This is a genomic window from Klebsiella sp. (assembly GCF_027492335.1).
Lineage (GTDB): Bacteria > Pseudomonadota > Gammaproteobacteria > Enterobacterales > Enterobacteriaceae > Klebsiella > Klebsiella huaxiensis.
Genome location: NZ_JAPUEW010000066.1, coordinates 111708 through 169378, shown reverse-complemented (window position 1 = coordinate 169378; position 57671 = coordinate 111708). Strand labels below are relative to the sequence as shown.

45 protein-coding genes (2 of these 45 cut by a window edge) are annotated in these 57671 nt (G+C 53.1%); 11 read left to right on the top strand and 34 right to left on the bottom strand.

Translation table 11 applies throughout. From position 1 onward, the window contains the following. The 3 genes in view from pqiA to rlmKL are tightly spaced (at most 14 nt apart) and all read right to left on the bottom strand, a layout consistent with a single transcriptional unit that may run on beyond the window. Positions 1 to 798, bottom strand: the 5' portion of a protein-coding gene (gene pqiA / locus QVF11_RS20035) for a membrane integrity-associated transporter subunit PqiA (RefSeq protein ID WP_112214605.1). 471 nt of this gene lie to the left of the window's left edge; only the first 798 of its 1269 coding nucleotides appear in the window; its start codon is at positions 796 to 798; its stop codon lies off the left edge, out of view. A 14-nt stretch (positions 799 to 812) separates the two neighbouring features. Further along, positions 813 to 2720 carry an ABC transporter ATP-binding protein gene (locus QVF11_RS20030; RefSeq protein ID WP_112214606.1) on the bottom strand — a complete coding sequence of 636 codons (1908 nt, stop codon included), beginning with the start codon at positions 2718 to 2720 and terminating at the stop codon, positions 813 to 815. Between the two features lie 12 nt (positions 2721 to 2732). Then, positions 2733 to 4838 carry a bifunctional 23S rRNA (guanine(2069)-N(7))-methyltransferase RlmK/23S rRNA (guanine(2445)-N(2))-methyltransferase RlmL gene (rlmKL, locus tag QVF11_RS20025; protein WP_287858854.1) on the bottom strand — a complete coding sequence of 702 codons (2106 nt, stop codon included), beginning with the start codon at positions 4836 to 4838 and terminating at the stop codon, positions 2733 to 2735. A gap of 98 nt (positions 4839 to 4936) precedes the next feature. Here rlmKL and QVF11_RS20020 point away from each other — a divergent pair, with 98 nt between their 5' ends. After that, on the top strand, positions 4937 to 6046 hold the full coding sequence (locus QVF11_RS20020; RefSeq protein ID WP_287858852.1) for a YcbX family protein: 1110 nt from the start codon (positions 4937 to 4939) through the stop codon (positions 6044 to 6046). Here QVF11_RS20020 and zapC read toward each other — a convergent pair. Together zapC and pyrD are read right to left on the bottom strand one after the other, a co-directional pair. Further along, the gene (gene zapC / locus QVF11_RS20015; protein WP_112214609.1) at positions 6043 to 6585 is read right to left on the bottom strand and encodes a cell division protein ZapC; all 543 of its coding nucleotides are present in this window, start codon (positions 6583 to 6585) and stop codon (positions 6043 to 6045) included. The two genes, QVF11_RS20020 and zapC, sit on opposite strands and share 4 nt — an antisense overlap. 167 nt (positions 6586 to 6752) lie before the next feature. Continuing rightward, complete coding sequence (gene pyrD, locus QVF11_RS20010; protein WP_112214610.1) at positions 6753 to 7763, bottom strand: quinone-dependent dihydroorotate dehydrogenase; 1011 nt, start codon at positions 7761 to 7763, stop codon at positions 6753 to 6755. A gap of 248 nt (positions 7764 to 8011) precedes the next feature. Between pyrD and ssuE the strand changes: the two genes are divergently transcribed. Genes ssuE through ssuB form a run of 3 tightly spaced genes read left to right on the top strand, consistent with a single transcriptional unit; the run spans position 8012 to position 10190 of the window. After that, complete coding sequence (gene ssuE, locus QVF11_RS20005) at positions 8012 to 8587, top strand: NADPH-dependent FMN reductase (RefSeq protein WP_181482807.1); 576 nt, start codon at positions 8012 to 8014, stop codon at positions 8585 to 8587. Positions 8588 to 8628: 41 nt separating this feature from the next. Beyond that, entirely contained in the window at positions 8629 to 9420 is a 792-nt protein-coding gene (gene ssuC, locus QVF11_RS20000; protein ID WP_112214612.1) for an aliphatic sulfonate ABC transporter permease SsuC, read from the top strand. Then, positions 9417 to 10190 (top strand): aliphatic sulfonates ABC transporter ATP-binding protein, encoded by a 774-nt coding sequence (ssuB, locus tag QVF11_RS19995; RefSeq protein WP_112214613.1) that lies wholly within the window; start codon positions 9417 to 9419, stop codon positions 10188 to 10190. Before ssuC ends, ssuB begins: the two co-directional genes overlap by 4 nt. Positions 10191 to 10255: 65 nt before the next feature. On the opposite strand, the gene pepN is transcribed toward ssuB, so the two are convergent. Further along, a complete protein-coding gene (gene pepN / locus QVF11_RS19990; protein ID WP_287858848.1) occupies positions 10256 to 12871 on the bottom strand; it encodes an aminopeptidase N in 2616 nt (871 codons plus the stop codon). Positions 12872 to 13199: 328 nt separating this feature from the next. On the opposite strand from pepN, the gene pncB reads away from it, so the two are divergent. Beyond that, entirely contained in the window at positions 13200 to 14402 is a 1203-nt protein-coding gene (gene pncB / locus QVF11_RS19985; RefSeq protein WP_112214728.1) for a nicotinate phosphoribosyltransferase, read from the top strand. Positions 14403 to 14457: 55 nt separating this feature from the next. On the opposite strand, the gene QVF11_RS19980 is transcribed toward pncB, so the two are convergent. The 4 genes from QVF11_RS19980 to dpaL form a co-directional block, all read right to left on the bottom strand. Beyond that, positions 14458 to 15621: a M20 aminoacylase family protein gene (locus tag QVF11_RS19980; RefSeq protein WP_142512464.1), complete on the bottom strand. Its 1164-nt coding sequence runs from the start codon at positions 15619 to 15621 to the stop codon at positions 14458 to 14460. 12 nt (positions 15622 to 15633) lie between these two features. Next, positions 15634 to 16872, bottom strand: coding sequence for a Zn-dependent hydrolase (locus tag QVF11_RS19975; protein WP_287858847.1), 1239 nt, complete (start codon positions 16870 to 16872; stop codon positions 15634 to 15636). 26 nt (positions 16873 to 16898) lie between these two features. After that, a complete protein-coding gene (locus QVF11_RS19970; protein WP_287858845.1) occupies positions 16899 to 18188 on the bottom strand; it encodes an aromatic amino acid transport family protein in 1290 nt (429 codons plus the stop codon). 114 nt (positions 18189 to 18302) lie between these two features. Continuing rightward, positions 18303 to 19514: a diaminopropionate ammonia-lyase gene (dpaL, locus tag QVF11_RS19965; protein WP_287858868.1), complete on the bottom strand. Its 1212-nt coding sequence runs from the start codon at positions 19512 to 19514 to the stop codon at positions 18303 to 18305. 339 nt (positions 19515 to 19853) lie between these two features. Between dpaL and QVF11_RS19960 the strand changes: the two genes are divergently transcribed. The 3 genes from QVF11_RS19960 (at position 19854) to QVF11_RS19950 (ending at position 22905) form a co-directional block, all read left to right on the top strand. Then, a complete protein-coding gene (locus QVF11_RS19960) occupies positions 19854 to 20315 on the top strand; it encodes an Lrp/AsnC family transcriptional regulator (RefSeq protein ID WP_112214730.1) in 462 nt (153 codons plus the stop codon). A gap of 176 nt (positions 20316 to 20491) precedes the next feature. After that, complete coding sequence (gene asnS, locus QVF11_RS19955) at positions 20492 to 21892, top strand: asparagine--tRNA ligase (RefSeq protein ID WP_110275116.1); 1401 nt, start codon at positions 20492 to 20494, stop codon at positions 21890 to 21892. A 158-nt stretch (positions 21893 to 22050) separates the two neighbouring features. After that, entirely contained in the window at positions 22051 to 22905 is an 855-nt protein-coding gene (locus QVF11_RS19950) for an AraC family transcriptional regulator (RefSeq protein WP_287858843.1), read from the top strand. A gap of 16 nt (positions 22906 to 22921) precedes the next feature. On the opposite strand, the gene ptsP is transcribed toward QVF11_RS19950, so the two are convergent. The 5 genes from ptsP to QVF11_RS19925 are packed head-to-tail and all read right to left on the bottom strand — an operon-like array spanning position 22922 to position 29176. Further along, complete coding sequence (gene ptsP / locus QVF11_RS19945) at positions 22922 to 25417, bottom strand: phosphoenolpyruvate--protein phosphotransferase (RefSeq protein ID WP_287858841.1); 2496 nt, start codon at positions 25415 to 25417, stop codon at positions 22922 to 22924. Between the two features lie 26 nt (positions 25418 to 25443). Next, positions 25444 to 26481 (bottom strand): aminopeptidase, encoded by a 1038-nt coding sequence (ypdE, locus tag QVF11_RS19940; protein ID WP_287858840.1) that lies wholly within the window; start codon positions 26479 to 26481, stop codon positions 25444 to 25446. Next, positions 26481 to 27563: an aminopeptidase gene (gene ypdF, locus QVF11_RS19935; protein WP_287858839.1), complete on the bottom strand. Its 1083-nt coding sequence runs from the start codon at positions 27561 to 27563 to the stop codon at positions 26481 to 26483. Before ypdF ends, ypdE begins: the two co-directional genes overlap by 1 nt. A gap of 18 nt (positions 27564 to 27581) precedes the next feature. Further along, positions 27582 to 28829: a PTS fructose transporter subunit IIC gene (locus QVF11_RS19930; protein WP_142512459.1), complete on the bottom strand. Its 1248-nt coding sequence runs from the start codon at positions 28827 to 28829 to the stop codon at positions 27582 to 27584. 20 nt (positions 28830 to 28849) lie between these two features. Then, positions 28850 to 29176: a PTS fructose transporter subunit IIB gene (locus QVF11_RS19925; RefSeq protein WP_112214623.1), complete on the bottom strand. Its 327-nt coding sequence runs from the start codon at positions 29174 to 29176 to the stop codon at positions 28850 to 28852. 756 nt (positions 29177 to 29932) lie between these two features. Here QVF11_RS19925 and QVF11_RS19920 point away from each other — a divergent pair. After that, on the top strand, positions 29933 to 31018 hold the full coding sequence (locus QVF11_RS19920) for a porin (RefSeq protein ID WP_112214624.1): 1086 nt from the start codon (positions 29933 to 29935) through the stop codon (positions 31016 to 31018). A 187-nt stretch (positions 31019 to 31205) separates the two neighbouring features. Continuing rightward, the gene (locus QVF11_RS19915; RefSeq protein WP_112214625.1) at positions 31206 to 32396 is read left to right on the top strand and encodes an amino acid aminotransferase; all 1191 of its coding nucleotides are present in this window, start codon (positions 31206 to 31208) and stop codon (positions 32394 to 32396) included. Positions 32397 to 32460: 64 nt separating this feature from the next. On the opposite strand, the gene QVF11_RS19910 is transcribed toward QVF11_RS19915, so the two are convergent. From QVF11_RS19910 to cmoM, 7 genes are all read right to left on the bottom strand, one after another. Beyond that, the gene (locus QVF11_RS19910) at positions 32461 to 33108 is read right to left on the bottom strand and encodes an MBL fold metallo-hydrolase (RefSeq protein WP_112214626.1); all 648 of its coding nucleotides are present in this window, start codon (positions 33106 to 33108) and stop codon (positions 32461 to 32463) included. Positions 33109 to 33121: 13 nt separating this feature from the next. Further along, on the bottom strand, positions 33122 to 33673 hold the full coding sequence (locus tag QVF11_RS19905; RefSeq protein ID WP_110275398.1) for a YcbK family protein: 552 nt from the start codon (positions 33671 to 33673) through the stop codon (positions 33122 to 33124). A gap of 300 nt (positions 33674 to 33973) precedes the next feature. After that, positions 33974 to 35767: a L,D-transpeptidase gene (ldtD, locus tag QVF11_RS19900; protein WP_287858835.1), complete on the bottom strand. Its 1794-nt coding sequence runs from the start codon at positions 35765 to 35767 to the stop codon at positions 33974 to 33976. 183 nt (positions 35768 to 35950) lie between these two features. Further along, positions 35951 to 40399: a chromosome partition protein MukB gene (mukB, locus tag QVF11_RS19895; RefSeq protein WP_287858834.1), complete on the bottom strand. Its 4449-nt coding sequence runs from the start codon at positions 40397 to 40399 to the stop codon at positions 35951 to 35953. Then, on the bottom strand, positions 40399 to 41103 hold the full coding sequence (gene mukE, locus QVF11_RS19890) for a chromosome partition protein MukE (RefSeq protein WP_110275138.1): 705 nt from the start codon (positions 41101 to 41103) through the stop codon (positions 40399 to 40401). Before mukE ends, mukB begins: the two co-directional genes overlap by 1 nt. Further along, on the bottom strand, positions 41084 to 42406 hold the full coding sequence (gene mukF, locus QVF11_RS19885; protein WP_142512458.1) for a chromosome partition protein MukF: 1323 nt from the start codon (positions 42404 to 42406) through the stop codon (positions 41084 to 41086). Before mukF ends, mukE begins: the two co-directional genes overlap by 20 nt. Before the next feature lie 3 nt (positions 42407 to 42409). Then, complete coding sequence (cmoM, locus tag QVF11_RS19880; protein WP_112214629.1) at positions 42410 to 43189, bottom strand: tRNA uridine 5-oxyacetic acid(34) methyltransferase CmoM; 780 nt, start codon at positions 43187 to 43189, stop codon at positions 42410 to 42412. Positions 43190 to 43309: 120 nt separating this feature from the next. Here cmoM and elyC point away from each other — a divergent pair, with 120 nt between their 5' ends. Beyond that, positions 43310 to 44089 carry an envelope biogenesis factor ElyC gene (gene elyC, locus QVF11_RS19875; protein WP_287858832.1) on the top strand — a complete coding sequence of 260 codons (780 nt, stop codon included), beginning with the start codon at positions 43310 to 43312 and terminating at the stop codon, positions 44087 to 44089. Here the strand turns inward: elyC and QVF11_RS19870 are convergent. From QVF11_RS19870 to aroA, 12 genes are all read right to left on the bottom strand, one after another. Continuing rightward, a complete protein-coding gene (locus tag QVF11_RS19870; RefSeq protein ID WP_112214630.1) occupies positions 44066 to 44959 on the bottom strand; it encodes a YcbJ family phosphotransferase in 894 nt (297 codons plus the stop codon). The genes elyC and QVF11_RS19870 overlap by 24 nt on opposite strands. 141 nt (positions 44960 to 45100) lie before the next feature. Then, positions 45101 to 45847, bottom strand: a complete 747-nt coding sequence (gene kdsB, locus QVF11_RS19865) for a 3-deoxy-manno-octulosonate cytidylyltransferase (RefSeq protein WP_112214631.1) — start codon at positions 45845 to 45847, stop codon at positions 45101 to 45103. Beyond that, entirely contained in the window at positions 45844 to 46026 is a 183-nt protein-coding gene (gene ycaR / locus QVF11_RS19860) for a protein YcaR (protein ID WP_110275150.1), read from the bottom strand. The genes kdsB and ycaR overlap by 4 nt, the downstream gene beginning before the upstream one ends. Before the next feature lie 52 nt (positions 46027 to 46078). Beyond that, positions 46079 to 47308, bottom strand: a complete 1230-nt coding sequence (locus QVF11_RS19855; protein ID WP_287858831.1) for a winged helix-turn-helix domain-containing protein — start codon at positions 47306 to 47308, stop codon at positions 46079 to 46081. 43 nt (positions 47309 to 47351) lie between these two features. Then, a complete protein-coding gene (lpxK, locus tag QVF11_RS19850) occupies positions 47352 to 48332 on the bottom strand; it encodes a tetraacyldisaccharide 4'-kinase (RefSeq protein WP_112214633.1) in 981 nt (326 codons plus the stop codon). Next, on the bottom strand, positions 48329 to 50077 hold the full coding sequence (gene msbA / locus QVF11_RS19845; RefSeq protein ID WP_142512456.1) for a lipid A ABC transporter ATP-binding protein/permease MsbA: 1749 nt from the start codon (positions 50075 to 50077) through the stop codon (positions 48329 to 48331). The genes lpxK and msbA overlap by 4 nt, the downstream gene beginning before the upstream one ends. A gap of 45 nt (positions 50078 to 50122) precedes the next feature. Continuing rightward, the gene (locus QVF11_RS19840) at positions 50123 to 52378 is read right to left on the bottom strand and encodes a ComEC family protein (RefSeq protein ID WP_287858829.1); all 2256 of its coding nucleotides are present in this window, start codon (positions 52376 to 52378) and stop codon (positions 50123 to 50125) included. 205 nt (positions 52379 to 52583) lie between these two features. After that, positions 52584 to 52871 carry an integration host factor subunit beta gene (gene ihfB, locus QVF11_RS19835; protein WP_004100704.1) on the bottom strand — a complete coding sequence of 96 codons (288 nt, stop codon included), beginning with the start codon at positions 52869 to 52871 and terminating at the stop codon, positions 52584 to 52586. A gap of 150 nt (positions 52872 to 53021) precedes the next feature. Then, the gene (rpsA, locus tag QVF11_RS19830) at positions 53022 to 54695 is read right to left on the bottom strand and encodes a 30S ribosomal protein S1 (protein WP_110275160.1); all 1674 of its coding nucleotides are present in this window, start codon (positions 54693 to 54695) and stop codon (positions 53022 to 53024) included. A gap of 136 nt (positions 54696 to 54831) precedes the next feature. Beyond that, positions 54832 to 55515 carry a (d)CMP kinase gene (cmk, locus tag QVF11_RS19825; RefSeq protein WP_112214636.1) on the bottom strand — a complete coding sequence of 228 codons (684 nt, stop codon included), beginning with the start codon at positions 55513 to 55515 and terminating at the stop codon, positions 54832 to 54834. A gap of 171 nt (positions 55516 to 55686) precedes the next feature. Next, positions 55687 to 56454 (bottom strand): metalloprotease LoiP, encoded by a 768-nt coding sequence (gene loiP, locus QVF11_RS19820; protein ID WP_112214731.1) that lies wholly within the window; start codon positions 56452 to 56454, stop codon positions 55687 to 55689. A 144-nt stretch (positions 56455 to 56598) separates the two neighbouring features. Beyond that, positions 56599 to 57671, bottom strand: partial view of a 3-phosphoshikimate 1-carboxyvinyltransferase gene (gene aroA, locus QVF11_RS19815; RefSeq protein ID WP_287858827.1) — the 3' portion only. 211 nt of this gene lie beyond the right edge of the window; 1073 of the gene's 1284 nt are visible here — the last part of the coding sequence; its start codon lies off the right edge, out of view; its stop codon occupies positions 56599 to 56601.

Sequence of the window (57671 nt, the reverse complement as noted above, 5' to 3'; positions counted from 1 at the left end):
GAGGATTATCGACGTCATCAGCAGCGCCAGCGTCCATTGCAAACTGTTTTTACGCCGGGCAGTTCCTTTGGTATGGCAGCGCGGACAAACGGCTTCATCAACGGGTAAAACCGCCGTACAACATGAGCATGAACGCAGTCCCTGGCGAAGGCCGGAAACACCGACTTTCAATGGCTGTTTAATCAACGGCATTGGCGCAATGTCGTCCCACAGCCAACGGCGGTCCACGCACTGGAATGTGCGTAGCTGCAATACGCAAAACATACACCAGGGAATAAAGCTTAAACCGATGCCAATATCACCGTAGGCCATCAGCTTAACAAAGCTGACCAGAACTCCGGCGAGGAAGATTTCCGCCATTCCCCAGGTTTTGAGGTGAAACAGGATCCGCGCCAGAAATGCTTTTAGGCCGGAAGGCATGCGTACACGGTTTACCAGCAGCAGGATGGTGATAAGGCAGAAAGCCGGCACCAGCTGCACGAAGAGTAAAAAGAAGGTGCCAAGGCTGGCGTAATCCTCAGTAAAAAGGACATTAGGGATTTCCAGCAGCTCAATTTCGCTACTGATGCCACCAACTTTCATGTAGATGAAAGGAAACAGATTTGCCAGCAACAGCATAAACAATGCGACCAGCGCATAGGCAGTGGGACGCTGCCGAGGCGCGTCCCACGAGGTCGTCAATGTCGTTCCGCAGCGCGGACACGCAGCTTTCTGGCGATGCTCCAGCTGCGGCAAAGCCACCAGCAGATCACATTGTCGGCACAGAATATGCCGCGCAGCATGATGATGATCGCACATGAAAACTCCTCAGCTTATGCGCCGTTTTTTAATCCTTCAAGATATTCCCAGCGTTCAAAGGCGGTTTCCAGCGCCTGCTCCGCTTCGCTCATCTGCGCCAGCACCTGCTGCGTATGATCATGCGACTGACCAAAGAAAGAAGGATCGGCAACCTGCTCCTGCAGAGTCTGCAATTGGGCCTCAAGCTCTTCCAGTTTCTGCGGCAGTTGTTCCAGTTCGCGCTGCAGGTTATAGCTTAGTTTGCTGGCCGCGCGTTTGACACTTTCTGCTTTCGGTTGAGCAACTTCTACCGTTTTTTTGGCAACTGACTGCTTTTGTGCCAGATACTGAGATTGCTGACCTCGGGCATCGTGATAACCGCCAACATATTGGCCAATTCTCCCTTCCCCTTCAAAGATCCAGCACTCTGTTACGGTGTTATCAACAAACTGGCGGTCGTGGCTGACCAGCATCACGGTACCCTGATAGCCGTCGACTAGCTCTTCCAACAGTTCCAGGGTTTCGACATCCAGATCGTTTGTCGGTTCATCGAGGATCAGCAGGTTGCTGGGCTTGAGGAACAGGCGTGCCAGCAGCAGACGGTTACGCTCACCGCCGGACAGCGCGCGCACTGGCGTCATGGCGCGTTTCGGATGGAACATAAAGTCTTGCAGGTAGCCCAGAACATGGCGCGGCTTGCCGTTCACCATCACTTCCTGCTTACCTTCGGCAAGGTTGTCCATCACCGTTTTGTCCGGGTCAAGCTCAGCACGGTGCTGATCGAAGTAAGCAACCTCCAGCTTAGTACCCACGTGGATGCGTCCGCTATCGGCCTTCAGCTGTCCGAGCATCAGTTTCAACAGCGTGGTTTTACCACAGCCGTTCGGCCCAATCAGCGCAATCTTATCACCGCGCTGGATCTGGGCGGTAAAATCCTTCACCAGCACTTTGCCATCAACCTGGTAGTTAACGTTCTCCATTTCGAAGACAATTTTGCCCGAACGCGCGGCCTCTTCGACCTGCATCTTCGCACTACCCATAACTTCACGACGCTCACCGCGTTCGCGGCGCATCGCTTTCAATGCACGCACGCGCCCTTCGTTACGAGTACGACGCGCTTTAATCCCCTGACGGATCCAGACTTCTTCCTGCGCCAGCTTGCGGTCGAATTCGGCATTCTGTAGGTCTTCAACGCGCAGCGCTTCTTCTTTATCCAGCAGATACTGATCGTAATTGCCCGGATAGGTCACCAGTTTGCCGCGATCGAGATCGACAATCCGCGTCGCCATATTGCGAATAAAGGAACGGTCGTGCGAGATAAAAATAATGGTGCCTTTGAACATCTTCAGGAAACCTTCCAGCCAGTCGATCGTTTCAATATCGAGGTGGTTAGTCGGTTCATCCAGCAGCAGCACGCGCGGCCCGCTGACCAGCGCGCGCCCCAGGGCCGCCTTACGCAGCCAGCCACCGGAGAGCGAGGAGAGCTCGGCGTTAGGATCCAGATTGAGCTGCTCAAGCACTTCATTAATACGGCTATCCAACTGCCAGAGCCCTAAATTATCAAGCTGCTCCTGAAAGCGTGCCAGTTCGTTTAAGTTCTTGTCGCTCGGGTCGGTCATCACCAGTTGTGAAGCATCGTGATAGCCTTTGAGGTAGGCCGCCTGTTCGGCAATCCCTTCCGCAACGAAGTCGTAAACGGTTCCGGTAATGTTACGCGGCGGATCCTGCTGCAGACGCGCGACAACCAGATCCAGCTCATAAATAATGCGCCCATCATCAAGACCCTGTTCACGGTTGAGGATCTTCATCAGAGTCGATTTACCCGCACCGTTACGCCCTACCAGGCACACGCGTTCGTTATCTTCGATATGCAGTTCGGCATTATCCAGCAGCGGCGCATCGCTGAATGAAAGCCAGGCGCCGTGCATACTAATTAATGACATTCTTTATTCCTTTCAGGCTGAGGTGATCAGCCAGCAGTTGTGAATCTGACGGTTGCGGGCAAAATCTTGAGATTGCGTTTTTTGCGTGATCTCCTGCGCCTTCAGGCCCAGTTGCGCTAGCCCGTCATGATCCATACGGAAACCGCGTTTGTTGTTCGAGAACATAATCGTGCCGCCTTTACGCAGCAGACGTTTTAGATCGGTCATCAGACGCAGATGGTCGCGCTGTACGTCAAACGCGTCTTCCATGCGCTTGGAGTTAGAGAAGGTTGGCGGATCGATGAAGATCAGATCAAACTGTTCGGTGCTCTCACGTAGCCAGCCCAGCACATCGGCCTGCATCAAACGATGCGCGCGACCGGTTAAGCCGTTGAGGCGCAGGTTGCGCTCCGCCCATTCGAGATAAGTGCGCGACATATCGACCGTCGTGGTAGAGCGCGCGCCGCCAAGGCCTGCATGTACGCTCGCGCTGCCGGTATAGGCAAAAAGATTGAGGAAGTCTTTGCCTTTGCTCATCTCGCCAAGCATGCGACGGGCGATACGGTGATCAAGGAACAAGCCAGTATCCAGGTAGTCGGTCAGATTGACCCACAGACGTGCGTTATACTCCTGCACCTCAAGGAAATCACCCTTCTCAGCCATTTTCTGATACTGATTTTTCCCTTTCTGCCGTTCACGGGTTTTTAGCACCAGCTTATTCGGCGCAATCCCCAGCACGGCAATTGTGGCGGCGATAATATCAAACAGACGCTGACGAGCTTTGTGCGCATCCACGGTTTTCGGTGGAGCATACTCTTGCACCACCACCCACTCTCCGTAACGGTCAATGGCTACGTTATATTCCGGGAGGTCGGCATCATAAAGGCGATAGCACTCGATACCTTCCTGACGCGCCCACTTCTCATATTTTTTCAAGTTTTTACGTAGACGGTTGGCGAAATCTTCCGCCAGCGTCGCGGTTTTTCCGCCTTCGCTTTCGGCGAGGTGGTAGTTCTTCTGCACGCAGTCCAGCGGGCCGTTTTTAGCTTTGAACTGCTTATCAGCACGTAATTGCAAACAGCTGAGCAGATCCGGCGAGGCGCTGAACAAAGAGAGATTCCAACCGCCGAACTGATTTTTCATGATCCGGCCCAGCAGGCTATGCAGAGCAATCAGCGCCGGTTCGCTCTCCAGACGCTCGCCGTATGGCGGGTTACTAATAACCGTACCGTAAGGCCCTTTCGGCAGCGGATTGTCCAGTTTGGCAACATCTTTAACCTCAAACGTCACCAGTTCGCCAATGCCAGCACGACGGGCGTTGCTGCGCGCGCGTTCAATCACCCGCGCATCAATGTCGGAACCGTAGAAACGGGATTCATACGCCGCCAGCCCCTGACGGGCGCGGGTTTGTGCTTCGGCTTTCACCTCTTTCCAGATAACATCATCGTGCTGCGCCCAGCCGCCGAAACCCCAATGACCGCGGTGTAAACCCGGCGCACGATCGGTTGCCAGCATAGCGGCTTCAATCAGAAGCGTGCCGGAACCGCACATCGGATCAAGCAGCGGTGTCCCCGGAGCCCAGCCTGAACGCATCACGATAGCTGCCGCCAGGCTTTCTTTGATCGGCGCCATACCGGTGCCATCGCGGTAGCCGCGCAGATGCAAACCCTCACCGCTAAGATCTAAAGAAATATGTGCGGTTTCTTTATTCAGCCAGACGTTGATGCGCAGATCGGGGCTTTCACGATCGACATTAGGACGCGGCAGATTCTTACGCGTAAAGCTATCAACAATGGCATCTTTGACTTTCAATGCGCCGTACTGACTGTTACGAATCTCATCGTTAAGCCCGCTAAAGTGCACGGCGAAAGTGGCGTCTGGGGTGAAAATCTCCGTCCATGGAATGGCCTGTACGCCGAGGTAAAGGTCCAGGTCGCTATACACGCTGCACTGGCCCAGCGGCATCATGATCCGCGAAGCCAGCCGACTCCACATCAGGCTTTGATACAGCAGGCGCGTATCTCCCTGAAAATGGACCCCGCCCCGGACTACCTGGCAGTCCACCGCGCCAAGTCCTTCCAGTTCAGTTTTTAACAGCTCTTCAAGCCCACGAGCCGTACTGGCAAACAGAGAATTCATATCGTCACTTTTACTAAAAGAAAATTGGTGCGCATTATAGCCAATATGTGCCCTATGTCATAAAGTTAAAGGCTTATTTTTGAACCCAGGGGCAGCGTATGGTAACGCTTTCGCGACTTTTTATTCATCCCGTTAAATCGATGCGGGGAATTGGCCTGAGTCACGCCTACGCAGGCATCAGTGGTCTGGCCTTCGATCGCATATTTATGGTGACGGAAACCGATGGCACCTTCATTACCGCTCGTCAGTTCCCGCAAATGGTTAAGTTCACCCCCGCCCCGCTCCACGATGGCCTCCATCTGACGGCACCGGACGGCAGCAGCGCAATAGTTCGCTTCAGCGATTTCGCCCCGCAGCAGGAGCCGACCGAAGTCTGGGGTAACCATTTTACCGCCCTGATTGCCCCGACATCGGTTAACCAGTGGCTAAGCGGTTTCTTTAACCGCAGCGTCCAGCTCCGTTGGCTGGGGCCACAACTAAGCCGTCGGGTGAAACGTCATGATGCCGTTCCTCTCTCCTTCGCCGATGGCTTTCCCTACCTTTTAGCTAATGAAGCCTCCCTGCGCGACCTGCAAAATCGCTGTCCGGCCAGCGTAAGCATAGAACAATTTCGCCCGAACCTGGTGGTGACCGGGGCAGCGGCCTGGGAGGAAGATACGTGGAAAGTGGTACGTATCGGCGAGGTTGTTTTTGATGTGGCAAAACCGTGCAGCCGCTGCGTGTTTACGACCGTCAGCCCGGAACGCGGACAAAAGCACCCTTCTGGTGAACCCTTAACCACGCTGCAAGGTTTTCGCACTGCGCTGGATAACGGTGATGTCGATTTCGGTCAGAATCTAATCGCCCGTAATAGCGGCGTGATCCGCGTGGGTGATGAATTGGAAGTGTTGGCCCGGGGACCGGCAAAAGCCTACAGCGCAGGCGATAGCGACGATGCGCTGATGCCCGATGCTCAACAGGACGCAACGGTAGAGATTGAGTGGCAAGGGTTAAGCTTTACCGGCAACAATCAGCAAATTTTGCTGGAGCAGTTGGAGCAACAGGGGATCCGCGTTCCTTATTCCTGCCGGGCGGGCATTTGCGGCAGCTGCCGCATCCGGCTGGAAGAAGGAGAAGTTAGTGCGCTGAAGAAAAATGCGATTGGCACAGATGGCACTATTCTGTGCTGCAGCTGCGTGCCAAAAACCGCGCTACGGCTAGCGCCTTAAACTGCCTGGCCCAGGCTGTAGCTGGCTGCACCCGGCGCTGGCTGCAGCCGGTCGTTCATTATTTTAATCACGTCGCCAAGCTGCATAACCCGCCCGGCAAGCGTCAGGCCGGGCTGCGCTAACAGACATAATGCCGCGTTTTCACCAGCTTCAACCACCAACAGATTCACCTGCTGCCCGGTATCGCTAAGCCAGGCGCTGGCAGCATCGCCGCCGCCGGGTTGCCAGCACTCTTCATGGGTAGTGAAATGCCAGCTTTTCGGCATCTGCGGCTTGAGAAAGCGAATAGCGACCAGCGCATTCAATACTAATTCAGCGCGCTGCTCTTTTGATAATTCGAGGTCGCGGCATTTTTCTTCAAATGAAAAATAAAGCGCGGCATCATCGACGCAAAATCCGGACGGAGCAAAGGCGTCGGGGGTCAGCATTCGACGTGCGAAACGTGAACGAAATAACATGCCATTAGCCAAATCGAGCATCATACGATCGTGCTCTTCATCGTAATACCAACGCCAATTATCGTCAGGTTTAATCCGCATTTCTTCCCCCGTCCTCTATCACTTCCATCTGTAATTAACAGGTAAACTGCTACAGAATATTTCCAAAATTAAGAAAAGACTAAAATGTCTAAATAAGCAACAATGAAGGAATATAAAACAACCAGGGCTATAAATAAAGCCCTGGTAGGATATAAGAAGGGAAAAGATTAGATATGGGTAACAATTTCTTTAATCAGTGGCGGACCTTTAAAAATAAATCCGGAATAAATCTGCACCAATGTAGCGCCCGCAGCAATCTTCTCACGCGCTGCAATCACCGAGTCAATACCACCAACTCCGATAATGGGCAGACGCCCCTGTAATTCCGCTGACAGCATACGGATAATTTCTGTACTTTTCAGCTGTAAAGGACGACCGCTAAGCCCGCCAGTTTCGTCGCAATTTTTCATACCCTGAACCAGCGATCGATCCAACGTGGTATTGGTGGCAATCACCCCATCAATATTATGTCGAACCAGACTATCGGCAACCTGGATCAATTCCTCAACAGAAAGATCCGGCGCGATCTTCACCGCCACGGGGACATATTTCTGGTGCTTCTCTTGCAGTTCACGTTGCTTATTTTTAATACCAGAAAGTAAATCATCCAGCGCATCACCGTATTGCAAAGTACGCAGGCCTGGGGTATTAGGCGAGGAGATATTAATGGCGATATATCCGGCGTAGGCATAGATTTTATCCATACAAATCAGATAATCATCTTTGCCTTGTTCAACTGGGGTATCTTTATTTTTACCAATGTTAATCCCCAGGATCCCGTCAAAATGGGCCTTTTTCACGTTCTCAACCAGGTTATCAACGCCGTGGTTATTAAAGCCCATGCGGTTGATCAAACCTTCGGCATCGACCAGACGGAAGATCCTCGGCTTATCGTTACCCGGCTGCGGACGCGGCGTCACGGTACCAATTTCAATTGAACCAAAACCCATTGCTCCGAGCGCATCAATGCACTCGCCATTTTTATCCAGCCCGGCGGCCAGACCCAGCGGGTTCTTAAATGTGAGTCCCATGCAGGTTACCGGCTTTGTCGGCACCTTCTGGCGAACCAACATTTCCAGCGGGGTACCTGAAACAAGGCGTAATTGTTTAAAGGTTACTTCATGAGCGCGCTCAGGATCGAGCTGAAAAAGGGCTTTACGAACGAAGGGGTAGTACATGAACTCTCCTGGATTCCCGGTGTGCAAACCGGGGGCGTATTATGTGCGATCCACCCCGGAAAGGGAATTGACCTGCGACAAAAAATCGCATCTCAGACGCAAACGTTTACTTTTGTCTCCCTCTTTATGCACTTTCTGACAATTCAACGCTGGATAAATCATTTAGGGAAATAAAAGCGCTCTGTCACACTGCAGCTAAATGTTATCAATTATAGATAAATGAAAATATTTAGTTATAAGGAGAGAGTATGCGAGTCATAACACTTGCGGGTAGCCCGCGTTACCCTTCCCGCTCCAGCGCGCTTCTGGAATACGCCAGAGAGACACTCTCCGCTGCGGATATCGAAGTCTGCCACTGGCATCTGCAAAATTTTGCCCCGGAAGACCTGCTCTACGCACGCTTTGATAACCCCGCTCTGCATGCGCTGAATGAACAGCTTGCTGATGCTGATGGGCTGATTATCGCCACCCCGGTTTATAAGGCCTCTTTTTCCGGCGCGCTGAAGACCCTTCTGGACCTGCTGCCAGAGCGTGCGCTGGAAGGCAAAATCGTTCTGCCGCTGGCCACTGGCGGGACTATCGCGCATATGCTGGCGGTAGATTACGCTCTAAAACCAGTACTTAATGCTCTGAAAGCACAAGAAATCCTTCATGGCGTCTTTGCTGATGATAGTCAGGTGACAGATTATCAACATAAACCGCAATTTACCCCAAACCTGCAAGGTCGACTCGACCTGGCATTAGAAACTTTCTGGCAGGCACTTCATCGCCCCAGTAGCCGCGCTCCGGCGCTGAAAAGCTTGCAACGGGTAGAGCACGTTTAAAGGCTAACGTTGACGCTCACACGGAAATAAAGGAACACATCATGGCGACCCTTTCGCAAAAATTCCTGATACGCGTGGCACCCTGGCTTCTGCCGGTGGGCAGCGTGATTATCTGGCAATTCGCCTCTTCGATGGGCTGGCTATCCACCCGCATTTTGCCGTCGCCGGAAGGGGTACTGAAGGCTTTCTGGACGCTCTCTGCCAGCGGTGAACTTTGGCAACATCTGGCGATAAGCTCATGGCGAGCATTGATTGGTTTCAGCATCGGTGGATCCATTGGCCTGGTTCTGGGATTAATCAGCGGCCTGTCTCGCTGGGGTGAACGCCTGCTGGATACCTCCATTCAGATGCTGCGTAATGTGCCCCATCTTGCGCTGATACCGCTGGTTATCTTGTGGTTCGGTATCGATGAGAGCGCCAAAATCTTCCTCGTGGCGCTGGGGACGATGTTCCCGATTTACATCAATACCTGGCACGGGATCCGCAACATCGACAGAGGACTGGTCGAGATGGCCCGTAGCTACGGTTTATCCGGCTTTGCTCTGTTCCGTCATGTGATCCTCCCCGGCGCACTCCCCTCTATTATGGTCGGCATTCGCTTTGCGCTTGGCCTGATGTGGTTAACGCTGATTGTTGCCGAAACTATCTCTGCTAACGCCGGTATCGGCTACCTGGCGATGAACGCCCGCGAGTTTCTGCAAACCGATGTCGTGGTGGTTGCCATTATTCTTTATGCCATTCTCGGCAAACTGGCCGACTTCAGCGCCCAGCTTCTGGAACGCGTCTGGCTGCGCTGGAATCCGGCTTATCACCTTCAGGAGGCTAACGCATGACGACTGCGCGTCTTAATCCGGGGATCCCGCTGCTGCTTAACGGCGTGAGCAAGCGTTATGGCAGCAACACGATCCTGAATGAACTCGATCTTCATATTCCTACCGGGCAATTCGTTGCGGTAGTTGGGCGCAGTGGCGGTGGTAAGAGTACCCTGCTGCGGTTGCTGGCAGGGCTGGAAAAGCCCAATGGCGGTCAGTTGCTGGCAGGCTCAACGCCGCTGGCGCAGATTCAGGACGATACCCGGATGATGTTCCAGGATTCGCGCCTGCTGCCGTGGAAAACGGTTATCGACAATGTTGGCCTCGGGCTGAAAGGCCAGTGGCGTGAGGCTGCGCTTAAGGCGCTGGCGAGCGTCGGTCTCGAGGATCGCGCCAGTGAATGGCCTGCGGCGCTTTCCGGAGGGCAGAAACAGCGCGTGGCGCTGGCTCGCGCGTTAATTCATCGTCCCGGATTATTGCTGCTTGATGAACCGCTAGGCGCATTGGATGCCCTCACCCGCCTTGAGATGCAGGATCTGATCGTTTCGCTGTGGCAGGAGCATGGATTTACCGTCCTGTTGGTGACCCATGACGTCAGCGAGGCGGTGGCCATGGCCGATCGCGTTTTGCTAATTGAAGAAGGGAAAATCGGCCTGGATCTGCTGGTAGACATTCCACGCCCGCGGCGTACGGGATCGGCGAAGCTGGCCGAACTGGAAGCGGAAGTATTGAATCGGGTGATGCAGCGCGGCAAGAGTGAATCCTCGCCGCGCTTAGTGAGTCACGGTTAACGACTGCGACGTTTCCCCGCACGCGCTGTGCTTAGCGGGGCCACAGGTTTGGACTCGCGCTGGCGTTACGCCAGCGCTTTGCTGATTTTCTCGAACAGATCCCCGGAAAGATTCTCCAGACCTTTCAGTTGCTCCAGCGCCGCGCGCATCAGCGCCTGACGCTTCTCATCATAGCGTTTCAGGCGAATCAGCGGTTCAATCAGGCGCGAAGCGACCTGCGGGTTACGGCTGTTCAGTTCAGTCAGCATCTCAACCAGGAACTGATAACCGCTACCGTCTTCGGCATGGAATGCGGCTGGGTTGCTACCGGCAAAAGCGCCAATCAGCGAGCGGACGCGGTTCGGGTTACCCAGACTGAAGGAGCGATGGTTCAACAAGCTGCGAACCGTCTCCAGGGCATTATCCGCCGGGCTGGTGGACTGCAGGATAAACCATTTGTCCATCACCAGGCCGTCCTGGTGCCATTTGTCGTCATATTCCTGCATCAGGGCATCACGGCAAGGCAGCTGGGCTGCTACTGCCGCCGACAGCGCCGCCAGAGCATCGGTCATATTGTCAGCATGGTGATACTGCGCACTGACCAGTTTATCCGCCAGCTCCACATCGCCAAACGCCAGGTAGCGCAAGCAGGTGTTACGTAAAGAACGCTTGCCGATATCGGCATGTTCAACGCGATAGCTGTCGAGCTTGTTGGCGTTGTAAATCACCAGGAACTCGTCTGCCAGCTCTTTCGCCAGCGTACGAGTGAGCGCTTCACGCACTGCGGCGATCGCGATCGGATCGATAACCGCGAACAGTTCCGCAATTTCATTGGCCGAAGGCAGCGTCAGGATCTCCGCCGCCAACGCTGGATCGATCTTTTCATCCAGCAGAATCGCGCGGAACGCATCGGCAACGTGAACAGGCAGCGACAGCGGCTGCCCCTGCTGATGGCGATTGACGTTAAGCTTGATGTAAGTCGCCAGCAGGCTCTGCGCTGCATCCCAGCGGGAGAAATCATTGCGAGCGTGGCGCATCAGGAACGTCAGCTGCTGATCGCTCCATTTGTACTCCAGCTTCACTGGTGCGGAGAACTCGCAAAGCAGCGCCGGCACCGGCTGGAAGTAGACATTGTCAAAAACAAAAGTCTGCTCTGCCTGAGTGACGTTCAGCACGTGATGTACCGGGTGTCCACCCTTCTGCAGCGGGATCACTTTGCCTTCGTTGTCGTAAAGCTCAATATTGAACGGAATGTGCAACGGCAGCTTCTCTGCTTGTTCCGACGTTGGCGGCGTACGCTGGCTGATAGTCAGCGTGTACTGTTCCGTTTCCGGGTTGTAGTCGTCATGGACGGTAACAATCGGCGTCCCGGACTGGCTATACCAGCGGCGGAAGTGGGACAGGTCAACGTTAGAGGCGTCTTCCATCGCCTGGACAAAATCGTCGCAGGTGGCTGCACTGCCGTCGTGGCGTTCAAAGTACAGCTGCATCCCTTTCTGGAAATTTTCTTCACCCAGCAGAGTGTGCAGCATGCGGATAACCTCCGCGCCTTTTTCATACACCGTCAGGGTGTAGAAGTTGTTCATTTCGATAACCATATCCGGGCGGATCGGATGCGCCATCGGGCTGGCGTCTTCAGCGAACTGCATACCGCGCATGGTGCGCACGTTATTGATGCGGTTAACCGCTCGCGAGCCAAGGTCAGAGCTGAACTCCTGATCGCGGAAAACGGTCAGGCCTTCTTTCAGGCTGAGCTGGAACCAGTCGCGGCAGGTCACGCGGTTACCGGTCCAGTTATGGAAATATTCGTGACCAATCACGCGCTCGATATCCAGATAATCTTTATCGGTCGCGGTATCGGTACGCGCCAGCACGTACTTGGAGTTAAAGACGTTAAGCCCTTTATTCTCCATTGCCCCCATATTGAAGAAGTCAACGGCGACAATCATATAGATATCGAGGTCATATTCGAGACCAAAGCGCGTTTCATCCCACTTCATGGAGTTTTGCAGCGAGGTCATCGCCCATGGCGCCCGGTCAAGGTTGCCGCGGTCAACGTACAACTCTAGCGCCACTTCGCGCCCGGAGCGGGTTTTGAAGGTATCGCGCAGGACATCGAAATCACCAGCCACCAGCGCAAACAGGTAGCACGGTTTCGGGAACGGGTCCTGCCACTGGATCCAGTGACGGCCATTTTCCAGATCGCCCTGGGCCACGCGGTTGCCGTTGGAGAGCAGGAACGGATATTTTGCTTTATCAGCAATGATTTTGGTGGTGAAGCGCGCCAGAACGTCCGGGCGGTCCAGATACCAGGTTATATGGCGGAAGCCTTCCGCTTCGCACTGGGTACAAAGCGCTTCGCCTGACTGATACAGCCCTTCCAGCGCAGTATTAGCCTCCGGACTGATTTCGTTGACGATGGTCAGGGTGAAATGTTCCGGCAACCCGCTAATCACCAGTTGGTTATTTTCTTCCTTATAGTCGCTCCACGGTTGACCGTTAACCTGCAGAGAAACCAACGTCAGGTCTTCGCCATCCAGACGCAATGGCACATCAGACGTAGCCGCATGGCGGGAGACCTTGCTCTCAGCCGTCACAACGGTTTTCGCGGCGTCCAGGTCAAAGGTCAAATCGATATCGCTAATCAGATAATCCGGCGCACGATAGTCGTGGCGGTATTTGGCTTGGGGCTGTTGTGTCATAAAAAACCTTTAGCATGTCCTGTAAAGTGTCGACTCAGTCTATTCCTGTTGCGCAAATCTCGCTATGCAGAATCTTCATCTTTTCAATGCCAAACATGAAAATTGCTACATTTTGATAACATCAGAGGCACGAAATGCACTCGACCAGGCGCAAAGCTTGTGGTGTGATGCGTGTTCAATATATTAAACTAGGCCTCGCAAATGACCGTCAGCGTCGTCATCAGCCGTCGCCGCGGGACAGAGTCGGGTATTACAGGTATACTCCGGCTCCTTTTTACCGCTTTGGTTTTGATGGAAACGCTCCAGTGAGAGGATGCTACTGCGCACCATGACCCAATTCACTTCTCCTGTACTGCACTCGCTGCTTGATACGGATGCCTACAAGCTGCACATGCAGCAGGCTGTCTTTCACCGCTACAATGATGTACAGGTCGCGGCAGAGTTCCGCTGCCGTGGGGACGATTTGCTCGGCATCTATGCCGATGCGATTCGCGAACAGGTTGAGACGATGCGCGACCTGAAGCTACAGGACGATGAATATCACTGGTTGTCGAGCCTGCCATTCTTTTCGCAAGACTACCTCGACTGGCTGCGCAACTTCCGCTATGACCCGCGCCAGGTTTCCGTCACTAATGATAACGGTAAGCTCAATATTCGCCTCTCAGGCCCATGGCGTGAAGTTATCATGTGGGAAGTTCCGCTGCTGGCGGTGATAAGCGAGCTGGTCCATCGTTATCGTTCGCCTGAAATTAGCGTTGATTTAGCGCTGGAAACCCTCGAGCAAAAGCTTACCGATTTCAACCATTTCACCGCGGATATTGATATGTCCGGCTTCCGCCTGATGGATTTCGGTACCCGCCGCCGATTTTCGCGCGAAGTGCAGCAGGCCATTGTTAAGCGCTTGCAGCAGGAGACGTGGTTTGTCGGCACCAGCAACTACGATCTTGCGCGTCGTCTGGACCTTACGCCGATGGGAACCCAGGCGCATGAATGGTTCCAGGCGCATCAGCAAATCAGCCCAAATCTTGCCAGTAGCCAACGCGCCGCTCTCGCCGCCTGGCTGGAAGAGTATCCTGACCAGTTGGGTATCGCCTTGACCGACTGCATTACAATGGATGCTTTCCTGCGTGATTTCGGCCCGGAATTTGCGACCCGCTATCAGGGACTACGCCATGATTCCGGAGACCCGGTTGAATGGGGCGAGAAAGCAATTGCCCACTACCAAAAACTGGGCATTGATCCGCTAAGTAAAGTGTTGGTGTTTTCCGATAATCTCGACCTGACGAAAGCGGTCGACTTATATCGCCACTTCTCATCGCGGGTGAATCTGAGCTTTGGTATCGGTACCCGTCTGACCTGCGATATTCCGCAGGTTAAACCTCTGAATATCGTTATCAAGCTAGTGGAGTGCAACGGTAAGCCGGTGGCGAAACTTTCCGACAGCCCGGGGAAAACCATTTGCCACGATAAAGCCTTCGTACGCGCTCTACGCAAGGCCTTTGACCTGCCGCCAGTTAAAAAGGCCAGCTAAGTTTAAAAAGGAAATTACGTCCGCAACTGCGGACGTAATTTTTATTAATCGCGGTTTATTGCGGCAAACGGGTTCGGATAACTTCGGCAAAATATTCCGCACCGGTTAGTAAAATCTCATCATTAAAATCGTAACAGGCGTTATGCAACGGAATATTTCCTTTAGCATCTGACTCGTCGCCATTACCTAAAAAGACAAAGCACCCGGGTATCGCCTGCAAAAAAGCGCCAAAATCTTCAGAAATCATCATCTGCTGTACATTGCCATCGACATTTTTTTCCCCTACGACCCCTCTGGCTGCATTAACCGCCACGTCCACGCAGGACTGCCAGTTAACCGTCGGCGCAAATTCATGGGTATAAGAAAACTCACATTGCGCACCGTGCATAGCACAAATTGCCTCGCTAATAGTACGCATCCGCTCCTCCAGTAGTTTCTGCACCTGTGGAGAATAGCTACGAGTATCGCCTTTAATTTCAACATGAGTTGGAATTGCGTTACGAATGCCGTCGGTATGCAGTTCGGTACAAGAAACTACTGCCGGAACGTTGGGATCCATATTCCGGGAGACGATGGTTTGCAGCGCAAGAATAATTTCTGCAGCGATAACCAGCGGGTCTTTGCTCATATGCGGACGCGCGGCATGTGAACCCTGCCCTTTAATGCGAATAACAAAATTGTCTTCACTGGCCATAATCCCACCGACGCGTGTCGCAATGGTCCCGGCTTTCATCCCCGGCATATTGTGCAGACCGTAAATTTCCTGAATACCAAATTTTTCCAGAAGCCCATCATCTATCATCGCTCTGGCACCGTAGCCCGGTTCTTCCGCAGGCTGGAAGACAAAACACACTGTGCCGTTAAAGTTTTTCCGTTGTAGCAATAGTTGCGCCGCCCCCAGCGCGATACAGGTATGACCATCGTGACCGCAGCCATGCATTCTTTCAGATCTGAGTGAACGATAGGATACATCGCCCTGCTCGGTAAGCTGAATGGAATCAATATCGGCCCTGATAGCGATAACACCGTCGCCATCGCCGCATTTTAAAATGCCGACCAACCCGGTTTTACCGATATCTCTGTGTACTTCAATACCCATTTTTTCAAGCTTTTCAGCAATAAACGCCGACGTTTTGATCTCTTCAAAAGCGCTTTCCGGATGTGCATGCAAGTGATGACGCCATGCAATAAGCTGCTGTTTTAATTGTTCCTGATTCATTTTTAGCTCCTTTCAAAGGGATCTTTCGGCACGTTTGAGTACCACCTGTAACAGCACATTTGCCCCGGCGATAAGATCGTGAGATTCAGTATGTTCTTCAACGTTATGACTGATGCCGCCAACGCATGGCACAAAGATCATCCCAGCCGGGCAGACAGAAGCCATAAACTGCGCGTCGTGCCCTGCCCCGCTCGGCAATCGACGATGGCTTAATCCCTGTATCTGCGCCTCTTTTTCAACAGCAGCAACGATTTCATCAGCAAAAATGACCGGATTAAATCGCACCAAAGAGCGCGTGGTAATGCTTATGCCCTCTTCTTGCGCCGTTTTTTCAACAAAACTTAGCAGTTGTCTTTCCGCACGCTTTAATTCCTCATTATCGGTATTGCGTAAGTCCACTGACATCACCACGTGATTGGGGATAACATTGATAAGGTTGGGTTTGAAGGTCATATGCCCAACGGTAGACACCTGGTCCCCCGCAAACTTCTGTGCCAGTTCTCGGGCAAACACGGCAATCTTCGCAGCGGCAAAACCTGCGTCATGGCGCATTGCCATCGGCGTAGTTCCTGCATGGTTGGAAACGCCCGTCAGCGTAAATTCATGCCATGAAATTCCCTGAACGCCGGTGACGACGCCGATATTCGTTCCTTCTTTATCCAGAATCGGCCCTTGTTCAATATGCAGCTCAATATAGCTATCAACGACCATATCGCCCGGCACAAGGTCGCCTTTATAGCCTATCGCGCTCAGGGACTCATCAAGCGTAATACCGTCCAGGTCTTTCGCTGCTAAAGCAGTTTCCAGCGGATACTCGCCGGCGAAGACCACGCTTCCCATCATGTCCGGCTGAAAGCGAACCCCTTCTTCATTGGTAAAAAAAGTGACGGCAAGCGGACGCAGCGGGCGGATACCCGCCTCCTTCAGCGTCGCGATGACCTCAAGCCCGGCCATTACGCCATAATTGCCATCGTATAATCCTCCGGTTCCCACGGTGTCGATATGTGAGCCCATCATGACCATCGGCAACTCCTGCTGCCCGGCGTAAATACCGGTGACGTTACCAATTGCATCAATTTTCACGCTTAATCCAAGCGCCTGCATTTTATCGACAACAAAATCTCTTCCTGCTTTATCTTCCGGCGTCGCCGCCAGCCGGCATACGCCCCCACCTTCCAGCGCGCCATGCTGGCCCAACTCAAAGAGTGACTCGACAAACCGTTGGCCGTTTATTTCCAGATGCTGACTCATATAAATATCTCTCGGTTAACGTGTGGTTAGCGGGCCATTCCATAAAAAATGGCCGAGACGGTAATCAGGCCGATAACGGTGACAAAGACGTTGCTGATTTTGCCTCTGTAGGGAGCGAGTACCGGCAATTTGTGAATGGCGTACATCGGCAGCAGTAGCAGGATTGCTGCACCGGTGGGGCCGCTGATGCTCTCGATAATGCCAAGGATGCTGGGATTTTTATAAGCAGCAAACCAGCAGGTCAGAATCATGAAAACGAAGATTGCAGCATTGACCGTTTTGATTCCCGGCTTTTTATCTCTGCTTGCTGCGGCTTCGATAATCATGTCACGCAAGGATTCATAAGCACCGATATAGTGGCCTAAAAATGATTTGGTAATCGCGACGAAGGCGATTACCGGCGACAGCCAGGCAATAACCGGGGTATCAAAATGGTTGGCGAGATAAGAAAGAATCGACAGGTTTTGCGCTTTTGCTTCAGCCAGTTGCTGTGGCGACAGGCTTAAAACGCAGCTCAGAACAAAAAACAGTACCACACCAACCATCAGCAAAATCCCACGGCGCTGGATCTGCCCGCATTTAGCATCGGCGGCGGCGACACCATAAAGTTGTTTCTGGCGAACCACCATGGGTGAAATAATCGGATAGTGGTTAAACGACATGACCAGTACCGGGAAAGTCATCCATAACGTCAGTAGAACACCTTGCCCGGTGGTTGTGGAACTTAGGTCCACACTGTCAAGAATCGCGCCGTTCCAGTGCGGAATAAGAAAGAGCGCCATAAAAATCAGCGAAGCGATAAAGGGATATACCAGAGTACCCATCACTCGCATAATCAGCCGCTGTCCGAGGCGAACAATAAACATCAGCCCAAGTATCAACACCAGGGAGACCAGCGCTCGAGGCGGTTCCGACAGACCTAACTGATGGGTTATAAAACTCTGTGCAGTATTGGTTATCGCCACCGCATACATAATCAGAATGGTATAAATGGCGAAAAAATAGATAATGGTAAAAATCTTACCAGCCCGTAAGCCAAAATGCTCACCAATCACATCAGTTATAGTACTTTCGGGTGTATTGGATGAGTAAATAAAGCGAGCCAGTCCACGGTGTGCTAAATAGGTAATGGGAAAAGCTAGTGCAAATACAATAAGCAGTGGCCAAAAGCCGCCTATCCCAGCATTAATGGGTAAGAAAAGCACCCCGGCACCGATTGCTGTGCCAAATAACCCCAATACCCAAATGGTATCCTCACCATGCCATTTTTTCGGATCTATTAATTCATTACTTATCGGAGCCGTATTATTTTTCATCGATAGTGTTCTCTTATTTATTATGCCTTGTGGCATATTTTATTTATTACCAGAACGTTTTTATTAGGGCCTGTAGGGTAGGAAATGGCCCTTTTATCAACTACGGCTGCTGCTTCAACCGTTACGACCGAACCAGACAATATCCTCATAGATATCCGGAGAGGTATCACCTTCTGTACTAATTAACAAAACATGAGAGTCCGTATTAAGCTGCAAAGCTTCGATAATCCCCCTATAGTCTTCACGACTCATTAATTCATAGAGAAGTCCAGTACCAATAGCGCCCGACTCCCCTGATATAAAGGGAGCATCAGTTCCTGGTCGAGGAGAAGCCAGAATACGCATCCCGTTAGCCGCTAAGCTATCGTCAGCAGAGATAAAACAGGATGCGTAATCACGAATCATCGGCCAACTGGTAATATTGGGTTCGCCACAGGCTAGCCCCGCCATCAGCGTTGCCATATCGCCGCCCACGCTATGTGGTTGTCCATCATTAACGACGGAGGAACGGTAAAGACAGTTTGCTTTATGTGGTTCAACGATAATGATTTTGGGAGCTCGAGCTTTCATTTTCTCAAGGAAGTAGCCCATGATGCTGCCAGCAAAAGAACCGACCCCAGCCTGTAAAATAAGATGCGTTGGCAGCGGAGCTCCGCTTTTCGTGAGCTGCTCCCAGGCCTCAATAGCCAGTGTCATATAACCCTGCATTATCCAGGTAGGGATCTGTTCATATCCCTGCCAGGCGGTATCCTGCAACAATACCCAGCCTTTTTCTTGTGCCATTTTATTGGCCAGACGGACGGTATCGTCGTAGTTAAGATCGGTTATCGAACATTCGGCACCATGGTGGCGAATATTCTGTGCACGGATAAGCGATGAGCCTTTTGGCATATACACTACCGCCTGCAGTCCCAGCTGTTCTGCAGCCCATGCAACCCCACGGCCATGATTGCCATCGGTAGCCGTAACAAAAACGATATCTTTTATCCTTGCCTTAATTTCAGGAGAATTTAATGAAGAAAACGATAGTGTATTAATATTCTGACCTAATTTTTCTGCCAGATATTTCCCAACCGCATAAGAGCCACCCAAACCTTTAAATGCATTAAGACCAAAACGCTGAGATTCATCTTTCACATGAATTGAGCTAAGCCCTAAACGTTTACTAAGATGCGGTAAACTACGTAAAGGGGTGACACAATAGCCCGGAAATTTCTTATGAAACGCCAGAACCTCATGGCCAACAGATTCATTCAACAAGCTAAGGTCGACGCCCTCGCCATATATTTTTCTTCGTGGATTTAATTGGCACTTGATAACATCCATCATAAATATACCTTCATCTCCATGTTCATAAGCCGCTGGTAACATCTTTATAGCGCAACCCTGCTCTGAGAATAAAAAAGAAAAAGGTTCCGCATAATAAAAAAGACGTTCAGTTACAGACATTACAAAATAATCTGCAATGCAATGTGGATAATAAGAAGCAAAGATAAAATCATTCATTCACCTCTTTCCCTCACTCATCAAGATGGTACACTGCGCAGGGCAATTAAATGACGCAAAATTGCCTCTTAATACGCAATATTCACCCTTAATAAGGGTTGAGACGCAACAAAATTGCATGAGGTGATGTATCTCACAATAATTGAGGGTAACGCAGTTATGAAACTCGACGCCTGGGATAAAAAAATTCTGCAACATTTGCAGCATAGCAATCGGCTCTCACAGCGAGAAATTGCTGATCTCGTCAGCCTTTCTCCTTCAGCGGTCAATCGACGTATTGCTGCACTGGAAGAAGCGGGTGTGGTTAAAACTAACGTCAGCATAGTGGATGCCAGCAAAGTGGGTCGCCCTATCACCATCATGGTGCAGGTGACCATTGAAAATGAACGGCTCGACTTATTAGAAGAGGACAAACAAAGGTTTGTTAACTGCCCACAGGTTCAGCAGGTTTACTATGTCACGGGAGATTTTGATTTTCTGCTGGTAGTTAACGTCCGCGACATGGCGGAATATGAGGTTCTGACTCGTGATCTTTTTTTCGCCTCGGGAAATATTAAGTCGTTCAGAACCATTGTTTCGATGCAAAACGCCAAGCAAGAGATGACGGTGATGATTGAATGACTTCCTCGCCATTCGTATAAGAGTGAGAAATTAAAGCGCTCTCGCCATTTATTTACTAAAACTCCCCCTCCTCGTGCGAAATCTACTTGTCTGATGGAAGATGACAGGTAACATAGATATCCCCCCCACTGAAGGGGGATACAGATTTTTCTATTGGACTATAAAGAGAGACTATTATGAGCGTTGTGCCTGTAGCCGACGTACTCCAGGGCCGCGTTGCCGTTGACAGCGAAGTCACCGTGCGCGGATGGGTGCGTACCCGCCGAGATTCTAAAGCTGGCTTTTCTTTCCTCGCCGTCTATGACGGTTCCTGCTTTGATCCTGTACAGGCCGTCATCAGTAATTCTCTTCCCAATTACAATCAGGAAGTGCTGCGCCTGACCACCGGTTGCTCGGTCATCGTCACCGGTAAAGTCGTGGCCTCTCAGGGCCAGGGCCAAAGCTTTGAAATTCAGGCCAGCAACGTTGAAGTCACCGGCTGGGTTGAAGACCCGGATACCTACCCGATGGCGGCAAAACGCCACAGCATCGAGTACCTGCGCGAAGTCGCTCACCTGCGCCCGCGTACCAACCTGATTGGCGCGGTTGCCCGCGTGCGTCACACTCTGGCACAGGCGCTGCACCGTTTCTTTGACGAGCAGGGATTCTTCTGGGTTTCCACCCCGCTGATTACCGCTTCCGATACTGAAGGTGCTGGCGAGATGTTCCGCGTTTCGACGCTGGATCTGGAAAACCTGCCACGCAACGATCAGGGAAAGGTTGATTTCGATAAAGACTTCTTTGGCAAAGAGTCGTTCCTGACCGTTTCTGGCCAGCTGAACGGCGAAACCTATGCTTGTGCGCTGTCAAAAATCTACACCTTCGGCCCGACTTTCCGTGCCGAAAACTCCAACACCAGCCGCCACCTGGCAGAGTTCTGGATGCTGGAGCCGGAAGTCGCCTTTGCTAACCTGAACGATGTAGCAGGTCTGGCGGAAGCGATGCTGAAGTATGTCTTCCAGGCGGTACTCACCGAGCGCGCTGACGACATGCAGTTCTTTGCCGAGCGTGTGGATAAAGACGCGGTCGATCGTCTGCAGCGTTTCGTTTCCGCTGATTTCGCTCAGGTCGATTACACTGACGCGGTCACCATCCTGGAAAACTGCGGTAAGCAGTTTGAAAACCCGGTGTACTGGGGTGTGGATCTCTCCTCCGAGCACGAACGCTATCTTGCGGAAGAGCACTTTAAAGCGCCGGTGGTTGTCAAAAACTACCCGAAAGAGATCAAGGCGTTTTATATGCGTCTTAACGAAGATGGTAAAACCGTCGCCGCCATGGACGTTCTGGCTCCGGGCATCGGTGAAATAATCGGCGGCTCCCAGCGTGAAGAACGTCTGGACGTGCTTGACGCGCGCATGGCGGAAATGGGTCTAAATAAAGAAGACTACTGGTGGTATCGCGACCTGCGTCGTTACGGCACCGTGCCGCACTCAGGCTTTGGTCTGGGCTTCGAGCGTCTGATCGCTTACGTGACCGGCGTGCAGAACGTGCGTGATGTTATCCCGTTCCCGCGTACCCCGCGTAACGCAACATTCTGATTTATCTTCACGACAGCCAAAGGCCAGCGCAAGCTGGCCTTTTTCGTTGATGCATCCCGTATCTATTAACGTAAAATTCTGCAATTTGAAATTTCACCTGGTGGGAGTAAAGTGAAAAAGTTCAAATAATTAATGCAGTTATCATATGAGAGCGGGCGATGAAAGAACCAGGCTTACCAGCAGATCAACAATTTTTTGCCGATCTCTTCAGCGGCCTTGTACTTAACCCGCAGCGCCTGGGCCGCGTGTGGTTTGCCACCCAACCGGTATCGCTGCCAACGGGGAGCTTGTGCATCGAGCTTCCACGCCTTGATATCGTCCTGCGCGGCGAATACGGCAATCAACTGGAGAAACAGCAGCACAGCCTCACCGAAGGCGAAATGTTGTTTATTCCCGCCCGGGCGGCCAACCTGCCCATCAGCGATAAGCCCGTGATGCTGCTAAGCCTGGTGTTTGCTCCGGCCTGGCTGGGCTTGTCGTTTTACGATAACCGCACTGCGTCTCTATTGCGCCCGGTGCGCCGGATTGAACTGCCGCACCCGCAGCGCGGCGAAGGTGAGGCCATGCTTACTGCGCTAACTCACCTCAGCCGCTCCCCTCAGCTCCAGGATATCATTCAACCACTGGTGCTCAGCCTGTTGCATCTGTGCCGGGGCGTGGTGAATGCGGGTCCTGATACGCATCGCCCGCGTTCGGAATTTCTCTATCACAGCATGTGTAACTGGGTGCAGGATAACTATGCCCAGCCGCTAAGCCGCGAAAGCGTGGCGCAGTTTTTCAATATTACGCCAAACCATCTATCTAAGCTTTTTGCTCAGCATGGAACGATGAGTTTTGTGGAATATGTCCGTTGGGTACGAATGTCCAGAGCGCGCATTATTCTACAGAAGTATCATCTGCCGATCAGCGAAGTGGCACAGCGGTGCGGATATCACGACAGCGACTATTTTAGCCGCCTTTTCCGGCGCCAGTTTGGCCTGACGCCGGGGGATTACTGCGCTCGGTTCCAGTAAAGCCGGAGTTTCAGTATCAGAAGGTCAACTCAGCTTCCAGCAGCGCCAAAATACTTTCGGCATTTTCAGCAGCAAATAGCGACTGACGGAAGTTTTTATTCACCAGTTTGCGTGCCAGCTGCGAAAAGACCTTCACATGATTAATACCTTCGTCAGCACCGAGCGTCAGCATAATGACCAGCTCCACCTCTCCCATTTCTGACTGCCAGTCGATGGGCTGAGTGAGGCGAGCAATGCTGATGCTGGAGTGGCGAATCCACTGTGATTTTGTATGCGGTATCGCCACGCCAAACCCGACCGCCGTAGTGACAATCTCCTCACGCTGCCAGACATCCTCTTCCAGCTCAAACGGATGTTCGGTACGCCCGTTAACACCGAGGTTACCGCACAGGAACTGAATGACCTGCTCTTTGTTGGCGAGCGCTTCGCCGACGAAGATATTTTCCCGCGCCAGCAGTGGACGAACATCGTCTTGCGGCGCGAACTGATTGAGCAATTCTTCGATCTCCTGCGCACTGCGGCATTCGCACGCCCGCAACGCCAGCTCCCGGCAGGCCTGGCTATCGAGCTGACGCAGCTGGCTTTTCACTGCCGGAATACGCGGACTGCTCATACTGAGCTCATCCAAATCCAGCCCGAGAAGCAGTGGCAAATAACGGCGTTCACCGCCCAGCTCGCCGCATATGCCAACCCATTTTCCATGCTGATGTGCCACGCGGATAATCTGTTGTAGCATACGCAGGAATGAGGGCGTAATCGGGTTATACAGCGTTGAGACGCGCGGATTGTTACGATCGACGGCGTACAAATATTGCGTCATATCGTTCGAGCCGATGCTGAAGAAATCCACCTCATCGCAGAAGTGATCGATGATGTAGCAAACCGAAGGCACTTCAACCATGATGCCCAGCGCAAGAGCTTCCACGTGGCGTAAGCCTTCTGTTTTCAGCTCTGCTATCGCTTTTTGCAGCTCGCTCTTGACCCATAAAATCTGATCGAGGCTGTGGACCATTGGGATCATCAACTGCGCGTTGCCAAAAGTGGCCGCCCGTAGGACAGCACGAAGTTGGGTACGAAACAATCCGGCGAACTCAGGGTAAATACGCACCGCGCGATAGCCAAGGAATGGGTTATCCTCCTGTGGGATCTTGAGATAGGGTATATTTTTATCACCACCAATATCCATAGTGCGAAAAATCACCGTTTTCTCACCGGCCGCCAGTAATACCTGCTGGTAGGCCTCAAACTGCTCCTGCTCGTCCGGGGCGCTGTCGCGGTCCATAAACAGCATTTCTGTACGAAACAGACCGATGCCTTCAGCACCGTTAACAAATGCGCCAGGGGCCTCCAGCGCAGTGCCAATGTTCGCCGCGATATCAATACGCTGATTATCTCGCGACAATCCGGGCTGTGCGGCATCTCGCGCCTGCCGCTGCTGACGCTTACCCGCCAGATTTTGGGCGACCGCATAATAACCACTGACGGCGGCATCCGGATTAATCGCCAACACACCGCACTGAGCATCCAGCACCGCAGGCTTACCGGCATAACGTCCGATAGCTTCCAGCGGCAATCCGCTCAGCACCGGAATGGCAGAGGCGCGAGCCAGAATCAGGGTATGCGAGGTGCGCCCGGTTTTCTCCAGAATCATCCCGGACAGATGCTGTAAATCAAGACTCAAAAACTGGCTTGGCGTCAGGTCTTCTGCCACAAGGATCGTCGGCTGATTCAAGACCAGCGCATTACGCGGACGCCGCTCGGGCCAGGTGATATGCAGTAGCTGTTCGCTGATATCTCGGATATCGCTCACCCGTTCGCGCAGGTAGTCACTAGCAGATGCCGAGAGCTTGTCGCATACCTCCTCCATATTGGCAATAATCGCCGCGCCCAACCCCTTTTGCTGTTCAACCATCAGGCGGCGAATGTTGCCCGCAAACTCATCATCCTGAATAAGCGACAGATGCGCGCTGAGAATGGTTTTGCTCTCGCCGTTACGTTCACGCAGCTGTTGATTAAGCTGTTCCGCAAGCGTCGCCAGACTATGTTCCAGCCGGGTGTTATCTTGCGCATTCGCCGGGATCGCCCGAAAGCAGTCCAGGCTATCGCTCTGCCATAAAACAAGCTCACCCGAGCCAACGCCGGTTGCCAGCACCGTACCGTACAGTACGTCCGGGTTTAGACGAGTCAGGGAGCGCGGCAGCGGGTGCGCCGCCAGTTCGGCGGCCGTCGGCTGGACGCTGTCACTGTCAATAAAGCGGTGCTGGAGATAATCCTCCAGCGATCTTCTGGCCTGCTCTTCATCGCTGCCGTTAATGCTCAAGCTACAGCTGTCATTAAACAACGTACCGGTACCAATTAGCGCCAGCGAGCTTTTCGCATCCGCCCGCACGTTGTGGCGATGATTGATAAACGTGATGTCGCTTTGCCACTGCCCGCACTGCTCTTTCAGCTCCCACGCGGGGCGTGCGTGCAGACCGTTTGGCAACGGGCAGAGAAATTGAATCATTAACATAACCGCTCCTGATTAGCGCGAGGAAATCATCTGAAATCCTGCAAATGAACCACCGTCTCGCGCGTAAGACGAGTAATAAGGGCCGATAAGAGTTGATGCGTCCAGTTAATGTCCCGGCAATCGGCAATTGATACGGCACAGTGTCCATGACGAGTGGCTGGCCCTATCACCACCGTCGGGATCCCGGTTCCGCTCAGATGAACCGCCCCGCCATCCGTTCCGCCATTGCTGAACATATCCAGTTGAAGCGGCACGTTGATCTCTGCGGCGACGCTCTCTACCCAGGCGGTCAGTTTAGGCGGCGCAATTAACGATTTGTCGGCAAGCACCAGCATCGGTCCTTTGCCAATTTGTCGATGGTTTGCTGCGCCATAATCGAAGTTTTTCGCCCAGCAGGCGGTGTCCAGCACAATGGCGACATCCGGTGCGACCGCACGGGCCGCCGTTTGTCCACCGCGCAACCCAACTTCTTCACTGGAACTGGCTACCAGCCAGATTTCCGCGGGCAGTTCCGCTGCATGCCATTCACGCAGCAGGCTGATTAACAGATAGCATCCCAGCCGGTCGTCAAAGGCTTTGCCCATCACCCGCTGATGCGGCAGTTCCTGAAGTGCAGAGTCGAAGGTCACCCGATCTCCTGGATAAACCCCCGCCTGAATAACCTCATCATAAGAGCGAGCGCCGATATCGACGCGCAGTGCGCCAACCTCATTCCCGCTACGTTCGCCGTCAAGCAACCCGGGGATTTTGCCGCCCTCACGAGTGGTGATGCGCACCGGCTGGAGCTGACGCGCCGCCATTCGCACATTGCCCACCGGCAGCACGTCAATCGCCCCTTCAGCCGAGATGCTGCGCACGATAAATCCCACTTCATCCATATGCGCGCAGATCATCACTTTCGGACCGTCCGATTGATTCAGGCGGATCAGCACCGATCCTAAACCATCGAAACGCACCTCTTTATGCAGGCTCTCCGCTTCCGCCAGTAAAATCTGGCGAACCTCCTGCTCCGAGGAGGCAATCGCATCCGCCTCGCTCAGCGCTTTCAATAGCGATAAATCCATTACGCAACTCCTGTCAGTAACACGGTTTTTGGCATGGCGTAGAGCACCTCGGCACCTTCTTGCGTCACCAGCACTACATCTTCAATGCGCACGCCGCCCTCTCCCGGAAGATAAATACCAGGCTCGACGGTCAACAGCATGCCCGCTTCCAGCACCGTGGTATCCGCTGGCGAAAAACGCGGGTCTTCATGCACCTCAATGCCAATGGCGTGTCCGGTATTGTGGCCAAAATAGTCACCATAGCCCTCTGCGGATATAACCTGACGCGCGGCGGCGTCCACCTCGCAACAGCGCACGCCCGGACGAATCGCCGCTACCGCCGCGAGCTGGGCCTCAAGCACAATCTGATAGACAGGCCAAAGCGGGTTCTCTTGCGCCACGCCTGCCCCGGGCAGCAAAAACGTGCGCGTCATATCAGAGCAATAGCCACGATACTGCGCCCCGAAATCCAGGGTGATAAACTCCCCGGCCTCAACGCGCTTGTCGCTGGCTTTCCCATGCGGTAGCGCACCGCGCCAGCCGCTGGCGACAATGGTATCGAATGAGGCTTTTTCCGCCCCTTGCATCCGCATAAACCACTCCAGCTCGGCGGCTATCTCCCTCTCACGCAGACCTGGCTGAATAAAGCAGCGGATATGTTCCGCACTCACATCAGCAATCCGACAGGCTTCGCGAATGCAGGCGATTTCTTCCACCGTTTTAATCCGTCTTAGCGTATCGAGAGGGGCACTCATCAGCCTGACCGATAATGCCTCCTGCCATGCGCACGCCGTTTCCCAGCTAACCTGCTCACCTTCAAATCCCACCGATTTCAGTTTTTCGGCATCGATGAGCGGGTTCACGATGGTCGTCATCGTCTGCTCGCCACCGAGCAAGTGAAGTTGATAACCGCTGACGCGTGCCTCAACATCAGCGTAGTAGCGGGAATCGACCAGGATATGCGCACTTTGGCGGCTGACAAACACAAACCCAGAACTACTGGAGATCCCCAGATGCGGCTGCTTATTCTGTCGTGACGAAATCAGCACCGCATCCAGTTGCTGCGCCTCTAGCCATTCGCGCAGTGATGCAAGTAAGGTCATGATGGCAATCCCTTAAAATTAGAGGCTTTCGATCAGCAACTTGCCTCTGCGGTACATCATATTGCGTAAGAAGACGACCATCAGCGCCGTAATCACCGCCCCCAACAGGATCCCCGCCATATAAACGCCGAGATTGCTGACCAGCGGCCATGCCCAGATAGCCGATTCTGGGAACCACTGTACTGCCCCCAGCCAGACGGCAGTGGTCGACCCCACAATCGCGCCCACCATATACGACGGAATAGCGGTGATCGGGCTTTCCAGCGCGAACGGAATCGCCCCTTCGCTGATCCCCATAAAGGCGAGGAACATTGCCGTTTTACCTTGCGGATAGAGCTGGGCGCTGAACAGGCGTTTGCCGGTTAAGCGACGATCGATAATCGTCGCCAGCCCCAGACCAATTGGCGGAATAACGATAGCGATAGAACGTGCGGTCACCGGCAGCACGTGATCGGTGGTGAAGCTGAACGCCACAAATCCCGCCGCTTTGTTGATTGGGCCGCCGAGGTCGATAGCCGTTGCCGCCGAAATTCCCATCGCGTACATCAACGTGCCTTTCTCTCCCGCCGCCGTCAGCAGGGCGCGAATGCCGCCGTTGATCCAGCCGCCGAACGGCGTAATCACGTAATACATCGCCAGCATGACGAAAATTGCGGAGAGAATGGGCAGTAAAAAGGTGGTTTTGAACGCCAGCAGGAAACCGGGAAGCTGGATTTTTTGGTTCATCCACTTAACCAGATACCCGGCGACAACCGAAATAATCAGCGCACCAATGAAGGTTGATGGCACCGGTGCGCTCGTCACCCATTGCAGGCTTGTCGGGTCAAAATTGAGCAGTTGCGTGGGCTGGGTGGACATCAGGCCGCCGATAAACCCCGCTGGAAACGCCAGCTTGCCGCCGATGGAGTTAGCAACAAAGGCAGCAAACATCGGAATAGCAAAGCCAAACAGCACGCCGCCGAAAGATTGCGATAGCCACGCAAACTTGAGTAATGAAAGGTTAAAACCGTCGAATTTACCGCTGTTAAGCGCATCCATAATGCCGATGTCAGCGGGAATTTTCAGCCAGCTATAGGCAATCAATTGGGAAAAGGCGAGGATCACCCCGCCCATAATTAACGTCGGTACCATGCGCGAAATTCCCGACATTACATGCTGCGGTAATTCGCCCCAGAAGGTGTTGCGGGAGGCCTGAGGATTTTTTATAACCGCGGCCGCCCCTGATGCGCCAGGCACAACGGTTGCACTGCGTTTTTTAATGGCCATACGTGTATCCCTGTCGACAATTATTGTTGTTCTGCGGCAAGCATCTCTTCAATTTCTTTTATGATTCCGGCGGCATTTTTGATCGCATCCTGTAGCGTGATTTCATAGACGTCGCGGGTCTCAAAACGCTCATTGTCTTCTGGCGTTACGGCGACAGAATGGATAATTAACGTCGCTTCGGCGATATCCTGCGCCGTCAGGCGGTTTTGAATACCATCCGCCCCCTGGGTTTCAATTTTCACTTCATATCCGGCTTCAATCGCCGCCTCTTCCAGCGCCTGCGCCGCCATAAAGGTATGGGCCAGCCCCATCGGGCATGCGCAGACTGCAATCAGTTTTTTACTCATTTCAAACCCCTCGTGATTGTTAACGAGAGAAATTATGGCTGCGGGGAAGCGATCGTTGTTATCAGAGAAATAATGCTTTTGCTGGACAAATAATTCCGTCATTCGGAATTGTGACGAGGGTCGGATAGGCGATTCTAAGACGAAAAATGTGCCCGACTCGCGGTCTTATCAGACTCATCAGCAGCATAAAATTATGCCCATGAACCCTACATCACTGCGGAGTAGCAACCTCTTTTGTCAGGAAACTTAAACATCAACCTTGTTTATTCACATTTATGTTACGCACTATTTCGGTACCCGGCGGAGACAAAAACCGCACCTTATGTTCATAAACTGCCAAACCACCTGATTATTTTGCTCATTTTTCAACCAGCGACCGCACAACTTGCAAAGACAGGAACTGAATAAAAAAGAAGCAAAATAGTGACGAAAAATGCATGAATGCTCTCTTATCTAAATTAATCATAATTAATTCATATAGATATATATGAAAAATGAGTTTTATCGGTAAATCCAAGCGGAATGTTGATTGAGTTCACAAAGTTCCCTAAAATACACATTTAGTTACACACAGTTTCTCTTGGTTACTCATATACGACATTGGTAGCATTTTCCGGCTAGCGAAACGTTGTTCTGGATGGAAAGATGCCTCCAGACACCAAACTATCATCAATAGTTCCGTAAATTTTTATTGACAGAACTTATTGGCGGCAGTGGCAAGTGTTCATATAAAAATATAAATGAGGGTAATAAATAATGATGAAGCGCAAAATTCTGGCAGCGGTAATTCCTGCCCTGCTGGTAGCCGGTGCAGCTAACGCTGCAGAAATCTATAACAAAAACGGCAACAAACTGGACTTTTACGGAAAAATGGTTGGCGAGCACATTTGGACTACAAATGGCGACACCAGCAGTGAAGACACCACCTATGCTCGTATCGGCCTGAAAGGCGAAACCCAGATCAACGATCAACTGGTCGGCTACGGTCAGTGGGAATACAACATGGATGCGTCTAATGTTGAAGGTAAACAGACCACCAAAACTCGTCTGGCTTTTGCTGGCTTAAAAGCGGGTGAATACGGTTCATTCGACTACGGTCGTAACTACGGCGCGATCTACGACGTTGAAGCTGCAACCGATATGCTGGTTGAATGGGGTGGCGATGGCTGGAACTACACCGACAACTTCATGACTGGTCGTACCAATGGCGTGGCAACTTACCGTAACTCTGACTTCTTCGGTCTGGTTGATGGTCTGAGCTTTGCGCTGCAGTACCAGGGTAAAAATGACGCCAGCACTCGCGACGTTAAGAAACAAAATGGCGACGGTTTCAGCACCGCAGCAACCTACGCGTTCGAAAACGGCATAGCGTTGTCCGCAGGTTATGCTAACTCCAACCGAACTGGCGATCAGAAAGCTGATGGTAACGGTGACAAGGCTGAAGCATGGGCGACCTCCGCTAAGTACGATGCAAACAACGTCTACGCTGCAGTGATGTACTCTCAGACCTATAACATGACCCCAGAAAACGAAGGCAACTACTTCGCGGGTAAAACTCAGAACTTCGAAGCTGTCGTTCAGTATCAGTTCGACTTCGGTCTGCGTCCGTCCATCGGCTACGTACAAACTAAAGGCAAGAACCTGCAGGAACGCGCTGGTTTCTCCGGCGGCGATGCTGACCTGGTTAAATACATCGAAGTGGGTACCTGGTACTACTTCAACAAGAACATGAACGTTTACGCTGCGTATAAATTCAACCAGCTGGACGACAACGACTACACCAAAGCTGCTGGCGTTGCTACCGATGACCAGGCTGCAGTGGGTATCGTTTACCAGTTCTAATCAGCAGTACACCCCTTCGTGATATGCCTAAAAAGCAGGACTTCGGTCCTGCTTTTCTGCGTTCCTAAGATGAAGATCGTAACTTTTGAAAACCTTCTCGCTTTTTGTCGCAAACGGTTGGCAATTCACAGAACTCCCGTTAACCTGATAGCGGATTTCCCTTCAGTAATCACAATGGAACCTCGTCATGTTTGAAAAAATTACTGCCGCCCCCGCCGACCCTATTTTGGGCCTGGCCGATCTATTTCGTGCCGATGACCGCCCAACAAAAATTAACCTTGGAATTGGTGTTTATAAAGATGAAACAGGTAAGACACCAGTCCTGACCAGCGTAAAAAAAGCAGAGCAATATCTGCTGGAAAATGAAACCACCAAGAATTATCTGGGCATTGACGGTATTCCAGAATTTGGTCGTTGTACCCAGGAGCTCCTGTTTGGCAAAGGAAGCGCGATTATTAATGATAAACGCGCGCGTACCGCCCAGACTCCGGGCGGTACCGGTGGCCTGCGCGTTGCCGCAGACTTCCTGGCGAAGAATACCGATGCCAAACGCATTTGGGTGAGCAACCCTAGCTGGCCTAACCACAAAAGCGTATTTAACTCAGCCGGGCTGGAAGTTTGCGAATATGCTTACTACGATGCGGCTAACCACCGGCTTGACTTCGACGGTCTGCTGGCCAGCCTGAACGAAGCGCAGGCGGGCGATGTCGTTCTGTTCCACGGCTGCTGCCACAACCCAACCGGTATCGATCCAACGCTGGAGCAGTGGCAACAGTTGGCGCAGCTGTCCGTAGAGAAAGGCTGGCTGCCGCTGTTTGACTTCGCCTATCAAGGTTTTGCTCGTGGTCTGGAAGAAGATGCTGAAGGCCTGCGTGCGTTTGCCGCGCTGCATAAAGAGCTGCTGGTTGCGAGCTCCTACTCGAAGAACTTCGGCCTGTACAATGAGCGCGTAGGCGCCTGTACGCTGGTTGCTGCTGACCAGGAAACGGTAGACCGTGCTTTCAGCCAGATGAAGTCCGTTATTCGCGCTAACTACTCTAACCCACCGGCTCACGGCGCATCGGTAGTTGCGACCATTCTCAGCAATGACGCGCTGCGCGCCATCTGGGAACAAGAACTCACTGACATGCGTCAGCGCATTCAGCGTATGCGCCTACTGTTCGTGAATACTCTGCAGGAAAAAGGCGCCAGCCGTGACTTCTCCTTCATCATTCAGCAGAACGGTATGTTCTCGTTCAGCGGCCTGACCAAAGAGCAGGTACTGCGTCTGCGTGAAGAGTTCGCGATTTACGCCGTGGCATCCGGGCGTATTAACGTCGCCGGTATGACACCGGACAACATGGCACCGCTGTGCGAAGCGATTGTTGCCGTGCTGTAACCTCATCTTAAAAAAACAAAAGGCCGCATCTGCGGCCTTTTTTACATCCTTCAATCCGGCATCATTACCAGACCGGCATTTCATCCTGCAGAAAAGGATTATGCAGGCGCTCATAGCCCAGAGTCGACATAGGACCGTGACCGGGAATAAACGACACGTCATCGCCCAGCGGCAATAATTTGCGTTTTATCGCCTCGATCAACTGATTGTGATCGCCGCGCGGGAAGTCGCTGCGCCCTACTCCGCCTTTGAAAATCACATCACCTGAAATTAGTAGTCTGGAAGCACCGTCAAAGAAGACCACGTGCCCGGGAGTGTGGCCTGGGCAATGCAGCACCTGCAGGGAAATATTCCCCACGCTAACCACATCGCCCTCATTCAGCCAGCGATCCGGTTGTAGTGGCTGGCACTCATCCAGACCAAACATCCGGCTTTGTGCGGGTAATCCCTCCAGCCAGAACTCATCTTCTTTTTCCGGACCGATAATCGGCACGCCGTAATGTTGTGCCAGTTCCGCTGCGGCGCCTACGTGATCGAGATGACCGTGAGTGAGCAGGATCTGCATCAGGCTAACACCTGCCGCCGTCACTTCCTGTTTGATTCGCTCAGCATCACCGCCAGGATCGACCAGTGCCGCCAGCCGGGTTTGTTCACACCAGATCAAAGAACAGTTCTGCGCGAACGCGGTAACCGGAATAATACGATAGTTCATGATGCTCCTTTCGTTACCAGTGCCGTACCGGCCCGGTATCAATATGCACAAAGTTGCTACGTGGGTAATATCCTACACCACCTGTGCGCATAGATAACGCCGCTTTGCGAACATTGCTTAACGAAATGCCTTCAATATGGAAATCCATGGCCTGACCCTTAGTGTGGTAGCTATGCTTCGCCACACCACGGCTTCGTGCCCGAAGTTCATCATTGGTATCGAGGGAACGATAACCAGAGATGAGCTGGACAGGCTTGTTGGTGCCTATTAATCCCTGCAAGCGATAGAGTTGATCGAACAAACCAGGATCGATGGATTTAATTTTATTCGCGCGGTAGTCGCGGAAAAAATGATTAAGTCTTGCTAATTCATCCTGAATATAGCCTCTGCCATCGAAAAACTCCGCCTTGAGTGATTCACCAGTATGCAGGTTGTTCAGCGTCAAAATACGCGGTCGGGGGGTCGAGAGGGTGGCAAATGCCGGCGCAGGCAGAATGGCAGCAGCACCGAGCGCAGCTCCACCTAACGCCAGCAGTTTGCGGCGATTAGCGTCAAATTTGTCCATGATAATCAGGTCTACAGGTAAATGAATCGTAATATACTTTTCCCGCAATCCGCCTGTTAGCCGCCAGCACGCGCTCACCTCCCTGACAGCTAATAAATATCAGCCACAGAGAATTTGCTGCTTACCGCCACACGCATTTGCAGGATTATATGTATATGCACTTCTGGCGCACGAAAGGCACCTTACCGGGCATTATTGCCAACGTCAAGGTAGCCCAACCCCAGTAAACTCGGGCCTTGCAGACAACAAGGCCCATTTTCACACAAAGATAGGACAACCGAATCCGTTGAACTACTTCATTTATCTGATTAATTGTTCAGCTTTAGACAGGATTTGTGCGCTGGATCGCGCGGTGAGATCGTAATTGTAAATATCTGTTCGATATTGTGTACGTCCATCTGTGCCAACAAAGGCGGTCAAATAATAGAGATTAACCGGGATATTCTGGCGAATATTCACGTAGCGGGTATTGCCCTGCTTGAGCGCATCTGAAATTCGCGCATCGTTCCAGCCAGCATCCTGCAGCAGCATATTCGCCAGCTCCGAAGCTTTATTAACGCGCACGCATCCGGAGCTCAGAGCCCGACCGTCTCTCTGGAACAGATTATGGTTCGGCGTATCGTGCAAATAGATAGCATCCGAACTCGGCATATTAAATTTATAACGCCCCAGCGAATTACGCGCACCTGGCGCCTGCTGGAAGCGGAACGGTAAATTCGATGCCGTTATGGTCTCCCAATCAACCTGCCACGGATCAATCGCTTCTTTACTGTTCCAGCCACGCATAAGCGTATAACCGTGCTGCTCAAGATAGCCTGGATTATTGCGCACCTTCGGCAGGATATCTTTACGCGCCAGCGTCGGCGGCACATTCCACGGCGGGTTAACCACCACGTTGTTCAGCGCGCTGCTCATCATCGGCGTTTTGCGATCCGGACGGCCAACAATAACCCGCGATGCCAGCACCTGGCTGCCATCCTGGTAGTAGACCAGCGAAAACGCCGGGATATTGACCATAATTCCGGTCGACAAATTGCCCGGCAGCAAGCGCAAACGCTGAATATTCAGCGCCAGCACGCCCGCACGCTGCGCTGGTGAAACATTAAGCCAATCACGAGTTGCCGGGCCAATGACCCCATCAGCCCCTAAACCTTGCCACGCCTGGAAGCGCTTAACACCTTCAACTAATTGCCGATCGTAAACGCCGCGACCGCTGCTTTTGGCCGTTTTCTCAGCCGATGGGCTAACAACATCATCGCCAGGCAAAGCAATTTTGGCAGAATCATCCAGCATGCCAGTACGCTGTAAAATTTCACGCAACGCGCCAGCATCGTTGCTCCACTCCCCAGGACGCAGCGATGCCTTACTGGTGAGCTGCGGCCATGGACGCGAATCAGCAACCTGGGCTAATAACGCCTGGTGCATAGCGGCATACTGCGGATGCTGTGGCGAAAGACCGGCGATAAACTGCGGTAGCGAACCGTTATCCAGTGCCTGCTGCCACAGATTAATGACTGATAGCGGCGGCGTCGACATCGTGTACGGTTTAGTACCATACAGCCAGCGATTACCCTGCGTCGGAATACCGCTAATAAAATGCAAATAACCCATCATGGCATCGGATAAGACAATATCTCGCGCCAGGCCGTTGACCGCTGGGTCGGTCAGCAGCTCTACCCATTTGGTGAACTGCGGTTGAAAACCGGCGATAGCGACTTCAGCCAATTGTTGTTGAAACGCCTGCACCGCCTCACGATTATCCCACATCGGTTTCATGTCCCTGGCCGCATACAGCGATACCAGTGGATTCATAAATACCGGCTGATAACCGGACGGCAGAACGACCTGAATATCGGCACGACTTTTTATCGCCGCATCGGCGGGAAGCGCCTGCTCACCGGCCATTTTGGCGACCGTCGCAGATTGGCCTTCGCTCTGGCCCAGCGCAGAAGAGAGCTCTCCGATAGTTGCAGAGCTGTCTGTTGGTACAACTTCAGGCTCTTCGGCCTGGACATTGAACAGTGGAGCAAATGCAAAAGCCAGGCTCAGGCTGAGCACCGACAATTGACGACCATACCATTTCTTTAGCAACATCCCTTGCCCCCTGTTAACACATTGCCGCCCGCAAAATTGGGGCTCACTTTCAGTATATGAAGACGAAAACGCTTTTGCCTTCCCAAATGTAAAGAAGTTAAAAGATTATACAATCCTAAAATACACGAACGGATAACAAAAAGGGCGACATCATGCCGCCCTTTGACTGGTCACCGAATAGACCTACGAAGCATCAGCCGTTCCCGGCAGCGTTTCAGGTAGCTGTGGGGCAAAGCCACGCAGCCCAACAACATGCACATGCTCGTGGTTATTCACCACTTTACGCACCAGTTTGTAAGTCGTCCCTTTTTCCGGGCTGATATTTTCGGGTGCCGCGATAATCAACTGCATTTCCAGACGATCGCACAGCTCGAACAGCGTCGCGATAGAACGGGCATCCAGACGCGCCGCTTCATCAAGGAACAGCAGACGACACGGCGAGATATCCTTGCCGCGCAGGCGCAGGGATTCATCTTCCCAGCTCTGCACCACCATCACCAGAATCGACATCCCGGTACCGATAGCCTCACCGGTTGACAACGCCCCGGACTCCGCACGCAGCCAGCCGTCAGAACCACGGTTAACTTCGACTTCCATCTCCAGATAGTTACGGTAGTCGAGCAGCTCCTCGCCAATGGTTTGCGGCGTGCGCTGGCCCATATCTATCTGCGGGTTCAGGCGCTGATACAGCTTCGCCAACGCTTCCGAGAAGGTCAGACGGTTGCTGTTAAACAGGTCCTGATGCTGTTCGTGCTGCTCAGACAACACGTCCAGCAGCGTCGAGTGGGTCTCCCGTACATTGACGTTCAGACGCACGCTGTTGACCTGACCGAAGGAGACGCTCTGCAGCCCCTGGTTGAGCATACGAATACGGTTCTGCTCGCGCTGGATGGTCTTGCGAATGATATTGGCCACGCTGCGAGAGCTAATAGCTAGCTTCTGCTCGCGGTTGGTCAGCTCTTCCGTCAGACGGCTGAGTTCAATCTCCATCTGCTCAATCGCTTCGACCGGATCGTCGGTACGGATGATGTCCTGGCGGATACGCTCGCGCAGATGCTGATAGACGGCGACGAAGAACTGAATTTTACGTTCCGGACGCTTCGGATCTTCAGAAACACGCAGTACATCGCGTAGATGCTCGTTATCCGATACCGCCAGACGCAGCGCGCCGAGCGCCTTATCCGACATTGAACGCAGCTCGTCAGCAGAAAGGTAAGCCAGCTCACGGCGATGCAGACGACGTTCTACGCCGTTATCTTTCACCAGGCGCATCACCGCGCACCAGCCCGCTTTGGCGCTCACCACCTGTTCGCGCATTTCGCAGTAATCGCGCTCCAGCTTACGCAGCTTGCGGGTCAGGTTGTCCATTTCCGCTTCGCAGAAGGTCAGCGCTTTCTCGAGCTGATTACGCCGCGAACGGTTGTTGCTCAGCTGAGCATGCAGCTCGTCACGACGCAGACGGGCGCGCTCTTCAGCACCCGCATCAGCGCGTACGCCGATATCCTGAAGCTCTTTGTGCAGGTCATTGAGCAGCTCTTTTTTGGTGTCATACGAACTTTTCAACGACGCCAGTACCTGGTTGTACTGGTTGAGCTGCGCGGCGTGGGTACGTAACGCTTCACGAGTTCGGGCGCGTTCCGCTTCCGCCTGCTCAAGACGCTGACGCAGCTTCTCGTTCAGATCGCTATTCCCACTCAGCATCTCCGCTGAATCCGAGTAGCTAAAGTGGGCACGGCGCTGCACCACTTCGGTCAGCGCAAACGCCTGCTGACGCGCATCGCGTTGAGTCTGCTGCGAATATGCGTAATCTTCTTTCAACTGCTCAAACTGCTCAGGGTCGCTCTGGAGAACGGAAACCATCGGCTCCAGTTTCGCCAGCTGATTACCATGCTGCTGGACGAAACGCGCGGCTTCCTGCGCTTCGTCAAGACGCTCCTGGATTTCATCAACGCGATCGGCCAGCGAATCATCGGCCAGCAGATTCAGACGCGGCAACAGGCGATTCAGCGCGGATACGCCCTCTTTCGCCTGCTCGTACTGCACCCGGTTCTGCTGGTTATCGCTTTCATGCGCGCTCAGCGCCCGCTCAAGCTCGCCACGTCGGGTATTGAGTTTGCGGATTTCTTCTTCCGGGTCATCCTCGAAGGCCACCGCCAGATGATTGCCGATAAAGCGGCTGAACGCCTGATGCAAACGCTGAGTTTTCTGCACATCAAACGACAGCGTCGCAAAGCGTTCTGACAGGCTTTCACGCTCGGCGTGTAGCGTTTCGACGCGGCTTTCGCGGGCAGCACGGCCAAACAGCGGCAGCGTCGGGAAGCGTGAATAGCGCCACTGACGATCGGCAATCTTAACGACAACCGCTTTTTCCAGCTCATCAACGCTGAATACGCTGTCATCAAACGACTGCGGATCCCCTTCGATCAGATAGAGATCTTCCGGACAATCTTCCAGCCCTTCCAGCTGTTCAGCAATGCGCGACAGGTCCGGGACGACAATCGCGTGGCGGGACGGTCCGTATAGCGCGGAGTAATACGGCGCATCGTCGAGGCTAACGTCATCATAGATTTCTGACAGCAGCTCGCCGCCAAAACGTTCCGCCAGCGTATTCAGGCGCTGATCTTCAGAGCCGCCCGGCTGACTGAGACGCTCAATTTCATCGTCGATAGCGCGCTTGCGGGCACCGACTTCATCACGCTCTACGATGGCCTCGCGTTCACGCTCCAGCAACTGCTGGAGATACTCAGTGACGTCCTGGCTTGATTCAAACTGCTCGCCGCTCTGCTCGCAAAGCTGGTTGAGGCTGTTCTGCGCTGCCAGCCATATTGGTGCGCGGCGCATCAGTGTCTGGGTGCGCGATTGCAGCTGCTCCAGTTCCTGACGCAGGGTCATGCGCCGTTCACTGGCGGAAGAGACGCTGTCAGACAACGAAGCAATACGGGCTTCCAGCTCCTGATGCAGGGCTTCCAGCTCGTCGATATCGTAGCGTTTGCCCTGACGTTTGCAGAACTCGGTCAGCTGGCGCTCGGCATCCTGCTGTTCACGCAGGCGCTGTTCAAGTTCAGTCAGGCGACTGCGCAACCCATGGGCCTGCTCAGCCTGATGACGCTGATTGACACCATCGCGCAGCAGTTCGCGCGCTACGTCCCAGGCCTCGTTACGCGCCAGCGGGCCGTTTATCGAAGCCACCAGCTGATACGCCTGCTCGAACTGGCTGTGCGCGGTTTGCGCCACGCTCATTTTCTGGTCCAGCGACAGCATTTTCTCCGTCGCTTCCTGCTCTTTCGCCTGGAAGGTTTCCAGCCACTCGTCGGCGCTCTCCGGGGTTAAGTCCGGCAGATGGCAGAGGGCTTTTGCCCGCTCCAGCGCCTGCAGCGCTTGGTTATACTGAATCGCACGAGTCTGCTGCACGTCCAGCGCCTGCTGGTAGTCGGCGAGCTGGTTCTTCAGCTCATCCACTTCCAGCTCGGCGGCTTCGGCGCGAGCCTCGTTCTCTTCCTGTTGGTCAACCGCTTCCGCTACGACTTCATTTTGCTCTTCGAGACGGATCTGCAGTTCATCGAGATCTGCTTCATAGCGCTCGATTTTTTCCTGCTGACGCAGAGCGGTTTGCACCAGGTTCAGGTGATCGCTGGCAGCCTGGTAATCGGCTTCCAGATCGCCTTCCGCCCCGTTATGCTCCTGCAGTTCGCGCGCCATATCGACGTGCTTGTACTGCTCGGCGGCAAGCTGTGCTCGCGAGGTGAACAGATCGCGCCGGTATTCCAGCGCTTTGTCGAGATGAATGCGTCGCTCGTTGGCGTGGCGCATATAGTCAGCCGCCACGTAGTTGGTGGCTTCACTGATCAGATGTTTGAACAGATCGCGGTCGGACTGCGTGACGCGAATCGCTTCCAGCGTCATGCGGTTTTCGCGCAACGCCGCTTCCATATCCTGAAACGCTTTACGTACACCGCTGTTTTCCGGCAGCAGGTAGTCGCGCAGCGAGCGGGTGATGGTGCTCGAAATCCCGCCGTACAGAGAGGCTTCGATCAGGCGATAGTATTTGCTACGGTCCGAGGCCGAACGTAGGCGACGAGCCACCACGCCCAGGTCAAACATCAGCGAGTGATATTCGGTGATAGAGTTGAACTGCTTGAACTGCACCCCTTCCATCGCTTCGAGTTTATCTTTCAACTCGTTGAGCGTAACGACGCGCGCCTGGCGTTCGTTAAGGGTTTCAGTTAGCAACTGAGTCGGCTGAATGGAGGTCGGCAGGCCCTGAATCGCAAAAGGTTTGATATCGACTTTACGATCGCGACCAGCGACCTGCTGTAGACGCACCCCAACCACCACGCGCTGGTGACGAGAGTTGATAACGTCCAGCACTGAGTAACAAACCCCGGCGCGCAGCTTACCGTGCAGACCTTTGTCGCGCGAACCGCTGGTGGCCCCGGCTTCCGTGGTGTTACGGAAGTGTAGCAGCGTAAGGTCCGGGATCAGCGCCGTAACGAAAGCCGCCATGGTTGTGGATTTACCGGCACCGTTACCGCCCGAAAGCGTGGTCACCAATTCATCGAGATCAAAAGTACGGGCAAAAAAACCGTTCCAGTTAACCAGCGTCAGCGAGCGAAATTTACCGCGTTCAATCATTACTCTTCCTCCCCGCTATCCGGCTGATTTTCTTCATTCTCATCATTGAGCTGCAGGCGATTTTCCAGCGCCATGGCTTCGCCGTCGCGGATCATGCGCAGTTGCGCTTCGCGCGGATCGTCTCCAGCACGTACGTCAGCCCCGAAGCGGAAGACCGATTCAGTGATGCGGAATTTGCTGCTGTCATGGCCCATAAACCACACCATGCCAAGACGGCGCAGGCGGTTAAGCGAGGCGCGCATTTTTTCCTGCAGTTTCTGGCGGTCAAGGTCGGAACCAGTGGAGCGGTTATTCACCAGCTTCAGCAGTTTCGCTTCATCCGCCAGAGTCAGCAACTCATCATAAAGCTCCTGCTGGGTGAAGATACCTTCATTCGCCAGACGCTCCGGGCTCAGATAGAGGTAGCAAAGAATTTTACCCACCATCATATCCAGCTCGGAGAGCACCGAACGCGGGATAAGCGTGGTGGAACGCGGGCGCAGATAGAAAAATCCCTCCGGCGCGCGAATCAGCTCAACGTTATAGCGAGCATAAAACTCTTCCAGGTAATCCTGAAAATCCATTAAAAAGGCGTGATTATCCAGCTCGTCGAGACCGACGTGACGGCCCGCGCGCAGGGCGCTATCCAGCGCCGGGAATAACGGATTAGCCAACGCTTGCGCCAGTTTAACTGGCATCACTTGTTCAATATTTGTCGATGACATGCGCCTGTACCTTGGCTCCGTAATCATTAATCGGCTGCCATTTGGCTGGCAGTCCGGTGAAATCTGCTTGCGCTACGCCCAAACGTACCGCCTGGTCGACAACGATTCGCGCAACGTCAAAGTGGCGCGCGCGCGGATACTGCGCCAGATACTCGCGTACCACCAGACCGAGATCCAGCGGCAGGCCTTTATCTTTATAAATCGCCAGTTGAGATTCGATGAGCGCCGCAAGCTGCTCGCGAATTTCGTTAAACTCTTCGTACTCAAGATCCGCAGGAAGTTCCCCGGTTACCTCTTCATCATGCAGCGCCATCTCTTCATCGCGCATATCAAGCAGGCGATCGGCGCTAGCATGAGTGAGTGCCCACGGTGCATCAAAGTAGGTCTGAACCGACTGACGCAGGCGCTGAGCGAAGACGCGGTTCTTATCCATATCAATCGCGGTACGGATAAACTTGTGCACGTGGCGGTCGTAGCCAATCCACAGGTCAATCGCCTGCTGGCCCCAACTGACGATACGGTCCAGCTTGCTTTGCAGATCGAAAACCAGGCGATCGACGAAGTTAAGATCGTCGCGGGCCATGGTCGAATCCTGAATGCGCAGCAGGTTTGCCTGCAGCTTATCGCCGGCTGCATCCAGCGTATCCTGCAGTTCGCGCAGAGTACCGGAGGTTTCCGACAGCAACAGTTCACAGCTGGAAATCGCCGCCCGCCAGTCTTTGTTCAACAGCTGAGCAATGTCGTCTTTCACCAACTGCTGCTGCTCGTCCATGATTCGCTGAGTCAGGTCAATACTGTCGAATATTTCCGCTACCGAGTATTTCAGCGGTGCGAACACATTACGGTGCCAGTGGAACTCATCGCCCCCCTCTTCTGCAGAGTCAGCGGCACGCTTTAGCTCACCGGCAACGATCGATAGCTGCATTGACAGACGCAGGGTGGAAAACTCACGCTGGCGAATATAATAATCGGTGATCCCGATGCCTAAAGGCGTCAGGCGATAAATGGCATTGCCTTCGGTAATTTCGCTGGTAAAGCGGTTCAGCAGACGCTGGCGCACCATATCGTTAATGGCATTATTGGCACGCTGGCTGATGGTTTCGCTGGTCTGCTCAAACGCATCACTGACGTGGCGGAACGCGTCCACCAGTTCTCCCTCGGTCATTTCCCCTTCCATCCGCTCACCGTTCAGCGTGGCAATCGCCAGCAGGAAAGAGAGTCTGTCGACCGGCAGCGAAATAGAAAAATCATTTTTCCTGGCCCAGGCAACCAGTTCGGGGACTGTCTGGGAAAATTCACTCATAGTTTATCCTTGCATCTGCGGCTTAAGCGCGGTGACATGAATGTAACGACCCAGGCTGATATACGGCTCCTGGCGACAGTAGCGCGTTTCCAGCTCCAGTAGCGCCGCAAACTTGTCGTGCTGTTGGCGTTTTTCACGCAGATAATCATGAAACACTCGCACGCCGGTCTTACCGGTAATCTGCCAGCCAATTTCTTCCAGCCAGCCATAAACCTGCTGCGGATCGCGCGGGTAATCCGGCGATAGCGTGCGTTTTTTCTTTTTCGGCATACCTAATTGCACATAGTCTAAATTTCCGACAACGATATTGCGCATCAATAGACCGTTAGCATTGTAGAACATGAGCGACAACGCGCCGCCGGGACGTAAAATTGACCACAGCGTACGCAGCATCGCCTGCGGCTCGGCTACCCATTCCAGCACCGCATGAAACAGTATCAGATCGACAGGACTTTCCAAATGCTGCTCAATATCCTGAGCTGCGCATTGTACAAAATGCATGTTGTCGATCACACCTTTATCAGTGGCAGCCTGTCGGGCACGAGCCACCATTTCGCCGGAAAGATCGCATAATGTGACATGGTGACCCATTTCCGCCACTTTGATTGCCGTTTGCCCTTCGCCGCCGCCCGCGTCAAGAACCCGCAGTGGTCCCGGCCCCATCTGGCTGAGCAGCGGTTGCAGATCCTGCCAGAGGATCGCCTGCCGCAGCTGGCCCTTGGTGGTGCCGTAGATATTGCGCGAAAGCTTATCAGCAATATCATCGAAATTACGATCCTTCACGGATGACTCCACACGCCAACACAAAGCCGCTATTTTGTCATACCCGCGCGGAGAATGGAGCGATCTGTTATAAGATCCGGGCATATCTTTGGTTATATGGTTAAAAAGGAACCATCCGGCATGCTTTTTACGCTGAAAAAGTTTTTAGGTGGCATGATGCTCCCGCTCCCCCTGCTGTTATTGCTTATCGCTCTGGGGATAGCGTTACTGTGGTTTAGCCGTTTCCAGCGCGCAGGCAAGCTCTGCGTAAGTCTCGGTTGGCTACTGTTGTTGCTTCTTAGCCTGCAACCGGTGGCCGACAGTTTGCTCAAACCTATTGAGGATAAATACCCGACGTGGCGCGGCGAAGAGCGCGTGCAGTACGTGGTTGTGCTCGGCGGAGGCTACACGTGGAACCCTGAGTGGGCTCCCAGTTCAAACCTGATCAGCAATAGCTTGCCACGGTTAGCGGAGGGGATCCGCCTGTGGTATGCAAACCCGGGTGCAAAATTGATCTTTACTGGCGGGAGAGCAAAAACTAACCCGATGAGTTCCGCTGAAACCAGCGCCAGAGTTGCAGAGAGCCTGGGCATACCGCGCAGCAAAATTATCGTGCTGGATAAACCCAAAGATACTGAAGAAGAGTCTGCTGCGGTGAAAGAAGCGATTAGCGATGCCCCATTCCTGCTGGTGACCTCCGCCTCACACCTGCCGCGAGCGATGATTTTCTTTCGTCAGGCCGGACTGAATCCTTTACCCGCCCCCGCCAACCAGTTGGCGATCGAGTCACCACTCAATCCGTGGGAACGCGCAATTCCGTCCCCCGTATGGCTGATGCATAGCGATCGGGTTGGCTACGAAACGTTAGGTCGCATCTGGCAGTGGTTAAAAGGATCCTCAGGCGAGCCAGGGCAAAATTGATTTTGCCGCAAGGTCGAAACGGGCGCGATCAAAGCGCCCGGTATTCACCAGGTTTTCCACTTCATCCCACAACAGATACAGCCAGCGCCGCCAGAGAAAAGCCTCAGCTACCGGCGCACGACGCAGATAGTGCCACAATAGCTGCTCTCCTTGCCCACCATCGGCCAGACGAAATAACTCAAATTCACGCGGAGCCCAGAGCATCATGCCCGGCCCCACCATCGCCAGCAGCTGATCACTACGCGCATCTTTCAGCATGCTGCGCAGCGTAAAGCTACCGTGCACCAGAACACAGTTATCATTAAAGTCTTTAAACAGATCTGCAAGGCATTCGCGAGTACGGAACAAAATACGTTTGTCCTGCATGGTCAGGCCGGTATCCTGATAGAGATTCAGCGTGCTCCATAGCACCTCAATCCGTTGGCGATACCAGTGCGGCCAGAGGTTTTCCTGAGTGCTATCAACCATCCCTACGCAACCACCGCTATCCTGCCGATGCCAAGCCAGTAGCGCTTCAACGATTTGCTCCTGCAATTGTTCCCAGCGTTCCGGGGTACGGGCGGGCGCTTCAACCGAAACGCCACGCAGTCGTTCAATCAGCAGGACATCGGGCCCAGGTTGCTCTTCATGCGTCATTACGCCATAGACAACCGGCATGCGTACGGTTCCACTACGCGCAAGAGTCGAGATTTTCCACGCCAGCTGACGCGCTATCCCTGGCGTCGTAAAACTTCGTGCCAGCAGCGGCATTGGGTTTCCTTGAGCATCATATAGCGACCACAGCGCCGACGAAGGCTTTTCGCTGACGCACTCCACGCGGCTTAGTTTTTCACCAAGCAGATGGCTCAGTTCGGTACGCAACTGTTCCATTTCAGATTACCCCTATGAATACTACCGGTTTCATAATGAGCGTCTGCTACGGGGTTGTCATCGGGTGAGATCAAAATTGCCGCAAAAAAGTATGGAAAAACGGCCTGAATATATCCCCTCCAGACGGAGGGGATGAAAAGATTAACGCAACTCTGCGCGAACGCGTTCCAGATCTTCCGGCGTATCAACGCCCGTTCCCGGAACCACTTCAGCCACCGCAACATGGATTTTTTCGCCGTACCACAGAACGCGCAGCTGCTCTAGCATTTCAATCTGCTCCAGCGGACTTGGCGCCCAGCTGACGTAGCGACGAATGAAACCGGCACGATAGCCGTAAATACCGATATGGCGCAGCAAAGAGTCGCCGATAGTTTCGCGGGATTGAGCAAAACGATCGCGATCCCACGGAATGGTGGCGCGGGAGAAATAGAGCGCGTAGCCTGCAGCGTCCATCACGACCTTCACAGCATTCGGATTAAACGCTTCTTCGGCATCGTGAATTGGTACCGCTAAGGTTGCCATACCGCTGGTGCTGGCGGCCAGATTTTCAGCGACCTGACGCACTATCGCCGGCGGGATCATCGGCTCATCGCCCTGAATGTTAACGATGATAGTGTCGTCACTAAAGGCGCATTTCTCGACCACCTCGGCAAGGCGCTCGGTACCGGATTGATGATCTTCACGCGTCATACATACTTCACCACCGGCAGCTTCAACCGCACGGGCAACGTCCGGGTGGTCAGTAGCAACGATGATACGGTCGGCTCCGGACTCACGTGCACGCTCCAGCACATGGACAATCATCGGTTTGCCATTGATATCCTGAAGCGGTTTTCCCGGCAGGCGAGTCGAAGCAAAACGGGCGGGAATGATAACCACGAAGCTCATGACTGGCTCTCTTCTACAGCAAGCGGACGGGCTTCAGTTTCTAACAGTACAGGAATGCCGTCTCGCAGCGGGAAAGCCAGGCTATCAAGTTTGCAGATCAGTTCTTGCTTATCCTGGCTGTAATACAGCTTACCGTTACAAACCGGACAGGCGATAATTTCAAGTAAACGATGATCCATGATTCCTCCAGATGGACCGAATAGATTCCGCAGAAGCATACCACACGCAGGCTCAGGCGGCGTCAATTTCCCAACCCTGTCGTTGCCCGGTAAAGAGTTCCGCCGGCAGCTGCCCGCAGGCCACCTGCGTCGCGTCCTGCCAGCGGGCAAAATCATCAATCGCCCGTTTTAATCCCTTCTCCAGCCCCGATGTCAGCTTGACGCCATCCTCCAGCCACAGTGAGAAAATTTCCAGTACCCCGGTTTTGCGATGCATTTTGCTATCCATCCGCCCCACCAGCTTTCCCTGGTGCAGAAGCGGTAAAACAAAATAGCCGAACTGGCGCTTCGGTGCGGGCGTGTAGCACTCCAGCCGATAGCTAAAGTTAAACAGCTGCTCGGCCCGTTTACGATCCCATACGACCGGATCGAAAGGCGAAAGTACGGCGCTATGGCTGGCAGACAGCCTGCCGCCAGGTGCTGACTCCAGTTGCGCTAGCGCATCGCGATGGAGCCACATTTCACCCAGCGCTTCTACGTTCACCGATACCACCAGCCCTTCTTCCTGCCATTTCGCCAGCAAACCAGGTAGCGAGGGTTGGCGCAAGCGATAATAATCCGCCAGCCACTGCGGGCGGAAAACCCCCAGGCTGCGGGCGCTGTTGCGCAACATAATGTCTTCTGCCTGCTCTTGCGAAAGCCCATCCCGATCATCATTCCAGTGCGGCATCACCCGATGCATCAGGTCATAAACCCGCTGAAAATTGCGCCGTTCGACAACCATAACTTCGCCTGCGGTAAATAAACCTTCAAGGTGACGTTTATGTGGTTTCCACTCCCACCAGCCGCTGGTGCCTTTGCGCGGATGCTCGAAATCTGCTGAGCGGACCGGGCCGTTTTCAGCGATATGATTCAGCAATTCCTGAATGCTCTCAGCATGTTCGTCCATCCACTCTTTATGATACTTCCAACCCATTTTATCCGGCGTCAACATGCGGTGACGCACTAGCGAAAAGTCGCTACGCGGTAAAAAACAAGCCTCATGAGCCCAGTACTCCATCAGTTCACCAGTACGTAGCGCCTCATCCAGCCAGCCCTGGGGATAGTGGCCGAGGCGGCTAAAAAGCACCAGGTATGGGCTACGGGCGACAACGTTAATGGTGTCGATTTGCAATAAAGACATCTGCTGGATAGTCTGCAAAATATCTTCGGGTCGCGCGCGACGGCGGGGCTTTTTCAGCATCCCCTGCGCGGCAAGATGGAGATGGCGGGCTTCTTTAAGCGAGAGGGACAATACCGACATGCAGGTTCTCCATTAAGGGCTCCAGCGCAACGGTATGGCAAAACTAACGTTGCGCCAGCTTGACTAATTCCGTGAGCAGCCGCTGTGCGCGTTCATCAGCCATTATGGCGTCGACGGGTAAATACCACCAGTTAGCTTGCGCAAACTCCCGGCATTTTACCGCGTCTTTTTCGGTCATCAACAGGGTTTGCTGTGACGTCGCCAGTGCAGCGACGTCGCTTTGATTCAATGCCTGATGATCGGCTAAGGCCACCGTTTTCACTGGCTGCACGCCACAGCTCTCAAGCGTGGCAAAAAAACGCGGCGGGTGACCGATTCCTGCCATCGCCACCACATTGTCGAATGCTACGACGTTTCGACGTTCGCCAGTCAGCAGATTCACCGCCAGTCCGGGACGGAGCAGCATCGGGATCTCTCCCGGCCGGGCCACGCCGCCATTAACGATAATCGCATCCACGCTACGTAAACGTGAGGCGCGCTCGCGCATTGGCCCGGCGGGAAGCCACCAGCCGTTACCAAAACGGCGCACACCGTCAATCACCACGATTTCTTTATCACGCGCCAGCTTATAGTGCTGTAGGCCATCATCAGTGACAATGATCTGCAGATCGTTAGCAGCCAGTAAAGCCTGAACCGCATCGCTACGAGATGGTGAGACGGCGACTGGTGCACCGGTACGCTGGCGAATCAATACCGGCTCATCGCCCGCTTCAGCAGTACCGGTATCAGCATTCAACAAGAGCGGATAGCTTGCCGCTTTACCGCCGTAGCCGCGAGAAACTACGCCAACGCGAATACCGCGCTGCTGGAGCTGCTCCACCAACCAGATGACAACCGGCGTTTTACCATTACCGCCGGCGGTCAGGTTTCCCACCACCACGACCGGGACCGGGGCTCGCCAGGCTTTTCGCCATCCCAGCTTATAGCTAAGCCGTATTAGCCCGCTCACCAGGCCATATAACCAGGAGAGCGGCAACAACAGCCACCATAAAGGCGATTCACCGGACCAGATGCGAGCAATCATGCGCCGAATTGCATCTTATGCAGTTGAGCGTAAACTCCCTTATGCTCCAGCAGATCGGTATGGCTGCCGCGTTCAACGATTTGGCCATCTTCCACCACCACGATCTCGTCAGCTTGCTCAATCGTCGACAGGCGGTGGGCAATAACCAGCGAGGTGCGGTTTTTCTGAAGCTCGTCCAGCGCAGCCTGGATAGCGCGTTCGGACTCAGTATCCAGCGCCGATGTGGCTTCGTCGAGAATCAAAATCGGGCTGTTACGCAGCAGCGCGCGCGCGATAGCAATACGCTGGCGCTGTCCGCCGGAGAGCATCACACCGTTTTCACCGATAATCGTATCGAGGCCATTGTCCATTTTGTTAATAAAGTCCATGGCGTAAGCCATGCGCGCCGCTTCTTCAATCTGCTCGCGGCTGTATTCTTCGGTACGCGCATAGGCAATGTTATTCGCCACCGTATCGTTGAAGAGATGGACATTTTGCGACACCAGCGCGACCTGATCGCGCAGGGAAGTCAACGTGTATTCGCGCAGGTCATGACCATCCAGTAATATCTGGCCTTCATCAACATCGTAGAAACGCGTGATAAGGCTGGCGATAGTCGATTTACCTGAACCCGAGCGCCCGACCAGCGCCACGGTTTTCCCTTCCGGAATGTTCAGGTCAATATTGCGCAGCGCAGCGACTTCACGCCCTGGGTATCTGAAGGTGACGTTTTTAAATTCCAGATTGCCTTTCGCGCGCGCGATCTCCAGCTTGCCCTCGTCTTTCTCCTGCTCGGAATCAAGGATAGCGAAAAGCGTCTGGCACGCCGCCATTCCACGCTGGAACTGGGCGTTGACGTTAGTCAGCGATTTTAGCGGACGCATCAGCGCGATCATTGAGGAGAAGACAACGGTGATTGTACCGGCGGTCAGCGTTTCCATCACGCTCGGGAAGCTCGCAGCATAGAGCACGAAAGCCAGGGCCAGGGAGGCAATAAGCTGAATAATCGGGTCAGAAATTGATGATGCAGAGACCATTTTCATCCCCTGCAGACGCATCTTGTTGCTGACTTTATCAAAGCGCTTGGTTTCGACGGCCTGACCGCCAAACATCAGCACTTCTTTGTGCCCTTTCAGCATCTGCTCTGCGCTGGTGGTCACCTGACCCATCGTGTTCTGCATATTCTTGCTGATATTACGAAAACGCTTCGATACCACGCGAATAGCAATAGACACGATCGGCGCCAGGACGATCAGAATCACCGATAGCTGCCAGCTGTAATAAAACATCATAATGAACAGGCCAATAATCGACGCGCCCTCACGCACGACGGTGATCAGCGCGCTGGAAGAAGAGGATGCGACCTGTTCGGAATCATAGGTAATGCGTGATAACAGCGTACCGGTGGACTGTTTGTCAAAGAAGGCAACCGGCATTCCCATCATATGGCTGAATAAACGACGACGCATCGTCATCACGACTTTGCCGGAAACCCATGAGATACAGTAGCTCGAAACGTAGCTGGTAATGCCGCGCAGAATCATCAACCCGATCACCACCAGCGGCATCCATATCAGCACTGAGCGATCCGTTTTACCAAAACCATCATCCAATAACGGTTTAAGAAGCGATAGCATGAAGGTATCACTTGCCGCGTTAAGCACTAGCGCCACTGCCGCAACGATTAGCCCGGGTTTAAACGGCGCTATAATCGGCCAGAGTCGGCGGAAGGTCTGCCACGTGGAGAGATCTTTATCGTTCTGCATTCAATAAACCAGCTTGTGTTGAAATAGCCGCATATTCTACCCGTTCTACGCCTTCCCGCCAAACCACTGATGATACCAACGAGGTAAAACTTGATCCCGTAAGCCATGGATTTGCCAACTATCTGTGGAAAAAACTACCGTAATTTGCCCCTGGTGCGGGGTATCGAACCATTGATAACCCAGGTTCCGATAACGCTGAATCACTTTACTGGAGGGCATCCGCCATGCATTAAAGCGTGAAGCCGAGGCAAGTGCCGCTTCGCCTCCCACGCTCTGAAGTAAAGCTGTCCCTGATGAGGTATTGCTACCGTGATGCGGAACCTGGATAAGTGTAGACGCAAGATGCTGCCAATAGTGGCTAATCATCGCCATTTCCGCAGGGGTTTCGATATCACCCGTAAGCAGAATACTGTGCTTGCCGTCATCAATTCGCACTACGCAGGAGCGATTATTTCCCTGCTTTGCCACTCCTGGCAGTGGCCACAGAGCACGAAAAGTTAACCCTCTCCATTGCCAGGTTTCACCGCGCTGACAGACTAAATGCCCCGCCCAGCCCAACGGGCTACGAACCCATAGTTGCGGCCATGCTTTCTGTATCGAATTCAATCCGCCGCGATGATCGAGATGTTCATGGCTCAGAATGATCCCCTCAGGTTGCAAATGATGCCAACGCAGCCAGGGGATAATAGTTTGCTGACCACTGTCACCGTCTGGCCACGCCAGCCCAGTATCATAGAGAAGCGCCGCTCCCTGACGTTCAATAACCATAGCCAACCCCTGCCCCACATCCAGCATCGTCACTCGCCATTCATTAGCGTCGGTATTACGCCCAAAAGGCCGACTCAATAACACAAGGCACCCTAAACAAAGCGCAGGTAGCGTCCGCCAGGCATGAAAGCGCCAGGCTATCAATGCCAGCCAGGGTATTATGCTTACGCCAAGCCAGCGAACATCCAGGCCCAACCAACCTGGAGGCAACTGGCGTAATGACCAGAATAACGCAGCCAGAATCCGGTCCGTCAGTTGCCACAAGGCCATCTCTACAAATATCGGTCCGCAGAGATGCAACAGCATCGCTACCAGAATCAGCGGGACAACGACGAAGGTAACCAAGGGCACGGCAATCAGATTGGCGATGATGGAAGTCATGCTGATGCCATGAAAGAGAGCAATTTGAATGGGGATAAGTAAGAACATCAATCCAATCTGCAAATGACACAGCGCAAGTATCTGACGTAGCAACCAATGCCTTTCACGAAGTGAAATCGGCGCCAACTGGTACCAGAAGATCAACGCAGCGACGGCAAACGCTGATAACCACAGGCTCTCGGATAAAACCGCTAACGGGTCAGCGAACAAAATCGCGCCAAGGCAGCAACACCATATTTGCCACGGCGACCAGCGTTTACCGGATAACCGAAGCCAACAGCCGACGGCTAATGCGGCGCAGGTACGCAATGCAGGCGGCTGCATACCAGTCAGCCAGGAGTAGAAAATGGCGCATCCCAGGCCAATAAGCAACGGTGCCCGCCAGCTAAGCCAGCGGCATGGGAGAAAGAACTGCAGCCCTCTCAGTAATAACCAACCAAGCGAAGCCCCCAGCGCAATATGTAAACCCGAAATCGCCATCAGATGCGACGTGCCGGTTTCCTGCATCAAGGTCTTAATCTCACGAGGAACGGCCAGACGCTCTCCCATGCCTAATCCTAGTATCACCGACCGCCATGGTAATGTATCAAGTGTTTGGTTTAGCGATGCCAGATAGCGTGCCCGCAAACTACAGCTTCTGTCCCGGGCTTCGGCGGTAAGAAATCTTCCAGTCAGCGGGCGATGTTGCGACAAGGCATAGCGTTGACTATCAAATCCGCCATCGTTGAGTTGTCCGTGAACCGGGCGAGCGCGAAGCGTCATTGCCCAGACCTGACCCGCGCAGGGTGTTTCAGGTAGATAGTTGCCGTAGAGACTCACTCCAGGAGCGGGAAATAGCCGGCGCCCATCCAGACGAACGATCTTTCCCTGATGGGCTGTCTGTCCGTCGGTTGCGGTAAGTTCAATTTCAACCTGTCGATTTTTGTCTAGTAATGTTTCGGTTGGCCATAACACCTGTCGGGCACTGAGTATCCCCCAAACCAGGAACAACATTATCAACGCGACATATTGCGCAGTGCCGTGACGGAATTGCGCAATAAGTAATGCAAGGGCAATGAGTCCCCAGACAACAAAGCGTCCGGGCAAAACGGGGAACCAGAGCAGCGGTAAGATACCGACAATCACACAGCCGGCGAGTTGTGGTAAACGCATTGACACCTCCTTGTCGGCAGAAGTGTCGCGCCAAATAGAAGATATGTCTCACACGGCGTGGATGAGTTGCATGGTGCTTTCCAGTGAATTTACTCTGTTACCAGAAAACGACCTGTGTTTTGCGAGGAGAGATGGAGAAAGTACAAAAAAAGCACCCGAAGGTGCTTTTTCAACGTTTAAGTATGTTGTCGCCGCTCAGCGAAACTTACTCTTCGTAAATATTGGCGCGGTCGCGTAATTCTTTACCTGGTTTAAAGTGTGGAACGTACTTACCTTCCAGTTCAACTTTATCGCCAGTTTTTGGATTACGCCCGGTGCGGGGTGCTCGATAATGCAAAGAGAAGCTGCCGAAACCGCGGATTTCAATGCGCTCACCTTGAGCAAGCGTTGAGGCCATATGCTCCAGCATTTCTTTAACAGCATCTTCTACTGCTTTCGCAGGAATGTGAGATTGCTGGCTGGCAAGTCTTTCTATCAATTCTGACTTGGTCATTATTCCTCCGGTTTCCTTCAAGGCAAAGTTATCTAACAGCTTAAACAAGGGCGGCCGTAGCCGCCCTTTGTGCTTGATTACAGGACGAATCCTGCAATCTGTCAAGTAAACTCGTCATAATTCAGGTTGTTGTAACCCGAAAGACTAAGATTACTCGCCTTTAGCTGCTTTGAAAGCTTCAGCCATTGCGTTGTTAGAGAAACCTGCCTCTTCCTGTTTATTAACAGTAGCGATAGCATCTTTCTCATCAGCTTCGTCTTTAGCACGAACAGACAGGCTGATTGCACGGTTCTTACGATCAACGCCGGTGAATTTAGCTTCAACGTCGTCGCCTACGCTCAGAACCAGAGTTGCATCTTCAACGCGGTCACGTGAAGCTTCAGAAGCGCGCAGGTAACCTTCAACGCCGTCAGCCAGTTCTACGGTTGCGCCTTTAGCGTCAACTGCAGTCACTTTACCGTTTACGATTGCGCCTTTCTTGTTCAGTGCAACCCAGTTGTTGAACGGATCTTCTGCGAGCTGTTTAACGCCCAGAGAGATACGCTCACGTTCTGCGTCAACCTGCAGAACAACTGCTGCGATTTCGTCGCCTTTTTTGTATTCACGTACTGCTTCTTCGCCTGCAACGTTCCAGGAGATGTCAGACAGGTGAACCAGGCCGTCGATGCCGCCGTCCAGGCCGATGAAGATACCGAAGTCAGTGATAGACTTGATTTTACCTTCAACACGGTCGCCCTTGTTGTGGGTTTCCGCGAACTGCTGCCATGGGTTGTTTTTGCACTGCTTCAGGCCCAGGGAGATACGACGACGTTCTTCGTCGATATCCAGAACCATAACTTCCACTACGTCACCAACGTTAACAACTTTGGACGGGTGGATGTTTTTGTTGGTCCAATCCATCTCGGAAACGTGAACCAGGCCTTCAACGCCTTCTTCGATTTCAACGAAGCAGCCGTAGTCGGTCAGGTTGGTCACGCGACCAGTCAGTTTGGTACCTTCCGGATAACGCTTAGCGATAGCTACCCATGGATCTTCGCCCAGCTGTTTCAGGCCCAGAGATACACGAGTACGCTCGCGGTCGAACTTCAGCACTTTAACAGTGATTTCGTCGCCAACGTTTACGATTTCGCTCGGATGCTTAACGCGTTTCCATGCCATATCGGTGATGTGCAGCAGGCCGTCAACGCCACCCAGATCAACGAATGCACCGTAGTCAGTGAGGTTCTTAACGATACCTTTGACTTCCATGCCTTCCTGCAGGTTTTCCAGCAGCTGATCGCGTTCTGCGCTGTTTTCGGACTCGATAACAGCACGACGAGAAACAACAACGTTGTTACGTTTCTGGTCCAGCTTGATGACTTTGAATTCAAGCTCTTTGCCTTCCAGGTGCAGCGTGTCGCGCACCGGACGAACGTCTACCAGGGAGCCTGGCAGGAACGCACGAATACCATTCAGCTCAACAGTGAAGCCACCTTTAACTTTGCCGTTGATAACACCGACTACAGTTTCAGCTTCTTCGTAAGCTTTTTCCAGCGTGATCCAAGCTTCGTGACGTTTAGCTTTTTCACGGGAAAGCAGGGTTTCACCGAAGCCGTCTTCTACTGCATCCAGAGCAACGTCAACTTCGTCACCAACCTGGATTTCCAGCTCGCCCTGGGCGTTTTTGAACTGCTCTGCCGGAATGGCAGACTCAGATTTCAGACCGGCGTCAACCAGTACGATATCTTTGTCGATAGCAACAACAACACCACGAACGATGGAACCCGGACGGGTTTCGATTGTTTTTAAGGATTCTTCAAATAGTTGAGCAAAAGATTCTGTCATGTTTAATCTTCAGGTTTCATATTTAACGTCCACCTGGCTCCATGCCGGATGGGGTTGTTTAACATACCCGCTAACACTCCATTGCTGCGGGGGTACTGCTAAAATTCGGAGGCTCTTGCGCTTCACCGATGAACGATTAAGCGACTGCCAGTTTTTCGCGCGCATATTGTAGCGCTTTTTCAATCACTTGCTCAATGTTTAGTTCTGTGGAATCAAGAACCAAAGCATCAGTTGCCGGAACAAGCGGCGCCACAGTGCGATTACGATCGCGGTCATCGCGCTCTTTTATCTCGGATAAAAGGCGATCAAAGTTAACACTAAAGCCCTTCTCCTGCAACTGGAGCATACGACGCTGAGCACGTTCTTCCGCTGAGGCATCAAGGAAAATTTTCACCGGCGCATCAGGGAACACTACGGTCCCCATATCACGCCCGTCGGCAATCAGGCCGGGGAGCTCGCGGAAGGCGCGCTGACGGCGCAGCAACGCTTCTCTTACGCGGGGGAAAGCGGCCACTTTTGATGCCGTATTAGCCACTTCCTGAGTGCGAATTTCAGCACTAACATCCTCGCCTTCAAGAATCACTTCCAGGCTACCGTTAGTAGAAACAAAACGCACATCCAGATGCGCGGCCAGTGGAACCAGCGCGTCTTCAGATTCAACATCTACGTGGTGATGCAATGCCGCCAGAGCCAGAACACGATAAATCGCCCCAGAATCCAGCAGATGCCAGCCCAGCGTTTCCGCCATTGCCTTGCACAATGTGCCCTTACCCGCACCGCCAGGCCCATCAATGGTGATTACCGGAACAGCTACCGTCATCTTTTTCTCCTTCAGCAAGGCGCATAAATATATAAACGCCGCGCATTATACGCATCTATACGACGGAAAGTGAGTGTTGCTTGCAAATTACGGACAACAGGAAATGGAATGCAGAAGAATTACGCAATTATAGCGGGCTGATGGAGCATCAGCCCGGATTGGGGCGAAGTTTTACTTTTTATCAGCGGCGATACGGTCACGAATGTGCTGCGCACGTTCAGCTGAAGGCGGGTGTGAATCGAACAAAGATTTACTATGCCCGGCGTCAAGGCTGGCCAGTTTGTCGAAGCTTCCCACCAGACCTTGGGTGCTGATCTTACGTTTCTTCATCAGATCGTAAGAGAAATCATCGGCATCCGATTCCTGAGAACGGGAGAAGGCTGAGTTAATCATTCCCTCGGCGATATCACCCAACTGAGATTTAGACAAACTCGCAGCCGCTCCACCAGCTGCTGAAACAGCATCACGCGCGGCGATAGTTGCATAAGCGGTTTGCATCGCTTTACGCGAGTGACCCAGCGCAACGTGACCCAGTTCATGGCCCAGTACGCCTTCTACTTCATTATCAGTCATCATGTCCATCAGACCGCTATAGACGCGCACGCAGCCGTTAGCCATTGCCCAGGCATTCACGTCTGATGTCACGTAAACTTTGTAGTTTACCGGGATGCCGTCGATATTATTGCCTAACGCTTTGGCAATTTTATTCAGGCGCTTGGTGTACTTGCTTGAAGAGCCCGCCAGTTGATTTTCGCCATCCATCTGCTTGCAGGCATCATCGGAAAGTGTTTTGACTTCAGAGTCAGAGAGGGTCGCTGCTTTGTAGGCCGTCATCCCGGAATTGACCAGGGCGTTGGTATCCACACCTGGCATATTTTTACAACCTGCCAACAACGTGGCAGAAACAGCTAAAGCCAGCATTAATTTTGTATTTTTCATATCAATCATCCATTGATTTTCATATTAATTGCTTATAAATCCTATATTTACAAGCAATCAAGGCTAGCATTTAGTTTATCTGCCGACAAGCACGTAAAAAAAACGCCGACCTCCAGGCCGGCGTTTTTATAGGACTTGCGTCATTCAAGCCAGTGTGCTGATACGCGCCAGTTGCTCAAAGTAATCCGGGAAAGTTTTCGCCGTACACTTCGGATCGAGGATCATGACCGGGGTATCGGAAAGCGCCACCAACGAGAAACACATTGCCATGCGGTGGTCGTTATAGGTACCGATGTCTGCAAACTGCAGTTTCGCAGGTGGAGTGATGCGGATGTAATCCTCACCCTCTTCAACTTCAGCGCCCACTTTACGCAGCTCTGTTGCCATAGCAAACAGGCGGTCGGTCTCTTTGACACGCCAGTTATAAATGTTGCGCAGCGTGGTGGTACCTTTCGCAAACAACGCGGCAGTGGCGATAGTCATCGCAGCATCCGGGATATGATTCATGTCCATATCAATGGCGTTCAGCTCGCCATGAGTACAGGCAATAAAATCGTCCCCCCAGGTAACGGTTGCGCCCATTTTCTCCAGCACATCGGCGAAACGAATATCGCCCTGCACGCTGTTACGACCGATACCGGTCACTTTCACCGTACCGCCCTTAATCGCGCCAGCAGCGAGGAAATAGGATGCCGAGGAGGCATCACCCTCAACCAGATAGTCGCCTGGTGATTGATACTGCTGATTGCCTCGTACCACAAAACGCTGATAAGACTGGTTTTCAACCTCAACGCCAAACGTCTTCATCAGGTTGAGCGTGATATCAATGTAAGGTTTGGAAACCAAGTCGCCTTTAATAGCAATAACGGTATCCTGCGGAGCCAGCGGCGCGGTCATCAACAGCGCAGTGAGAAACTGGCTGGAAACGCTGCCGTCAACTTCAACATGACCTCCGTTGAAACCACCGCGCAGACGCAGAGGCGGATAGTTTTCCTGCTCCAGATAATCGATTTGTGCACCGCCCTGACGCAACGCATCAACCAGGTGGCCAATCGGACGCTCTTTCATTCGCGGCTCACCGGTCAGCACAATATTATTGCTGCCCAGGCATAACGCCGCCGCCAGCGGGCGCATTGCGGTTCCGGCGTTACCGAGGAACAGTTCCAGCACCTGGTCAGACTGTAGTGGACCCCCGTTACCTATCACTTCGCAACGAG

Bases quoted from the DNA above. Each gene is read 5' to 3' on its own strand.
- QVF11_RS20030 (WP_112214606.1), bottom strand. From the start codon at position 2,720: ATGTCATTAATTAGTATGCACGGCGCCTGGCTTTCATTCAGCGATGCG.
- rlmKL (WP_287858854.1), bottom strand. From the start codon at position 4,838: ATGAATTCTCTGTTTGCCAGTACGGCTCGTGGGCTTGAAGAGCTGTTA.
- QVF11_RS20020 (WP_287858852.1), top strand. From the start codon at position 4,937: ATGGTAACGCTTTCGCGACTTTTTATTCATCCCGTTAAATCGATGCGG.
- zapC (WP_112214609.1), bottom strand. From the start codon at position 6,585: ATGCGGATTAAACCTGACGATAATTGGCGTTGGTATTACGATGAAGAG.
- pyrD (WP_112214610.1), bottom strand. From the start codon at position 7,763: ATGTACTACCCCTTCGTTCGTAAAGCCCTTTTTCAGCTCGATCCTGAG.
- ssuE (WP_181482807.1), top strand. From the start codon at position 8,012: ATGCGAGTCATAACACTTGCGGGTAGCCCGCGTTACCCTTCCCGCTCC.
- ssuC (WP_112214612.1), top strand. From the start codon at position 8,629: ATGGCGACCCTTTCGCAAAAATTCCTGATACGCGTGGCACCCTGGCTT.
- ssuB (WP_112214613.1), top strand. From the start codon at position 9,417: ATGACGACTGCGCGTCTTAATCCGGGGATCCCGCTGCTGCTTAACGGC.
- pepN (WP_287858848.1), bottom strand. From the start codon at position 12,871: ATGACACAACAGCCCCAAGCCAAATACCGCCACGACTATCGTGCGCCG.
- pncB (WP_112214728.1), top strand. From the start codon at position 13,200: ATGACCCAATTCACTTCTCCTGTACTGCACTCGCTGCTTGATACGGAT.
- QVF11_RS19980 (WP_142512464.1), bottom strand. From the start codon at position 15,621: ATGAATCAGGAACAATTAAAACAGCAGCTTATTGCATGGCGTCATCAC.
- QVF11_RS19975 (WP_287858847.1), bottom strand. From the start codon at position 16,872: ATGAGTCAGCATCTGGAAATAAACGGCCAACGGTTTGTCGAGTCACTC.
- QVF11_RS19970 (WP_287858845.1), bottom strand. From the start codon at position 18,188: ATGAAAAATAATACGGCTCCGATAAGTAATGAATTAATAGATCCGAAA.
- dpaL (WP_287858868.1), bottom strand. From the start codon at position 19,514: ATGGATGTTATCAAGTGCCAATTAAATCCACGAAGAAAAATATATGGC.
- QVF11_RS19960 (WP_112214730.1), top strand. From the start codon at position 19,854: ATGAAACTCGACGCCTGGGATAAAAAAATTCTGCAACATTTGCAGCAT.
- asnS (WP_110275116.1), top strand. From the start codon at position 20,492: ATGAGCGTTGTGCCTGTAGCCGACGTACTCCAGGGCCGCGTTGCCGTT.
- QVF11_RS19950 (WP_287858843.1), top strand. From the start codon at position 22,051: ATGAAAGAACCAGGCTTACCAGCAGATCAACAATTTTTTGCCGATCTC.
- ptsP (WP_287858841.1), bottom strand. From the start codon at position 25,417: ATGTTAATGATTCAATTTCTCTGCCCGTTGCCAAACGGTCTGCACGCA.
- ypdE (WP_287858840.1), bottom strand. From the start codon at position 26,481: ATGGATTTATCGCTATTGAAAGCGCTGAGCGAGGCGGATGCGATTGCC.
- ypdF (WP_287858839.1), bottom strand. From the start codon at position 27,563: ATGACCTTACTTGCATCACTGCGCGAATGGCTAGAGGCGCAGCAACTG.
- QVF11_RS19930 (WP_142512459.1), bottom strand. From the start codon at position 28,829: ATGGCCATTAAAAAACGCAGTGCAACCGTTGTGCCTGGCGCATCAGGG.
- QVF11_RS19925 (WP_112214623.1), bottom strand. From the start codon at position 29,176: ATGAGTAAAAAACTGATTGCAGTCTGCGCATGCCCGATGGGGCTGGCC.
- QVF11_RS19920 (WP_112214624.1), top strand. From the start codon at position 29,933: ATGATGAAGCGCAAAATTCTGGCAGCGGTAATTCCTGCCCTGCTGGTA.
- QVF11_RS19915 (WP_112214625.1), top strand. From the start codon at position 31,206: ATGTTTGAAAAAATTACTGCCGCCCCCGCCGACCCTATTTTGGGCCTG.
- QVF11_RS19910 (WP_112214626.1), bottom strand. From the start codon at position 33,108: ATGAACTATCGTATTATTCCGGTTACCGCGTTCGCGCAGAACTGTTCT.
- QVF11_RS19905 (WP_110275398.1), bottom strand. From the start codon at position 33,673: ATGGACAAATTTGACGCTAATCGCCGCAAACTGCTGGCGTTAGGTGGA.
- ldtD (WP_287858835.1), bottom strand. From the start codon at position 35,767: ATGTTGCTAAAGAAATGGTATGGTCGTCAATTGTCGGTGCTCAGCCTG.
- mukB (WP_287858834.1), bottom strand. From the start codon at position 40,399: ATGATTGAACGCGGTAAATTTCGCTCGCTGACGCTGGTTAACTGGAAC.
- mukE (WP_110275138.1), bottom strand. From the start codon at position 41,103: ATGTCATCGACAAATATTGAACAAGTGATGCCAGTTAAACTGGCGCAA.
- mukF (WP_142512458.1), bottom strand. From the start codon at position 42,406: ATGAGTGAATTTTCCCAGACAGTCCCCGAACTGGTTGCCTGGGCCAGG.
- elyC (WP_287858832.1), top strand. From the start codon at position 43,310: ATGCTTTTTACGCTGAAAAAGTTTTTAGGTGGCATGATGCTCCCGCTC.
- QVF11_RS19870 (WP_112214630.1), bottom strand. From the start codon at position 44,959: ATGGAACAGTTGCGTACCGAACTGAGCCATCTGCTTGGTGAAAAACTA.
- kdsB (WP_112214631.1), bottom strand. From the start codon at position 45,847: ATGAGCTTCGTGGTTATCATTCCCGCCCGTTTTGCTTCGACTCGCCTG.
- ycaR (WP_110275150.1), bottom strand. From the start codon at position 46,026: ATGGATCATCGTTTACTTGAAATTATCGCCTGTCCGGTTTGTAACGGT.
- QVF11_RS19855 (WP_287858831.1), bottom strand. From the start codon at position 47,308: ATGTCGGTATTGTCCCTCTCGCTTAAAGAAGCCCGCCATCTCCATCTT.
- lpxK (WP_112214633.1), bottom strand. From the start codon at position 48,332: ATGATTGCTCGCATCTGGTCCGGTGAATCGCCTTTATGGTGGCTGTTG.
- msbA (WP_142512456.1), bottom strand. From the start codon at position 50,077: ATGCAGAACGATAAAGATCTCTCCACGTGGCAGACCTTCCGCCGACTC.
- QVF11_RS19840 (WP_287858829.1), bottom strand. From the start codon at position 52,378: ATGCGTTTACCACAACTCGCCGGCTGTGTGATTGTCGGTATCTTACCG.
- ihfB (WP_004100704.1), bottom strand. From the start codon at position 52,871: ATGACCAAGTCAGAATTGATAGAAAGACTTGCCAGCCAGCAATCTCAC.
- rpsA (WP_110275160.1), bottom strand. From the start codon at position 54,695: ATGACAGAATCTTTTGCTCAACTATTTGAAGAATCCTTAAAAACAATC.
- cmk (WP_112214636.1), bottom strand. From the start codon at position 55,515: ATGACGGTAGCTGTTCCGGTAATCACCATTGATGGGCCTGGCGGTGCG.
- loiP (WP_112214731.1), bottom strand. From the start codon at position 56,454: ATGAAAAATACAAAATTAATGCTGGCTTTAGCTGTTTCTGCCACGTTG.